The following is a 42,551-nucleotide window of genomic DNA, read 5'->3' on the forward strand; positions in this document are numbered from 1 at the left end:
GCCGTAGTCTTCAGCCTATATGGTCAGGTTGAGTAGAGAGTAAAATGACCGTACAAATGCGACCTCGCGTTAAGTACGTTATCGGGCCGGACGGAAGTCCGCTCACGATCGCAGATCTGCCCCCGAAGAATACTCGGCGGTGGGTCATTCGACGAAAAGCCGAAGTCGTCGCTGCTGTGCGCGGCGGGCTGCTCAGCCTCGAAGAGGCCTGCGCTCGCTACACATTGAGCGTCGATGAATTTCTCAACTGGCAGGCTGCCATCGACAAGCACGGTCTTGCCGGTTTGCGCACCACCTGGATCCAGCACTATCGAGAAGGCTGAGCCAAAGGCTCATCCCAGAAATTCAAAGCCCGCCCTGGCAGAACGCCTGGGCGGGTTTTGCTGTTTTGCGGGGTACGAATAGCCTTCAGTCGGACCACTGAATCTTTTTGCCACGAAGGCCATTGGTATCATCCCACCATTGTAGCTGGGCCGACCACGCTATGCTGCTGACAATTGGCTCAACGGTATCATGCAGAGCAGTTATGACTGCGTTGCAATCTGAAAGCAGCGGGACGTGTAAATTGTAGCCGCTAGGATATCTGAAGTCATATTTGGAGTTCATCTCGGCCAGAGTTCGAACAAATGGCTCCAATAGACCGACGATAGGCAAACCCAATTTAGCCGACCGTTCCCACAATTTAACTAGATCATGCCGTAACTCATGTCCGGATAGCTCTTTCTTTGTGGTCCCATTAGCCACGAGGAATGACTTCAGTAGCAACTCAGTGGCGTGGACCGCTAAGAAGTAGTTGGGGTAGGGGTACTTGGCCAAATCGGGCCCGCCGCTGAGCGTCCGGAATGCATCAAGATACTCTTTGGCGCGTTTGAGCAGCTCTCCCGCGTAAATGCCCAGCGGCTCAGGCATCTCTACTGTTTCGACTTCTGCCACGACTCCCCCCCTAAGGCGTCCCTGCCCCCATCCAGTCCTTCGCGGCCTTCCGCTCCTTGACCCGCTCGTAATATTCCGTCACCGCGGGCAGTGCGATCGTCTTGTCGAACGGCGTCAGCATCCAGCGGTGCACCGACAGGCCGATGGCGATATCGGCCACCGTGAATGTGGGCCCAGCGACAAAACCCTCGCCCTGGGCCAGATGCGCCTCCAAGAGCTGCATCTTGATGCCCCATTTGCCGATCGAGTCGGCAATTTTAGCCTGGTCGTCATAGCCCGGCGTGTGGCGGACCAGCGCATTGACCGCATAGCCCCAGGGCGGGTTGAGTTCGGTGGCCTGCCAGCCCAGCCATTGATAGACCCGGGCCCGCATATGGGGCGCGGCGATCCACAGCGTCTCCTGCCCGTAAAGCTCGGCCAGATAGAGCAGGATCGCATTGCTTTCCCAGAGCACGAAATCGCCGTCCAGGATCACCGGCACCTGCCCGTTTGGGTTGAGCGCCAAGTATTCCGGCACGTTTGGGTCGCGCACGGGCAGGCCCCAATCCTCGCGCTCATAGGCCAGCCCGATCTCGCCCAAGGCCCACAAAACCTTGCGCACATTGATCGAGGTCACGCGGCCCAGCACTCGCAACGTCATATCTTCATCCTTCTCTCACTCTACCCGGCAGTTTTTGCCGGAATTTGCAAACTGCCACAGAACGTTAAGACAATGTTTACCATTCACTAGGTAATTTTTGCCTAACGGCGGATTTGCGCATTCGCGTCGAAAACGTCTGTTCGGAATCGAGTATTCGGCTTGGAAAATATAACCAATCTCATCAACCGCATCGGCCTGCCCCGGCTCGCCGCCATGGCCGTTGTAGCAGCCCTCATGCTCGGTTTCTTCGGCTTTCTGGTGATGCGGGCCTCCACCCCCACCCTGGCCCCGCTTTACACCGGCCTGTCGCTCGAAGATTCTTCGGCCATCGTCACCGAATTGCAAACCCTCAATGTGCCGTTCGAACTGCGCGGCGAGGGCGACACCATTTTGGTGCCACGCGACCAGATCACCACGCTGCGCATGAACCTGGCCGGCTCGGGCCTGCCCACCAAGGGCCAGGTTGGCTACGAGATTTTCGACCAGCAGGGCACGCTGGGCGCCACCAGCTTCGTGCAGAACATCAACAATGTCCGCGCGCTGGAAGGCGAACTGGCCCGCACCATCGGCTCGCTGGCCCGCATCAAGAGCACTCGCGTGCATCTGGTGCTGCCCGAGCGCCAGCTGTTCAGCCGCACCACCAAGGAGCCATCGGCCTCCATCGTGGTGGGCGTGCGCGGTGAATTGTCGGCTGGCGAAATTCGCGCCATCCAGCATCTCGTGGCTTCCGCCATCGAGGGCATGAGCCCCAACCGCGTCTCCATCGTCGACGATGCCGGCACGCTGCTCGCCTCGGGCACGGAAGACGGCGACGGTGCGCTCTCCGGGGAGGCAGCTGAAAAGACCCTGGGCTACGAAACCCGCGTCCGCACCCGCGTCGAGGACATGCTGGCCAATGTGGTCGGCGCCGGCCGGGCCCGCGTCGAGGTTACCGCCGAGATCGATTTCAACCGCTCCACCGTCACCTCGGAATCCTTCGATCCCGAAAGCCAGGTGGTGCGTTCGACCCAGACCAGCGAAAGCGAAAACCTGGCCAATGGCACTGATGGCCAGGTCAGCGTCGCTAACGAGCTGCCCGGCGCCAGCGCCACTCCGGCCGCTGCCGGCGCCACCGAAAAGGGCACGAGTTCGCAGGAAGTCGTCAATTACGAGATTTCCAAGAAGACCGAAACCGCCGTCACCGAAGCGGGCAATATCAAGCGCCTGTCGGTCGCCGTGGTGGTCGATGGCGTCTATTCCACCGACGCTTCGGGCAACCCGGTTTATACGCCGCGCACCCCGGACGAAATCGCCCAGCTTCTGACCCTCGTCCGCTCGGCGGTCGGCTATTCCGAAGCGCGTGGCGACAGCGTCGAAGTGGTCAACATGCAGTTCGCCGATCGGCCTGCCGTGGCTGGCGACGGTACCGACGCCAAATCCGGTCTCTTCGACTTCACCCGCGACGACATCATGAACGGCGCCCAGATGGCCGTGACCCTCTTGATCGCGCTGGCCCTGGTGTTCTTCGTGATGCGTCCGCTGCTCAAGAAGGCGCTGGCCAGCGAAAAGATTGAGCCTCTGGCTCTGCCTTCGGGCGCCGAGCTGGGTGGCCAGGCCATGCTGACCGCCGGTGGCCATCTGGTGCCGGTCGAGAGCTTCGACGACGAGGCGCGCGACAAGACCCCCGCCTGGGTCGCCAATGCCAAGTCGATGGGCGAAGCCCAGCTCAATACCCTTCGTACCGTCGGTACGCTGGTCGAGGAAAACCCCAAGCAGGCCGCATTGATCGTGCGTGGCTGGCTGAGTAACGCAGCGTAACCATGGCTCTTGTATCCCAATCCGGCAACGCAATCGAAGTCGCCAAGCCGTCAGGCCAGCTCGTGCTGGGTGGCGACGCCAAGCAGCGCGTCCTCACCGGCGATGAAAAGGCCGCCGCCCTGCTGCTGGCGCTGGGCCCCGAATACGGCAAGCCCATTTTTGCCGAACTCGACGAACTCGAGATCAAGGCGCTGTCGCGCGCCATGGTGACCCTGGGGCCCATCACCCAGGAAATGCTCGACGACCTGATGATCGAGTTCGTCACGGTGATTTCCTCGAACGGCAACCTGTCGGGCAATTCCGACAGTACCGAGCGCCTGCTGCTGTCGTTCCTGCCGCCCGAGCGGGTGGATTCCATCATGGCCGAAATCCGTGGCCCGGCCGGCCGCGACATGTGGGAAAAGCTCTCCCACGTGCCCGAAGACGTGCTCGCCACCTACCTCAAGAACGAATATCCCCAGACCATCGCCGTGGTGCTGTCCAAGATCGCCACCGAGCATGCCAGCAGGGTGCTGGCCGTGCTGCCCGAAGAGCTGGCCATGGACGTGGTCCAGCGCATGCTCGGGCTCGATCCGATCCAGAAGGAAATCCTGGAAAAGATCGAGAGCACGCTGCGTATCGAATTCATGTCGACACTCAGCCACACCACGCGCCGCGACAGCCACGAACAGATGGCCGAAATCTTCAACTCCTTCGATCGCCAGACCGAAGCGCGCTTCCTCACGACGCTGGAAGAGAACAATCGCGAGGATGCCGAGCGCATCAAGGCGCTGATGTTCACCTTCGAGGACCTCGGCCGGCTCGAACCCTCCGCCATCCAGACGCTGCTGCAGCGCATGGAAAAGAAGGAACTGGCCCTCGCCCTCAAAGGTGCCAACGAGGCGGTCAAGGATTTCTTCTTCGCCAACATGTCGGCCCGTTCGGCCAAGCTGTTGCGCGACGATATGGAAGCCATGGGCGCGGTGCGCCTCAAGGACGTGGACGAGGCGCAGGGCCGCATGGTCTCGACCGCCAAGGACCTCGCAGCCAAGGGCGAGATCGTCATCATGAAATCCAAGTCCGACGATCAGATGGTGGCTTAAAGCATGGCACAACCCGCCCGCTTCACCTTCGATCTCGACCTCGCCAGCCGCCCGGCTGCGCCCAAGCTGGTGCACCAGCCCATGGTGCCCGAGGACCTGGTTGCCCAATTGATGGCCCAGGCCCGCGAAGAGGCCTATGCCGAAGGCATCGCCGCCGGCGAGCGCAACGCTACCGCCTATTCGGCCCAGACCATGGCGACCGCCGCCACGGCGCTGGCCGCCCGCACCGCCGAAATGGTTGCTTCGCTCGATGACGCCAACGCGGCCAATTTGCGCGAGTCGGTCGAACTGGCCGCCAGCATCGGCCGCAAGCTCGCCATGCACCTGCTGGCGCGTTATCCGGCGGTCGAACTCGACGCGCTGATCGCCGAATGCATGGCCAGCCTCGAGCACGTCCCCCATCTGGTCATCCGCTGCAATCCCGACATCGCCGACAGCGTCCGCGATATCGCCACCGGCCACATGTCCAGTTCCGGCTTTGCGGGCCGCCTGGTGGTGCTCGGCGACCCCGATATCCGGCTTGGCGATGGCCGGCTCGAATGGGTCGAAGGGGGCCTCGTGCGCGACATCAATGCGATCTCCAAGCAGATCGACAACAAGATTTCAGCCTACCTCGCCGCCCGTAGCGGCCAAAGCCAAGAGGACGAACACCCATGAGTGCTGATGTTCCAGACGACGATATCACCACCGCCGACACGACAAGCTTCGAGGAAATGAACGCGCCCGCCGCCGGCGGGGAATTCAGCGGCTATATCGAACGCACTGCCGCCGATCTCGAAGCCGTCTTCGACGTGCCGGTGCGCATTTCGGTCGTCCTCGGCCGCACCAAGATGCCGGTGTCCCAACTGCTGAAGCTGGATACCGGCACCATCATCGAACTCGACCGCCAAGTGGGGGAAGCCGTCGAGATTTTCATCAATGATCGCCTGGTGGCGCGCGGAGAAATCGTGCTGGTGGAAAACCGGCTCGGCGTCACGATGACCGAGATCATCAAGCCGCAATAGGAGGAGCTGTTATGAGACTATTGATCGTCGGAGCCCTCGAAGGCCAACTCAGCGAAGCCACCAAGCTCGCCATGCAGGGCGGCGCCAAGGTTGCCCACGCCCCATCCATCGAAATCGCGCTGGCATCGCTGCGCGCCGGGCGTGGTGCCGATCTGTTGCTGGTCGATGTCATGATGGACATTGCCGGGCTGATCGCGGGCCTGGAAGCCGAGCGCATCTCCATCCCCCTCGTCGCCTGTGGCGTCGAGACCAATGCGGCCGCCGCCGTCAACGCCATCCGGGCCGGCGCCAAGGAATATATCCCGCTGCCGCCCGATGCCGAGTTGATCGCTGCCGTGATCGCCGCCGTCGCCCGCGACGCCACCGATTTCCTGTTCCGCGACCCGGCCATGGAGCGCGTCGTGCGCATGGCCGACCAGATCGCCGGCTCCGATGCCTCGATCCTCATCACCGGCGAAAGCGGCACCGGCAAGGAAGTCATCGCCAAATACGTCCACTCCCGCAGCAAGCGCGCCAACAAGCCGTTCATCTCGATCAACTGCGCCGCAATTCCCGAAGCGCTGCTCGAAAGCGAACTGTTCGGCCATGAAAAGGGTGCCTTCACGGGCGCCGTCGCCCGCCGCATCGGCAAGTTCGAAGAGGCCAATGGCGGCACGCTGCTGCTCGACGAGATCTCCGAAATGGATTTCCGCCTGCAGGCCAAGCTGCTGCGCGCCATTCAGGAACGCCTGATCGACCGCGTGGGCGGGGCCAAGCCCGTGCCGGTTGATATCCGGATCCTCGCCACCTCCAACCGCAATCTCAACGACGCGGTGCGTGGCGGCACGTTCCGTGAGGACCTGCTGTTCCGCCTCAACGTCGTCAACCTGAAGCTGCCGCCCCTGCGCGACCGCCCGGGCGATATCGCGGCGCTGTCGGAACACTTTGTTGCCAAATACTCCAAGGCCAATGGCCTGCCGCCGCGCTCGCTGTCCCCGGCGGCCCGTGATGCGCTGCTGCATGCGCCCTGGCCGGGTAATGTGCGCGAGCTGGAAAACACGCTGCACCGCGCCGTGCTGTTGTCCTCGGGCGATGTCATCGGCCCCGACGCCATCCTGATGCCGGATGGCACCGGGCTCGCCGAAGCGGTGCAGGCGCACACGCTGTCGTCCCAGCTCACCCACACTGCCGAGACCATGTCGCAAGCCCTGGTCGGCCGCACCGTGGCTGATGTCGAGCGCGACCTGATCCTCGATACGGTCAGCCACACGCTCGGCAACCGCACGCATGCGGCCACCATACTGGGCATTTCGATCCGCACCCTGCGCAACAAGCTGAACCAATATTCGGACGAAGGCACCTACGTGCCCGGCCCCGGCGAACAGCGGGTCGCGTAGTGGGGCCAGCCTCCTCCAACCACCGGATCAACCCTCTTCCCCTGCGGGAGAGGGTTTTTCTGCATTCAGCAGAAACATCCGGTGCGGGGTTGGCGCGGCGTCATCTGCCCTTACGAACCTCGAAACCCACCGCCCTTAAACCGCATTCAGTCGGACCCGAACATTCATGACCGACATCGTCCCCAGCGGCAAAATTCCGGGTCCGGCTTTCAAGATTCCGAGCTTCAACTCGGTCTTCAACATTGTCCGCTCGGGCGACATAGCGCTCGCCACCTGCGTGATGGCGATCATCGTCATCCTCATCCTGCCGATGCCGCCGGTGCTGCTCGATGGGCTCTTGGCGATCTCGATCGTCTTTTCCGTCATGATCCTGATGACGGCTCTGTTCATCCAGAAGCCGCTGGAATTCTCGTCCTTCCCCACGGTGCTGCTGATCGCCACCATGCTGCGGCTGGGCCTCAACCTGGCCACCACCCGCCTGATCCTGAGCGAAGGCCACAACGGCACCAGCGCCGCCGGCCACGTCATCGAGGCCTTCGGCAATTTCATTACCCGCGGCAATTTCATCATCGGCGTGGTGGTCTTCGCGATCCTGGTGATCGTCAACTTCATCGTCATCACCAAGGGCTCGGGCCGCATCGCCGAAGTCGCGGCGCGCTTCAATTTGGATGCCATGCCCGGCAAGCAGATGGCCATCGACGCCGACCTGAGCGCCGGCCTGATCGACGAAACCACCGCCAAGGCCCGTCGCGCCGAACTTGAAGGCGAAAGCGCCTTCTTCGGCAACATGGACGGCGCCAGCAAGTTCGTGCGCGGCGACGCCATTGCGGGCCTGATCATCACCTTCATCAACGTCATCGCCGGCATGATCATCGGCGTGATGCAGGAAGGGCTGAGTTTCCAGGAAGCCGGCAACGTCTATACACTGCTGACCATCGGCGATGGTCTCGTCTCCCAGATTCCGGCGCTGATCGTCTCGACTGCAGCCGGTATCCTGGTGTCAAAGTCCGGTGTTACCGGCTCGGCCGACAAGGCGCTGACCGCCCAATTCACCGGCTATCCCAAGGCGCTGGGCATGTCCTCGGCCGTCATGGTGCTGCTGGCCTTCCTGCCCGGCATGCCGATCATTCCCTTTATCGGCATTGCGGGCGCCGTCGGCTATCTGGCCTGGCGCTCCATGGCCGGCAAGGACAAGCTCAAGGCCGAAGCGGCGCTCCTCGCCCTGACCACCAACCCCGCCGCCTCCGGCTCCTCCGGCCCCAGCGAGCAGCCGATCACCGACAGCCTCAAGATCGACGAGCTCAAGCTCGAACTCGGCTATGGCCTGCTGGGCCTGGTCAAGGAAGACGAAAACGGCAGCGATCGCCTCACCGAGCAGATCAAGGCGCTGCGCCGCCAGCTCGCGGGCGAACTCGGCTTCATCATGCCGCCCGTGCGCATCCTCGATAACATGCAGCTTGAGCCCAACGACTATAAGGTTCGCATCAAGGAGGTCGAGGCCGGCCATGGCCAGATCTGGGCCAACCAGTTGATGGTGATGGACCCCATGGGACGCGAGATCAACCTGCCGGGCCACCACACCACCGAGCCCACCTTCGGGCTGCCCGCGACCTGGATCGAGCCGGCTTTGCGCGACGAAGCCGAACTGCGGGGCCTGTCGATCATCGATCCGTCGACAGTGATCTCGACGCACCTGACCGAGGTGCTCAAGGCCAATGTGGCGGACCTGCTCAGCTACGCCAATGTGCAGTCGCTGCTTTCGGGCCTGCCCAAGGAACAGCAGAAGCTGGTCGAGGACATCGTCCCCGGCATGATCTCGGTGTCGGGCATCCAGCGCGTCCTGCAGGCACTGCTGAACGAACGCATCTCGATCCGCGACCTGTCGACCATACTCGAAGGCGTCGCCGAAATCGCCGGGCCGGGCCGCTCGACGCAGGTGATCGCCGAGCACGTCCGCTCGCGTCTGGCGCGCCAGCTCTGCGCCGCCAATCTGGGCCCCGACGGCAACCTGCCGCTGCTGACCCTGTCGCCGCAATGGGAGCGCGATTTCGCCGAAGCCATGGTGGGCGACGGCGACAACCGCCACCTCGCCATGGCGCCGTCGCGCCTGCAGCAGTTCATCGTTGGCGTGCAGCAGGGCTATGAGCGCGCCGCCCAGATGGGCGAGCTGCCGGTGCTGATCACCTCGCCCTCGATCCGCCCGCATGTCCGCGCCATCGTCGAGCGGTTCCGGCCGCAGACCGTGGTGATGAGCCAGAACGAAGTGCATCCGCGCATCCGATTGAAGACCATCGGCAGCGTGTGAGATGAGCGGCAAGACCTTCCCGGTCCCCGATCTCGTCCGCCGACGCGCCATCTCCGAGGGCAGCGAGGGCCTTGCCTGGCTGGCATCGCTCGACGCCACCCTCACGAGCCTCGAACACGACTGGAACCTGACCATCGGCAAAACCCTCGACGGGGGCAGCGCCGCCTTCGTCGCCGAAGCGAGGACCTCCCGCGGCGAGAGCGTCGTGGTCAAGGTTAGCACCCCGGCCACGGCTGCGCACCGGCATGAGGTGGATGTGCTGCACGCCGCTGCCGGCAAGGGCTATGTCACACTGCTGCGCCACCATGCCCCGCGCCGGGCCATGCTGCTGGAACATCTGGGCGCCCGGCTTGAGACGAGTGGCCTGTCCTATGAGCACCAGGTCAACATTGTCTGCGCCACCCTGCTCGAGGCTTGGATGCTGGTGCCGGCCGGCATGACATTTCCCACCGGCGCCGACAAGGCCAACGCGCTGGGCAGCGACATCATCAAAATGTGGAATGAAACCGGCCAGCCCTGCTCGTCGGCCCTCATCGACAAGGCCCTGCTCTATTGCCGCGACCGCGCCGCCAGCTACCGCCGCGAACATGCAGTGCTGGCCCATGGCGACCCGCATCCGGCCAATATTCTTGCCGTCCCCGGCACCGATCGCTTCAAGTTCATCGACCCCGACGGGATCGCGATCGAACCGGCCTACGACCTCGGCGTCCTGCTGCGCGCCTGGGACGAGGGCCTGGACGGCCGCCACGCTCACGACATTGCCCGCAGCCACGCCCGCCACCTCGCCACCCGCACCCAGGTCTCCGCTGAGGCGATCTGGCAGTGGGGCTTTATCGAACGCGTCTCGACGGGACTGCTTCTGCTGCAACTGGGCGAGCAGGGCAAAGGCCAGCAATTCCTGGCGATTGCCGAAACGCTGCTCGGCTAGGCGCGTGGCGGGATATTGAGGCCGCGCTCAACCGCCGGTCGCGCCAGCAGGCGTTCGACCCAGGCGGGCACCGCCGTCAGCTCGTTGTATTTGGTGATCTCGCCGGCACCATAGAAGCCGTTGAGGTTGCGCACCCAGCCGATCAGCGCGATATCGGCGATGGTGTACTCGTCGCCCATGATGAACTGCCGCCCGGTCAGCCGGCTCTCCAGCACCTTGAGCAGCCGCTCGCTTTCGGCGCGATAGCGCTCGAACGGACGCTTGTCCTCAAACTCCTTGCCGGCGAACTTGTGGAAGAAGCCAAGCTGCCCGAACATCGGGCCGATCGCGGCCATCTGGAACATCACCCACTGGATGACCTCGTAGCGCGCAGCCGGATCGGTGGGCAGCAGCTTGCCGGTCTTCTCGGCCAGATAGAGCAGGATGGCGCCTGACTCGAACAGGCCCAGCGGCTTGCCGCCCGGTCCGTTCGGATCGATGATCGCCGGGATTTTGCCGTTCGGATTGAGCGACAGATATTCAGGACCCCAGGTCTCGTTGATCCCGATATTGATCGAATGGGCCTCATAGGGCAGCCCGATTTCCTCCAGCATGATCGAAACCTTCACCCCGTTGGGTGTCGGCGTCGAATAGAGCTGCAGGATATCGGGGTTTTTCGCTGGCCAACGCTTGGTGATCGGGAAAGCGGACAAATCGGTCATGGGAGAGTCTCCAGTTTGGCGCGGAGACTAGGCGAGGCACTCTGGCCCGGCAAGGCGGCACACGATGGTGCCCGTACCCAGGTAGATGATCGCGCCACGCCGCTTGGAACCAGCCCGGCGCCCAGCCATTATCGCAGCACAGACCGGGGCCAATCATGAAACTCTTCGCCTGCGACCACTGCGGCAACACCGTCTATTTCGAGAACACACTGTGCGAACGGTGCGGTCATCAGCTGGGCTACGTGCCCGAGCGCAACGCCCTGGTGTCGCTGGTCGAGGACGGCGGGCTATGGTCGAGCCCGGCCATCCACGACGAGTCTTTCGTGTTCTGCGCCAATGCGCAGTTTGGCGCCTGCAACTGGCTGATCCCCGCCATTCCGGGCGGCGACGTCTATTGTGCCGCCTGTCGCCACAACGAGACCATCCCGGCCGTCGACGCCCCCCTCAACCTGAGCCGCTGGCAAGTGATCGAGCGCGCCAAGAAGCGCCTGTTCTATTCGCTGCTGCGCCTCAAGCTGCCGCTGCGGACCCGCATCGAGGACCCTGCCCACGGCCTCAGCTTCCGCTTTCTCGCCGATATGCCGATCGAGGCCCAGCCGGTGATGACCGGCCATGAGGGCGGAATTATCACCATCGCCCTGGCCGAAGCCGACGACCCTACCCGCGAGGCGCGGCGCACCGCCATGGGCGAACCCTATCGCACCCTCTTGGGCCATTTCCGCCACGAGATCGGCCATCATTATTGGGACCTGCTTGTCGCCGATGGTCCCGATCTCGCCCGCTGCCGCGCCCTGTTCGGCGACGAGCGGCAGGACTACGACATGGCGCTGCAGACCTACTATGCCAACGGCGCCCCCGTGGGCTGGCCGCAGACCCATATCAGCGCCTATGCCACCGCCCATCCGTGGGAGGATTTCGCCGAAACCTGGGCGCATTACCTGCACATCACCGACACGGTGGAAATGGCGGCCGATTTCGGCGTCCGGGCCACGCCGCGCGTCGACGACGATGGCAGCCACGCCGTCCGGCTCGATTTCGACACCTTCGGCGCCGTCGGCATAGGGCCCATCGTCGACCACTGGGTGCCCCTGGCGTCCCTGCTCAACAATCTCAACCGCACCATGGGCCTGCCCGATGCCTACCCCTTCATCCTCACGCCGGCGGTGATCGAAAAGCTGGGGTTTGTGCATGATCTGGTGCATGCAAAGCGGCAGCGATAGATTGCCCCGATAAGGATTTATTGCGAGGTGCGCCATGGCTTCCAGAACTGCGAGCTGTAGCTGCGGCCAGTTGTCCATTGAAGTGGAAGGCGAGCCGGGTGGCGTTGGCGTGTGCCACTGCCTGGCCTGTCAACGCCGCACCGGCAGCGTCTTTGCTGCGCTGGCGGGCTTTTCCACACCCTACAAGGTGACCGGCACCGCGACCGAATATGTGAGAACCGGCGATCACGGCGGCAGGTTCCGGTTTCGCTTCTGTCCGGTCTGCGGCAGCACCGTGTTTCATACGGAGGAAGGCTACGAGGACAGGTTCGTGGCTGTCGCCGTCGGCGCATTTGCCGATCCGAGCTTTCCGCCGCCCCAGGATTCGGTCTACGACTGTCGCCGCCATCCATGGGTTCAGCTCCCGGCCGGCGTAATCGCCTACGACAAAGACCCCACCTGACCATCGAGTGCCCAATGACCTTCGACGTTACGATTCTGCGCGTCCCGGCCTTTTCCAGCCTGTGCAATGCCGCCTTCAACGTGCGGCGCGAGGTGTTCGTCTGGGAACAGAACGTGCCCGAGGAACTTGAACACGACGAATACGACGCCACCGCCACCCATTTCGTCGCAATTACCGAGGGCGAGGTGGTGGGCACACTGCGTATTGTCGATCTGCCCGAGCATGCCAAGATCGGCCGCGTCGCGGTGCGCCAGCGCTTTCGCGGCCGCGGCATTGCCAAGGCGATGATGCGCGCCGCCATGGAATTCGCGCGTGAGAGTGGTCAGGAACGGCTCTACCTGACCGCCCAGACCGACAAGCTGGGCATGTATGAAAAGCTGGGCTTCGTGGCCTTCGGCGAGATTTTCGACGATGCCGGCATGCCCCACCGCGCCATGCGGACTTACGATATTTGATCGGTTGCGTTAACCAGTTAGCAACCGCTTAACGCTGAAAGGCGGCAGCGCGTGTGCTGTCGTCATGGGTCCGCTATTGTGGGCGATGTCAGGAGCCGTGCGCGCATATCGCTGCTAGTTTCGAGAACAAAAAACGATAACCGCCTGGGAGGCGGAAAGGGCCGGCCTCGATTTACGAGGGCCGGCCTTTTCAATTTCTGTCGCTTTCGGACAGGACGTCGCAGCGCGGAACGATTGCCGCCGATGTCACGTTGTCGAAGCAATGGGCGGCACGGCACGCTACCGGAAAGTTTTGCGCCGCACCGCCCGTTCATCATCACAATGAACCTACGGAGCCTATAATGATCCGCACCCTTTTGACCACCACCGCCTTGTCCATAATGCTGACGGCTGGCGTCCTAGCCCAAGACGCTCCAGCAACGGTCGATAGCACCGTCGACACTACGGTTGATGCTGTCAACAGCGCCGTCACCGCCACCGGTGAGGCCGTCAAGGACGCCGCCGCAGACGCTCAGGATGCGGTGCATAACGCGACCGCCCGCGAGCCCTGGGACATTTCGGCCGGCTATGTAGCCGTCGATACCGATAATCTGGCCACCAAGCTGATCGGCCAGTCGGTTTATTCCTCCACCGGCGACGACGCCCAGGATATCGGCAAGGTCAGCGACCTGGTGTTCGATGCCAACGGCCAGATTGTTGCCGCCATCATCGGCGTTGGCGGCTTCATCGGCATCGGTGAAAAGTCCGTAGCCGTCGATTTCCGCACCCTGGAGTTCACCCTTGCGGCCGACAATACCGAGCGCTGGGTACTGCCCACCACCGCCGACGCTCTGACAGCCGCTCCCGAATTCGTCTGGAAAGACGACAAGCCGGCTGACGCTGTTACGCCTGCAGCCGATGGCGGCGCCATGGCGCCCGCCGATACGACGCCGGCTCCTGCCGTCCAGTAATCCTGGCGGCATCCAAAAAACGGGCCGGCCCTTCGGGGCCGGCTTTCGCCCATAAAGGAACCCATTCCATGCGTCACGAACTGCTTGCCCTTCCCGCCTTTGTGCTGCTGCTCGCCGCTCCCGCCTTGGCCCAGCAGGCAGCACCACCGGTTGCTGCTCCCAGCGAACTGGAACAAAGCGGGCTGACGCCGCCGACCGTTCTCTCCGAGGGCTATTCGACCCGCGGCCAGGACACGCTGGTGACGCGGCTCTTGGGGCAGAAGGTCTATTCCAGCGTTGCCGACGACGCCAAGGAGATCGGCACCATCAGCGACATGGTAGTGACCTCTGGCCAGGGCATTTCGGCCGTCGTCATTGGCGTCGGTGGGTTTCTGGGCATCGGCGCCAAGGATGTGGCCATCGATTTCGCCCAGCTCGAATGGGCCGAGCTTGAAGACGGCAGCCGACGCTGGGTGCTCGATACCACCGCCGAAGAACTGACCGCCGCGCCGGCCTTCATCTGGACCGACAGCGAGGAGGCCAAGGGCCCCGCGATGACGCCCGAACAGGAACAAGAGCAGATGGCCCCCGGCGACCCCAATGCGGCGCCGGCCGATCCGGACGAGACCACCGACCAGCCCGACCGTCCGGTGATCAGCATCCCGATGGACCGTACCGGATTGACCGACTTCGACGGCAGCACCCTCACCGCAGACGAGCTGCGCGGCACCGGCGTTTATGGCATCGATGACGAACCCATCGGCAACATCAGCGATGTGGTGCTGACCCCCCAGGGCGGCATTGATGCGCTCGTGGTGGATGTCGGCGGCTTCCTGGGCCTTGGCGCCAAGCCGGTCGCCGTGGGCTTCGACAAACTCAGCTTCTCCGCCGACACCAGCGGCACGCGGTATCTGTTCATCAATGCCAGCCGCGGGCAGCTCGAAGAGCAGGTGCCGTACGATCCGGCGACTTATGCGGCGGATCGGGCCAACCAGCGGATGGTGATTACGCCTTAAGCGGCTCATGTGAGCTCAAAGCCGCCACTCACTCGGTGTCATACCGGGGCAGGCCATGTTGGATGGTCCGGTGTGCACTAGGTTCCCACCCACCGCCCTTCCCGCGGATCAAGCCGCGGGACGGAGCGTGGGTGTGGGTGCGTTCGGTGTAAAACACGGGGGTGTGGTTCGCGCAAAGCACCGGCGTGGCAAGCGCAACGCGTCGGTGTGGTCAAACGAAAAAGGCCCGCTCATGCGGGCCTTAAAACGTCGATCCGAAACCTTTTACTGGTTGCGGAACCGGAGCCGGCCGATTTCGTCGTATTCGGCTTGCTCGACCTTGAGCTGCTCGACGGCTTCGCGCTGATGTTCGCGCTGGTCCAGCAGTTCGACCTTCTTGAGGTCTTCGATGGCTTCGGCCAGCGCGTCCTGAGCCGTTTCCAGCTTCTCGCGCATGTCATTGGCCGAGGCGATCAGGTTATCGCGCCGCGCCAGAGCCGCCTTGGCGAATGTCGAATAGGCGAAATGGGCGACATCAGAAATGCCGGTCTTGGTCTGCTCGATTTCGATCTGCTGGTCCAGTTCCCCCGCCATGCGGACGAAGTCGTTGACCATCATCTCGATCTGGGCGACCTGACGCCGCTTTTCGTCCACCTGGAACTTCTTGAGCCTAATGAGGCTCTCGCTGCGCGATTTCACGACCCGTACTCCTTACACACCAAGTCAGTTCCGGGACGCGAACACCGCCCCATCAAACCGTCGCACTTGCCGCTTCGACAATCGCCTCGAGCTGCTTATAGCCCTCGGCCAGCGTCGTAGTCTCTTCCCGCTCCTGGCTCAAAAAAGCCTCGAGTGCCGGGTAGACGGCAATCGCACGGTCCACTTTAGGATCTGACCCTTTCCGGTATGCCCCCAGCCGGATCAGCTCCTCCATGTCGGAATAAATCGACATGAGTTCGCGCGCCTTGGCCAGGACCGGTCGAAAATTGACCGGAACGCACCCTGGCATGGTGCGCGATATGGACCTTAGCACATTGACGGCGGGGTAACGTCCCCGCTCGGCAATTCCGCGCTCCATCACGATATGCCCATCGAGAATGCCGCGAACGGCGTCGGCAATGGGCTCATTGTGATCATCACCTTCGACCAAAACGGTAAATAGTCCGGTAACAGAGCCCGAATTTACCGTCCCTGGGCCTGCCCGCTCCAATAAACGTGGCAATTCTGTGAACACTGTCGGTGGATAACCCTTGGCGGTGGGGGGTTCGCCGATGGCGAGACCGATCTCGCGCTGCGCCATCGCGAAGCGCGTCAGGCTGTCCATCATGCATAGAACGCGCTTGCCCTGGTCGCGGAAGAACTCGCTGAGGGCCAGTGTCATATAAGCCGCCTGCCGCCGCATCAGCGCGGCTTCGTCGCTGGTCGCCACCACGACGACGGCATTTTGGAGGCCCGCTTCCCCCAGATATTCCTGCACGAACTCGTGCACTTCGCGGCCGCGCTCGCCGATCAGGCCGATCACCGCGACGTCCACATTGGTATTGCGCGCCAGCATACTCATGAGCACGGACTTGCCGACACCCGAGCCGGCGAAGATGCCGAGACGCTGCCCTTCGCAGACGGTGGTAAAGGTATTGAGGCACCGCACGCCCAGGTCGAGCGGATCGCCGACCCGCACCCGGTCATGCGCCAATAACGGATTCTGTCGCAACGGATAGGGTGTTGCGCCACGGGGCAATGGGCCCTTGCCGTCGATCGGCTCGCCATTAGCATTGATGACGCGCCCCAGCCAGCTTTCGGACGGATAGGCTGCCCCGTCATTGCGCTGGAACACCGCCTTGCAGCCCAGCCGCACGCCCGAGAGCTGCCCGAACGGCAGGCAGAGCGCATGACCGTCCTTAAAACCGATGATTTCGGACGCGAGTTCCGCCCCATTGGTGGTTTCGATCGCCACCCGTCCGCCCACCCGCAATTCGCGCACCGGCCCGACGATCTCGATGAGAAGGCCCTGAACGGATTTGACCCGGCCAAAAACCTCCACATCGTCGATCGCGTCGATCGCCGAAGTCAGCGCCTTCATGGTGAACCCCACAGTCCCGATTCGTCTTATGAACCGAATCGGATAGTAACCGATCGTTAAGCAAAAAGCGTTAATGAGACATTTGGAGCCGTCTGTGGTGCGTTTCGCGCCGCCACCCGCTCCAACCCCCAGCCACCCGCAATACCATGAGTCCCGAGAGTCGCTTAAAGGCTCGACTTAAACCATTTTCTTAAGAAAAATGAAGAGAATTAACCGTTAAATTTCAATGACTTAAACTTAATTCATCTTACCCGACTTTGCGTATTGCTCAACCGAATTAAACTTTGTTAACTATTAGGGCTTAGGGTTCAGTCATATCCAGTAGGGTTTGGAGTGAGGCGGGCGTCAGGCCACCAGCCGCACTGTTCCAGCAGGAACGAATGACAAGGGGAATATAATGCGGGTACTCCTTATTGAGGACGACAGCGCGACAGCGCAAAGCATCGAACTGATGCTTAAATCTGAGAGCTTCAACGTCTATACCACCGACCTCGGTGAAGAAGGCGTCGATCTCGGCAAGCTCTATGATTACGACATTATCCTTCTCGATCTCAATCTGCCCGACATGAGCGGCTACGAGGTGCTTCGCACCCTGCGTGTCGCCAAGGTGCAGACGCCCATCCTGATCCTGTCAGGCCTGGCGGGCATCGAGGACAAGGTGCGCGGTCTCGGCTTCGGCGCCGACGACTACATGACCAAGCCTTTCCATAAAGACGAACTCGTGGCCCGCATCCACGCCATCGTCCGCCGCTCCAAGGGCCACGCCCAGTCGGTCATCTCGACCGGCGAGCTGACCGTCAACCTCGACACCAAGACCGTCGAAGTGATGACCCAGCGCGTGCACCTCACCGGCAAGGAATACCAGATGCTGGAGCTGCTTTCGCTCCGCAAGGGTACGACCCTCACCAAGGAAATGTTCCTCAACCACCTCTATGGTGGCATGGACGAACCCGAACTCAAGATCATCGACGTGTTCATCTGCAAGCTGCGCAAGAAGCTGAGCGTTGCGACCGGCGGCAAGAACTACATCGAAACCGTCTGGGGCCGCGGCTATGTGCTGCGCGAGCCCGACGAGCAGGAATATTCCGAGATCGCCTAAAGCTTCTCGGCTCACCGCTAACGTCACACCGAACCCCGTGCAGCCTCCCCTGCGCGGGGTTCTGGTTTTCGCGGTGCGATTTTTCCCCCGACGCTGTCGAAACGACAGAACCCGGTTCGTCGTGTTGCCAGAAGCGCCACTAAACTGGCGCCGCAATCCGAGGAACCCAGATGCGCAAGCTCATCGCCCCCCTTGCAGCCGCCGCCAGCCTGCTGGCCGCCAGTGTCGCCCACGCCGAAACCGTTCCGGTCAACGGCATGAACATCTACTACGAGATTACCGGCGCAGGTGACCCGCTGATCGTGCTGCCGGGCGCCTATATGACCATTCCCGATATGGGCGAGATCATCCCCATGCTGGCCAAGACCCACAAGGTCATCACAATGGAATTTCAGGGCCATGGCCGCACTGAGGATATCGACCGCCCGATCACCTATGAGAACCTCGCCGATGACGTCGCCGGCCTGATGGACGCCCTGCATATCGAAAAGGCCGACGTGTTCGGCTATTCCATGGGCGCGGGCGCCGCCATCCAACTCACCATTCGCCATCCCGAAAAAGTCGATCAACTGATCAGCGCCTCCGCTGGCTATGATATGTCCGGCATGCAGCCGGCCTATATGGCGTTTGTTCCGCAGATGAAGCCGGAAATGTTCATTGGCACGCCCATGGAGACCGCCTGGAAAAAGCTGGCGGTCAATCCAGACGGTTTTCCGGCCTTCGTCGACAAGATGATCGCGCTCGAGCACGAGCCTCTGGCTTGGGAGGCGGGCGTCAAGACCATCAAGAGCCCGGTGCTTGTCATCGCCGGCGATAGCGACGTGGTGACGCTGGAGCACGAAGTGGCGTTCTTCAAGTTGCTCGGCGGTGGTGTCATGGGCGACATGGGCGCGCCGCTCGCCGCCTCGCGCCTCGCCATCCTGCCCGCCACCTCCCATACTGCCGTCATCAACCAGCCCGAGCTGCTCCATGGCCTTATCGAGCCGTTCCTGCAGGGCGAAACGCCAAAATCCTTCATGGGTATGTAACCCCAGCCTCAGGAGATACCGCCATGCGCTTCATGATCATCGTCAAGGCCTCTCCCGAAAGCGAAGCTGGCATCATGCCACCGTCCGAACTGATCGCCGCTATGGGTCGCTATAACGAAACCCTGATCGATGCCGGCATCCTGCTGGTCGCCGAGGGCCTGCAGGCATCCTCCAAGGGTGCCCGCATCAAATCCGAAGCGGGCAAGATCACCGTTACCGACGGGCCCTTCACCGAGACCAAGGAGTTGATCGCCGGCTTCTGGCTGGTCCAGGTCAAGGACCGGGCCGAGGCGCTGGAATGGTGCAAGCGCATCCCGTTCGAGGAGGGCCAGGAAGTTGAACTGCGCCAAGTGTTTGAGTCCTTCGACTTCCCCGCCGACAGCGTGACCAGGGAGCATCTGGAGGCCGAGCAGGCCTGGCGAGAGGCCAATGAGAAACCGATCACCCGCTAACACGTTCTGCACAAACAAAAAGGCCGCCCCTCGGGGCGGCCTTTCGCATTCTGCGGATGATTGTTAGGCGTTGGCGCCGGCCTGGTGGCGGGCGGCGTCCTTGACGGCATCCTGCACCTTTTCAAAGGCGCGGACCTCGATCTGGCGGATGCGCTCGCGGCTGACGTCGTATTGCTGGGCCAGCTCTTCGAGCGTCGACGGATTGTCCTGCAGGCGGCGGGCTTGGAAGATGGCGCGTTCGCGTTCGTTGAGCACTTCCATGGCGCCGTTCAGCAGCCCCATGCGCTCATTGTATTCTTCGCTGTCACCCAGGCGCGTTTCGGCGCTCGGCGTATCGTCGACCAGCCAATCCTGCCATTCGGACGAGCCTTCATCGGCACGCATCGGCGAGTTGAGCGAAGCATCGCCCGACAGGCGAGCGTTCATCGACACGACTTCCTCGGCCGTCACGTTGAGCGTGGTGGCAATCTGCGCGATCTGGTCGGGATGCAGATTGCCATCGTCGAGCGCGGCGATCTGGCCCTTGACCTTGCGCAGGTTGAAGAACAGGCGCTTTTGCGCGGCGGTGGTGCCGATCTTGACCAGCGACCACGAGCGCAGGACATATTCCTGGATCGCGGCACGAATCCACCACATCGCATAGGTGGCCAGACGGAAGCCCTTATCGGGCTCGAAGCGTTTGACAGCATGCATCAGGCCCACATTGCCTTCCGAAATGACTTCGGAAATAGGCAGGCCATAGCCGCGATAGCCCATAGCAATTTTGGCCACGAGGCGGAGGTGAGACGTGATCAGACGCTGGGCAGCGCCCGGATCGGCGTGCTCCTTGTAGCGCTTGGCCAACATGAATTCTTCATTGGGTTCCAACATCGGGAACTTGCGGATTTCTTGCAGGTAGCGGCTGAGACCGCCTTCGGCGGATAGGACGGGCAGATTAGTCTGGGCCATTGAACGCACCCCTTTCTGGCTCCCCCGCATTCCGCGGGCGGAATATTTCGGCCCTGTCCGAGAGCGGCACAGGGGACGAAACGATCTCATATGTAAGCAGCAATCCGGCAATTGTAAGGGCTGCCGAACCTCAGCTAACGTTACAAATTGGATAGGGTTCCAACCGGGCGGACACCCTCACCCGGCCTCCGCTTCGCTCGGCAACCCTCTCCCCGTCGGGGAGGAATCCTGAGGGCTCAGTGCCCCTATTCTTCTCCCCGTCGGGGAGAAGGTAGCGCGCAGCGCCGGATGAGGGTGCCTGCCCTACCGTGCAAACGCCTTGTCGAAATCCTCCAGCGCTTCCTCAAGCGCCTCCAGGTCCGGCGGCAATGGCGCCTCGAACATCATTTCCTCGCCCGTCGTCGGGTGTTCGAAGCCGAGTTCGGCGGCGTGGAGCGCCTGGCGGCCAAGCGCCACGATGGGGCCAGCGACCTCGGGCGGCAGACGGTTGATCTTGGTGACGTAACCGGGCGCATAGACCAGGTCGGAGACCAGCGGGTGGCCGATATAGGCCATGTGGACGCGGATCTGGTGGGTGCGCCCGGTTTCGAGCTGGCACTGGATACGGGTGATGTCCCAACCCTCGCCGCCGAAACGGGCTTCGACGGCGTAATGAGTGATGGCCTCGCGGCCGTCCTTGCGCACGGTCTGCTTGAGGCGATTGTTCTGGTCGCGACCAAGCGGGGCCTGAATGGTGCCCTTGCCGGTCTCCGTGGTGCCCCAGACGAAAGCGATATAGGCGCGGTGCAGCGGCCCGGTGCGGCCATGGTCGGCAAACTGGGCGGACAGGTGCTGATGGGCCAGGTCGGTCTTGGCGGCCACCATCACGCCCGACGTATCGCGATCGAGCCGATGCACGATGCCCGGGCGCTTGACGCCGCCGATGCCCTGCAGGCTTTCCCCGCAATGGAAGATCAGCGCATTGACCAGCGTACCGTTGGGACTACCGGGCGCCGGGTGAACCACCATGCCGACGGGCTTGTTGATGATGATGAGCTGGTCATCCTCGTAAAGGATGTCGAGCGGGATATCCTCGCCCTGGGGCTCGGCATCTTCTGGGGGCGGGGCGATAAGAGTGATTGTCTCGCCGGCCTTGACGCGATATTTGGGCTCGCTGACGACAACGCCGTCGATAGCCACGGCGCCGGTGAGGATCAAGTCCTTGAGGCGGCTGCGGCTAAGAACGTCGTGGGCCTTGGCGAGGACAGCATCGAGCCGCCCGCCGGCCTGTTCGGCATCGACGACGACTTCGACTTCATCACCATCGATTTCCTCAATGGGTAGGTCCTGCATGAGCGATCCTCAAAATTCCGGGCCAAACGGGCCAGACGCGGATGCCCCACTGTCGCCCGAGGCGAAGGCCATCCTGAAAAAGGCGCGCCGCTCGTTCGGAATATCGATCGGCATCCTGTTGCTGGGCTTTATCGCGATTGGTTTCGCGCTTGTCTATCGAGTAATGCGCGATAGCCCGCCGCCCGAGGTCGCAGCAAGCGTCGCTATGCCGGCGGGAGCCGAGGTGATTTCGGCAGTAGTGGCGGATGGGACGGTCAATGTGACGTATCGGATTGGGGGCGCTGTGACGCTGGCGCTGTTCGATCAGAAGACCGGGGAATTGACGCGAACGGTGGTGATCGGGACGGCGCCGTAAACTGCGCGTCGTGGCGCGCTTTAGCTTTCCCCACCCGCGGTTCTTCCCGCGGACTTGCTCCGCGGGCCTTTGGCCGCATGTGCCGTGCTGAGAGTGGCCCGCGGAGCAAGCCCGCGGGAAGGTCGGTGGGTGGGATGGTTTGACGCTAAATCCGAGCGCCTCAGCGCCCCTGAATCTCGCGTAAAGCCGCCATGCGATCTGTAACGCTGCCGCCCTTGCGTTTGCCCAGTGGAGGCGGCTTGGGCAGTTCCTCGGTGGTCTTGCCATCGGCGGCGAAGCGTTGCACCCGGTCGAACAGGCTTTCCTCGGGGCCGGCAACCACGGGCTTTTCGCTTTCGCTGGCATAAACCAGGCGGCTGACATTGGCGGCGATCTCATTGAGCCGGTCGCGCAGCTTGGCCTCGTCCATGCGATCGGAGTCCCAATCGGCGAGCAGCGTGGATTCGACGCCCGCAACCTTGGTGCGCAGGACTTCGAGTTCGTCGTCGAGGCTGAGCTTGTCGGCCAGCAATTGGTTGGCCTGGCCCCCGGCCTTCTCGGTCGCCTCGCCGGTTTCGGCCAGAATGGCGTTGAGCCGGGTCTCGGCGCTGGCGAGACGCGCTTCGGCGGCGACCAGGCTGTCGGCAGTGGCCTTCTTGGGCCCGGCGCCACCGCGCATGGTTTCAAGTTCGCCATTGCGTACCGACAGTTCGCGCTCGCGCATCCGCAACCGCTGCGCCAGATCGGTATTGTCGCGCTCCAGCTCCGCCAGGCGGGCGCGGATTTCGGCCTCGCGGGCCTCCAATTCCCCCACGACGGCGCCGTGCTGGTCGCGTTCGGCCTTGAGCGCCCCCAGGTCGGCGCGTTTGCGGTCGACATCGGTGATCTGCTCGGCCATCCGCTTGCGCAGCGCCTCGATGGTCATCTCCAGCTTGCGGGTGCTGAGCGCAAATTCGGCGCGCAACTGATCCTTGTCGGCGCGGAACTCGGCCATGGTGATGGGGGTCGCAGCCTCGATGCGGCGCTTGGTCAGGCGGACGGCGCGTCGCCATACGGCGGGCATGATGATCAGCGCCAACAGGCCCGCAGCGAGCAGGCCGAGCGCGAAATACATGATGTTCTCGATGCCCATCGACCGAACTCCGGAGCCGCCACGCCCTTGCGGGTAAACCCTATCTGGCAGCAATGGCGCAAAGGCGCCATCCTCACCGCCCAACATTCCTAACGCGTTTGCGCGAGCCAGTCACGATAGAGCCGGGACCCTTGGCCCCGGCTACGGCACTTTTACGATCAAATCGTGTGGTTTTCGCCAGCTAGAACGGGTTCCAGGTCGGCTCCTGGGTGAATTTGAGATAGCCGACATTGAAGCCCAACCGCGCGCCGACGCCCGAGCGGATCGGCACCAGTACGATATTGCGGTTCTTGATCACCGTCATGCCCAGCCCGCCGATGATATAGGCGGAGCCATCGACGCCGGCGAAGCGGCCGTAGATTTCCTGAATCTGGGAGAGATTGTAGACCAGCATCATCGACTTGGAGCCATCGCCGCCAACGTCAAAGCCCAGGCTCGGGCCCTGCCAGAACACCGGGATTTCACCGGCATTGCGAGTGTAAAGCGTGCCTTGGCCGTACCGGGCGCCTGCAAACAGGGCGCCACCGGCATCTTCACCCAGGATATAGCCATTGGGCAGGCCGAACTGGCTCACCGAGCGTTCGATCAGCGAGGCAAGGCCCTGGGCTACCGAGCCGAAGAAGGCGCTGCCGGTATTGACCAGTTCCTCGCCCGAATAGGTATCGCCGAGCGACCCCTGGGCAAAGGCTGCGGGCACCGGAAAAAGGATCGCCGTCAGCACGGCAAGAACGAGAGCGAAGCGCTTGAACATGATTGTCCTCCGGGGGCAGCACGGTGTTTACGAGGACCTTAAGCTTTGGCTTGTAGCTTCAGCGTCGGACGCGCGCACCGATCATTGCTGGCAATCATGAAGCAAACCTCTAAACAAATCTTAACCATGCTTGCCTTTGTTCTGCCGCTATTGAGCATGGCCGGGACGGCGCAGGCGCAGTCCATCGTCACCACGATCATCACCGATCCGCTGACCGGCGTCGCCATCGACGGCATGGACGCGGTCTCCTATTTCACCGAGCCCGCGCCGCTGCTGGGGCGCGGCGACTACGAATTCACCTGGAGCGGCGTGCCCTGGCATTTCGCCAATGCCGCCAATCGCGACGTCTTCGCCCGCGCGCCAGAAATCTATGCGCCGCAGTTCGGTGGCCATGGCGCCATGAGCGTGGCGCGCGGCTTCGTCTCCGATGCCGACCCCAGCATTTATGCGGTCTATGAGCAGCGCCTCTACATGTTCTATTCAGCCGGCAATCGCGAGGCCTTCCTGCTGGCGCCTGCGGAGGCAGCCACCAAGGCCGCAAAGAACTGGCCGGCTTTGGCCAAGGTATTGGTCCGACAGTAGCGCCGGCAGTCTCGGGGCAATTTGCGCGTATCGCCGCCTGCGGCCATAAAAATAGGTCTATTTTTACCGATGACACTCTAATGTCGGTGTCACTGATTCCCGCGCGTCCCTCGGCGCGCGCTCTTACGGAGACTGCATAGATGGCCGATATCATCGAGCTCAAGGCAACCGATCTCGCGGCCATGTTGTGCTCCCGGGTCTGTCACGACCTGATCAATCCGATCGGGGCGATCGGCAATGGGCTCGAAGTTCTGGCTGATCCGAGCCAGGGCGACATGAGCGAAGGGGCGCGCGACCTGATCGCCAGCGCCGCCAAGCAGAGCCGCGCCAAGCTCGAATTCGCCCGCCTGGCCTATGGGGCGTCCTCCACCGCTGGCACCGATATCGACACGCGCGAATGCGAACGCGTGGCGCGCATCCTGTTCGAGATCGAAAAGGCCGATCTCGAATGGAACGTGCCGCTGATCCTGATGCCCAAGCACAAGGCCAAGCTGTTCATGAACATGCTGCTGATCGCCGCCATGTCGGTACCGCGCGGCGGCCAGGTGACGGCCAGCATCACCGGCGACGCCGGCAGCGAGAAGTTTGAGTTCACCTCCAAGAGCGATCCGGAAAAGCGTCAGAAGACGCTGATCCCCGCCGGCTGCGTCGGGCTGCTGTCGGGCATGCCCGAAGAAGGCTCGGTCGACGCGCGGGGCATCCAGCCGTTCTATACTGGCCTCTTGGCGCGGATGACCGACATGGACATCACCATCGGTATCGAAAACGAGATGTTCTACCTGACCGCCGTGCCCAAGGCCGCAGTGGTCGCCGAAACCGTCAACTGATCGGTTCAGACCTGATCGCGGAAATACGGATACCGGCTCTATTGCAGCGGTAACGCTAACCTTTCCGTAGGCAGTGGCGGCGCATAATCACCAAGCGTCCGCCTCTGCCGAAAGTCATGCCCATGAAATCCTGCCTCATCGTCGATGACTCCACCGTCGTCCGCACCGTGGCGCGGCGTATCATGGAAGACATGGATTACATCGTCGACGAGGCCGAGGACGGCCAGGAAGCGTTCGACAAGTGCCGCCAGGAAATGCCGGACGCGATCCTGCTCGACTGGAACATGCCGATCATGAGCGGGCTGGAATTCCTCAAGCTGCTGCGCGCCTATGTGGGCGGCGACAAGCCGCGCATCGTCTATTGCACGGTCGAGAACGATATCGGCGCCATCGCCATGGCACTGCGCGCCGGCGCCAGCGACTACATGATGAAGCCGTTCGACCGGGCGATTTTGGAGTCCAAGTTCGAAGCGGCCTGAGGCCCCTAAGCCAGCAACTCCGCCCGCGCGCGCAAAAACGCTTGTTCGCGTTCGTTGTGCGTCAGGCTGGCCGCCTTTTCGAATTCGGCTTTGGCCTCGGCGCGTCGGCCCAGCTTTTCCAGGAGATCTCCCCGCACCACGGGCAGGAAATGATAGCTCTTGAGCGCCGGTTCGTCCTTGATCGCGTCGATCAGCGCCAGAGCCGGCCCCGGCCCTTCCGCCATCGAGACGGCAACGGCGCGGTTGAGTTCGATCACCGGCGAGGGCGTTACCTCGGCCAGCCTGCCATAGAGCGCGGCGATGCGCGACCAATCAGTGTCCTGGCCCTTGTGCGCCCGCGCGTGACAGGCGGCGATCGCGGCCTGGATGGCATAAGGTCCCTCGGCCCCGCCGAGGAGTTCGGCTTCGGCCAAAGCCGCAAGGCCGCGCCGGATCAGCAACTGATCCCACCGCGAGCGATCCTGATCGAGCAACAGCACCGGCTCGCCTTGGGCATCGGTGCGGGCTTGCGTGCGCGAGGCCTGGATTTCCATCAGCGCCACCAGCGCATGCACTTCGCTCTCCTCGGGCGTCAGCCGCGCCAGCACGCGGCCGAGACGTTGTGCCTCGTCGCAAAGCTGCGGACGCATCCAGTCGCTGCCGGCGGTGGCCGAATAGCCCTCGTTGAAAATCAGGTAAACCACGCCCAGCACCGAGGCCAGCCGCTCGGCTCGCTCGGCACCACGGGGCACTTCGAACGGCACGCCGGCCTCCGCAATGGTGCGCTTGGCGCGCACGATGCGCTGGCCAATGGTGGGTTCGGCCACGAGGAAGGCCCGGGCAATTTCCTCGGTGGTGAGGCCACCCAATAGCCGCAACGTCAGCGCCACGCGCGACTCGGGCGGTAGCACGGGATGACAAGAGGTGAAGATCAACCGCAGCAGGTCGTCGCCGACATCGTCATCCAGCGCCTCGTGCAGTTGCTCAATATGGTCGGGCGTGTCGGTTTCGATGCCGTGGCCGACATCGACCAGCTTTTCGGCGGCCATCTTGCGGTGGCGGAACATGTCGATGGCGCGGCGCTTGGCAGCCTGCATGAGCCAGGCGCCCGGATTATTGGGAACGCCCGATTGCGGCCAGGTCTTGAGCGCGATCACCAGTGCATCCTGCGCCAGCTCTTCGGCCGTGGAAATATCGCGCACCACCCGCGTCAGCCCCGCGATCAGGCGGGGCTGCTCGATTTTCCAGACCGCCGAAATGGCGCGGTGGGTCTCGGCTTCGGCTGCGGTCTGGGTCATGAGAGTTCCCCCAGCAAATCCCACAACCGCTCCTTGCCCAGGATCAGTAACCAGGGCGTGTTGTCCTCCGGCTCGATTTCCACGCGGCCGCCGGTCGCCGCATTGGAGGTGCCGATCAGCCCGCCCGGCTCCAGCAACAACCCGTCGAGCGGATAAAACAAACCCGTCGAGCGCACGAAACCGACCCGCACCAGCGGATGGATCGATACCCGCTCGCCGGCCGTCGCCTCGAACGCAAATGCGCCGACGGCGGCGAAAGCCACATCCACCTCGTCGATCAGCAGCAGCTTGCGCTCGGGCGCGAATTGCAGCACGGCGCTGAGCGCCGCCAGCGTGTGATCGAGCCGCTTGCCGGTCATCCCCAGCGCCAGCGTCACGGGTGCGCGGGTGGAATAGATCGCCTTCTGGAAGTCCGTGGTGATCTGTTCGGGAATATGGATGACCCGCGTCCGGGTCTCCCATGCGGCACGATCCGAGAGCGAATCAAGGTCGCCTATGATCGCCGCCGGCACAAGGCCGGCCGCGCCGATTGCGTCGCCGCCGCCATCGGCGCCCACCAGCATGACGCCCATTTTCGCCAGCGCCCGCAGCAGGGACGCATCGACATTGCCCCCGCCCACAATGGCGATCGGGCCCTCGAAGACCAAAGGCAACCCGTCCGTTTCGGCCACGGAAGTCTCTTGCACTGTCACAAAGCACTCATTAAGTGTGGGGCGTCTCGCTGGGGTGTTCCGGAGAAATCCGGAGCTGAGAGTTACCCATTGAACCTGAACCAGGTCATGCTGGCGGAGGAAGTTCGAGATGGCAAGGGGTGCCTTCTCGCGCCTGCGCCATTGACATATTCCCTTCTCACATGGCCGCAAACCTTGAAGGGAATGACCCATGGTCAAATTCACCCGTCTGGCGCTTGCGGTCCTAACCGGACTGCTCGCCGCTCCCGCCATCGCCCAAGAAGCGCCGGTGCTGACGATCTATACCTATGACGGCTTTGCCGCCGAATGGGGCCCCGGCCCCGGTCTCAAGGCGGGCTTCGAGGCCACCTGCGGCTGCACCGTCAACTGGGTCGCCGCTGACTCGTCCATTGGCACGCTGCGGCGTGTCCAGCTTGAAGGCGACACCACGCCGGCCGACCTGATCGTGGGCCTCGATACCTCGATTGCCGGGGAAGCCCGCGCCACGGGCCTGTTCGCCGACCATGGCCTCGACCTTTCCGGCCTCGCGCTGCCCGATGCCTGGACCGACAAGCAATTCGTGCCGTTCGACTATGCCCATTTCGCCTTCGTCTATGACAGCGACACGGTCAAGACGCCGCCAAAATCCTTCGAGGAGCTGATCGCGCTGCCGGACAGCTTCAAGATCGCCATCCAGGATCCGCGCTCGGCCACCCCGGGCCTCGGCCTCGTGCTCTGGGTCAAGGCCGCCTATGGCGACCGCGCCGCCGAAATCTGGAAGGGCCTCAAGCCGCATATTCTGACGGTGACGCGCGAATGGAGCGAAAGCTACGACCTGTTCCTCAAGGGCGAGGCCGATATGGCGTTGAGCTACACGACCTCGCCTGCCTATCACATTGTCTCCGAGCACGACGACACGATCCACGCCGCGCTGTTCGATGAGGGCCACTACGCCCAGATCGAGGTCGCTGGCGTGTTGAAGTCGTCCAAGCACCAGGAATTGGCCAAGCAGTTCCTCGCTTATCTCTCGTCCACCGCTGGCCAAAAGATTATTCCGGATACCAACTGGATGTTCCCTGTGGTGGACCTCGGCGCGGACCTCGATCCGGCATTTGCCTCCATGCCGCAGCCGAGCAAGACATTGCACCTGAGCGATGAAGAGATCGCGGCGCACTCGAAAGAGTGGATCGATGAGATGTTGAAGGCGATTCAGTAGGGCAAGTCCGTGCTCACCCTGGCCTCCCCCCACCCTAACCCTCCCCTCAAGGGGGAGGGGACTGGATCATGCGCGCGGCAATATCACGCGCCGGCCACCGGCCCAGAGCCCCTCCCCCTTGAGGGGAGGGGTTGGGGTGGGGGGAGCCCTCCGCATGCTCGAACTGGCATGGCCACCTCATGACCACTCTCCCCCAACGCCCCCTCCGCATCGCCGCCGCCGCCCTGCTCGCGCTCTCCATAGCGGGCCTGATCGCCGTCGTTCTCTATTCCATCTTCGCCACCGCCACCGGCGCCGCCAGCTCCGCCTCGCGGCTCGACATCGCCCACCTCGTCCGTATGACCACGATCCAGGCGAGCCTCACCACAATCCTGTCGCTCCTCGTCGGCATTGCGCTCGCCTGGAGCCTCAACCGCCTGCGCTTTCCCGGCCGTGATCTGGTGGTCGGGCTGTTTTCCTCGGCCATCGTCACCCCCGGCATGGTGGTCGCCTTCGGCCTGCTCACCATCTGGGGCCGCAACGGCTGGATCAACCAGGCGGCCGACGTGCTAACCGGCCACACCATTGGCAACCCCGCCTTCGGCCTCTCCGGCATCCTGTTTGCCCATGTCATTCTCGACGGCGCCTTTGCCGCCCGCATCCTCTTGGCGCGGCTCGACGCCATCCCACAACCGCGTCTCAAGACCGGGCAGAGCCTGGCACTGAGCGCGCGCCAGCGCTTCGCCATCATTGATTGGCCCGCCATGGCCGGCACCATCCCCGGCCTTGCCGCGATCATCTTCCTGCTCGCCTTCACCAGCTTCCCCATCGTGCTGCTGCTCGGCGGTGGGCCGGCCAACCAGACGCTGGAGGTGGCCATCTACGCCGCGGTGCGCCAGGATTTTGACCTACAGGGTGCCGTCATGCTGGCACTGACGCAGATCGGGGTCTGTTCCGTCGTCATCCTCGGCGCCTCTGCACTGGCGCCAGTGCCCACCAGCCTGGGCGCCTCGATCGCTCCAAGCTGGCGTGACCCGTTCGCCGCCCGCGCGCTGCAAACCGTGGTGCTGATCCTCTGCACCCTCGGCTTCGTGCTACCGCTGTTGACGGTGCTGATCGGCGGCTTCGGCGCCGGCATCCCCCCGGTGGTCGCCACCGCCAGCTTCTGGCACGCCACCGCCGCCAGCCTTGTCATCGGCTGCGTCTCGGCCCTGTTGACCCTGGCGCTCGCCTTGATCCTGACGCTGGGCCGTAGCGCCACCGGCAATGGCGCAGCGCGCACCGCCCTCGGCATTCCCAGCTACGCCTATCTGGCGGTCCCCGCCGTGGTGCTCTCGTTGGGCTTCTTCCTTACCGTCCGCAATCTCGGTGTCGCCCCTGCCATTGCGGCGCCCTATGTGGTCATTCTCGGCAATGCCATGTTGTCGCTGCCCTTCGCCGTCGCCACGCTCGGCCCGCCACTTGACGCCATCGCCCGCAGTCGCGGCAAACTGATCCGTTCGCTCGGCCTGTCCGGCTGGCGGCAGTTCGCGCTGGTGGAATACCCCCTGCTCGGCCGCGATATCGGCGTGGCGCTGGCGCTGGCCTTCTGCTTTTCGCTCGGCGACCTGGGCGTCATCGCCCTGTTCGGTACGCAGGATTTCCAGACCCTGCCGCTGCTGATGTTCCGCGCATTGGGCGCTTATCGCGGAAATGACGCCGCCGCCATCGCTGCGATCCTTCTGGTCGGCACCATCCTAGCCTTTGTCGCCCTGCCCAAACTGTTCGAAAGGCTCGCCCATGTTGCGCGCTGAAGCCCTCAGCTTCGCCTATCCCGGCCAGGCCACGCCCTATGTGTTTTCGTTCGACGCCCTGCCCGGCCAGATCACCGCGATCTCGGGAGCCAGCGGTTCGGGAAAATCCACCCTGCTCGACCAGCTCGCCGGCTTCTTGGCACCGGTTTCCGGTACGCTGACCCTCGACGGCATGGACATGCTGGGATTGCCACCCGAACGCCGCCCGGTTTCGCTACTGCTGCAATCGGAAAGCCTGTTCGAGCATTTGAGCGCTGCCCGCAATGTGGCGCTGGGTCTGCCCGCTCGTACGCCACGTGCTATCATCGACCAGCGCGTCGCGCAGGCGCTTGCAGAAGTCGGTCTGGAAGAGATCGGCCCGCAACGCGCCGCCACATTATCCGGCGGCCAGAAGCAGCGCGTCGCGCTTGCTCGCACGCTGCTGCGGAACCGTCCCGTGCTGTTGCTGGATGAACCCTTTTCGGCGCTCGATGACGACACCCGGCAGACCATCCGCGCCCTAGTAAGAACCCTGACCGAACGGCAGAACTGGCACACGATCCTCGTCAGCCACCATCAGGACGACGTCGCCGCCCTCGCCAGCCGGCGCTACCAACTGGCCGATTACCGGCTGACTTTGAAAGAGTCTCGGTGAGTGGGTCGAGATTTACGTCAGGGCGAGTCGAAAATGCTAGTCTTCGAGAACCGGAGCGCAGCGTACTTAGGTACGTGAGCACCGGAAGCGGAGAAGACTGGCATTTGCAGGCCGCCCTGGCGTGAATATCGGCCCGCTCAGGGTGCGGGCTTGGCCCAGGCCGTGAACACCTTGTCGAACAGCGCCTGTGCGGCATCGTCCTTCTCGAGCGTGATGATGGCGTTCCGCCCGGTACCGTAGATCACCGCAAGATCCATCCATTTGCGGTGTTCGAGCAGGTCGGTATTGGTCGCCGCGTCGGCGGGCGAAGCGCTGAGGGCGAAGAGGAACGAATTGCCCACCACCCGTGCCGATGCGCCCACCAGTGGCGTGCCGGGCACCAGTTCCTCGTTTTTCAGCAACACGCCCGGCAGGCCCGCAATGGTGCCGCCCACAAAGGTGTCGTTGACGCTGAAATCGACTTCCATCAAATGGCTGGCGGGCAGGCTCGGATCGGCATTCTTGCGAATGGTCATCGAGATACCTAGATTGCGCGCCGGAATATTGGCCTTGCCGACCAGGGTCGGCAGGCCGACTTCATCGACGCCTTCGGTCCAGTCGATAGTGCCCGAGAACGGCACTGCGCCGGTGCGCCCATCAGGCGAGGCTTCCAGCAGCAGCGATTGGCTGCCCGCGAGCACTGCCGGATCGACCGATGCCGTTAGGTCGGTGCTCGGCGCGGGGGTGGCCTGTTCGTCGGGCAAGCGCTCTTCGCCCTTGACCTCGTCGCCGCCCAATTGCGGCAAGGCGGTCTGGTTGGCGCTGGGCACCACTGGCGTGGGGGTAGGCTCCAGCCGGTCCTGGATTTCGAGGCCCTCCAAGGCGGTCGTCGGCACATCGGTGCCGCTGGTGGTCGCGGTATTGCCCGGACCGGCGGCATTGTCGGCGGCCGGGGCCGGCGCTTCATTGGTATCCAGCGTCGGCGCAGTAGTCTCGGCCGGCGGCGCCACTTCGGCGACCTGTGGCGTCGTGGTGGCCCGACCGAACATCTGGTCGAGATCGACATAGCCTTCGCGCCAGGCCCAGAAGCCGCCACCGCCCACACCGGCCAGCAGCAGCACGAACACCACGAGGAAAATCGTCAGCCCGGCGCCACTCCGCCCGCCCGAAGGCGCAGCGGCAAAACTCACGTCGCTGGCGTCGTCATCGGCTTCGACAGTGCCGTTGCGGGCAGTGGTGCCAGACGGCCTGGCCTGCGGGTCTGCCAAGGGCACGGTGACTTCGCCGCGCGCCTCGCGGTCCAGCGTTTCGATGGCGCGCTCGATGGCGCCCTCAGCCTCGCGTGGATCGGGCTCGACTTCGACTTCGCGGACGGCCGACAGTGCAGCCTCGACGGGCGGTGCATCGACCACGGCCAGCGGCATGGCGACCTGCTGGCGCGCCAGGGCCTGGTTACCCAGGCTCGGCTCCATGCGCGAGGTGACGCGTACGGTTTCGGACGAATTGGCCGCCAGGGGCGTTGGCTCGCGACGCGGCGTGAAGCTCGGTGCCTTCAGCGGGCTATCGGCCTGCCGGGCGACGCCGCTGGAAATCGATGAGGTCGGCCCGCTCTTGGCGGCTTCCGCGCGCGCCACGATCGAGGGCAGCGGACGCTCGTCACGGACCTCGGGCTTCGGTTCGGCCGGCTTGGCGGTGATGCTGACAACGCTGGCCGAAGCCGAGGCGGCCGCCTGGTTGATGATATCTTCGATGCTGCCGCCCGCCTTGGGGGCTTCGACGGGCTGAGAGGCCTCGACGGGCTTCGGCGCTTCGACGGGCTTGGGCGGCTCAACTGCTTTGGGCGGCGGCGGCACTGCCACTGGCGCGGCTTGCGCCACAATCGGCGCTGCCGCTGGCGCAACCGTTTCGGGCGCAGCAGGACGCGCGCTCAGATTGATATCGCGGCTCAGCGAGATCACGGCCTCGCTGGCTTCCTGCTCCACCTGGCGGATACAATCTTCGAGCTGCAGCCGGTGCTGGGTGATATCGCGCGCCGGCAATGGCGGCGTAATGGCGCGCAATTGCCCGACAAGGGCTGTGCGCGCCTTCTCGTAAACCGCACGTCGTGCAGCCCCATTATTCTCCGGCAGCGCCGAGATGGCCCGGCGCAACAGCTCTTTATAGTCCGCCATAGGTTACTTGCTACTCACGATTGCGGCTATCTTGTAACAAAAAATCTCAATCTTGGAATGGGTCATGCACCAGAATGGTATCCAGCCGTTCCGGGCTCGTCGACAGCATGGCGACCGGTGCCCCGATCAGCTCTTCAATATAGCGCACATACTTGACCGCCTGCGCGGGAAGTTCGGCCCAGCTGCGCGCTCCGGCGGTCGTTTCGGACCAGCCTTCGAGCACCTCGTAAATCGGCTTAACGCGCGCTTGTGCCCCCATTGAGGCAGGCAAATAATCAATCCGTGATCCATCGAGTTCGTACCCGACGCACACCTTGATCTCCTTGAGCCCGTCCAGCACGTCCAGCTTGGTCAGCGCAATGCCGGAAATCCCCGAGGTGCGCACGGTCTGCCGCACCAGCACCGCATCGAACCAGCCGCAGCGGCGGGGCCGCCCGGTATTGACGCCCACTTCCTTGCCGACGCTGGCCAGATGGCGACCGACCTCGTCATCGAGTTCGCACGGGAACGGGCCCTCGCCGACGCGGGTCGTATAGGCCTTGGTGATGCCCAGCACATAGCCGATGGCGGTTGGGCCAAGGCCCGAACCGGCCGCCGCCTGCCCGGCAACGGTGTTGGACGAGGTCACGAACGGATAGGTGCCGTGGTCATTGTCCAGCAAGGCGCCCTGCGCGCCCTCGAACAGGATACGGGCGCCCGCCTTGCGCTTTTCGTCGAGAATGCGCCAGACTTGGTCCATGAACGGCAAGATCTGGTCGGCGACCGAGGTCAGTTCCTCGTAGATCGCATCGGCATTGATCTCGACCAGCCCCATGCCGCGGCGCAGCGCATTATGATGCAGCAATAGGCGTTCGATCTTGGGCATCAGCGTCTCGGGCTCGCTGAGGTCGATCAGGCGGATCGCGCGGCGACCCACCTTGTCCTCGTAAGCGGGCCCGATACCACGCTTGGTGGTGCCGATCTTCAGACCCGCATTGGAGTCCTCACGGATCGAATCGAGTTCGCGATGCAGCGACAGGATCAGCGGGGCATTGTCGGCGATGCGTAGCAGTTCGGGCGTGATATCGACGCCCTGCGCGCGCAGCTTGGCCAGCTCGATCACAAAATGGTGCGGATCGACCACCACGCCATTGCCGATGACCGAGAACTTGCCCTGTACCAGTCCCGAGGGCAGCAGCGCCAGCTTGTAGCTCACCCCGTCGATGACCAGGGTGTGGCCGGCATTATGGCCGCCATGGAAGCGCACGACGACGTCGGCGCGCTCCGATAGCCAATCCACGATCTTGCCCTTGCCCTCGTCGCCCCACTGCGAGCCGACGACAACCACATTTGCCATGCGCTTAATTCCTCAAGATCGGCACGCCCACGCCGCCCCGACCCCTGCGGGCCGCTTGGCGGATAAGCCGTCACCATCGTTGCTTCGGTCGCTCAGGACATTTGATCGCGGCCGAATAACTGCTAAGTCCGACTGTCCTTACATCACCCGAGCGACGATGACAAAGCCGGTGGCGACCCAAAATCGCGGCATAACCGCCCGGCTGCTCGATCAGCCCTATCTGATGCTCATTCTGGCCCCATTATTCTGGGGCGGCAATGGCGTTGCGGCCAAGCTGGTGATTGGGGAAATCGACCCGTTCCTGCTGCTGGCAACCCGGTGCCTGGGCGCGCTTGCGGTCATTTTACCGTTCGCCTGGCCCCATTTGCGGCAGGATTGGCCGGTGGTACGCCGCTATTGGCCGCTGCTGATGGCCTATGGCGCCATCGGCTATGCGCTGTTCAATGTCTTTCTTTATGTCGGGCTCAAGACTACAACCGTAGTCAATTCCTCGATCGAACAGGCTGCCCTGCCGATGATGATTCTCGGCGCCAATTTCATCGTGTTCCGGGTCCGCGCCCGCGCCTTGCAGGTCGCCGGCGTGCTGATCGCCATCAGCGGAGTGATTCTCACCGCCACTCATGGCGACCCGGCCCGCCTGCTGACCCTCGATATCAATATCGGCGACGCCTATGTGATCGTCGCCTGCCTGACCTACATGATCTACACGCTGGCGCTGAAATACCGCCCGGACGTGCATTTGATGAGCTTTCTCGGCGTCGCCTTCGCCGGGGCGGCGGTCACGGGGCTGATCACCCTGCAACTGTTCGGCGGCGGATTGGGCCAGTTCGCCAACCTCGCCCATGCCTCACCCAAGGTCTGGGGCGTCCTTGCCTATGTGATGATTTTTCCGTCCATGTTCAGCCAGATCTTTTATGCCCGCGGCGTCGAACTGCTCGGCGCCAACCGCGCCGCCCCCAGCCACAACCTGATCCCGGTATTCGGCACGCTGCTCTCGGTGCTGATCATCGGCGAACACCTTGAACTCTACCACTACCTCTCCGCCGCGATCATCATCGGCGGCATCGTGCTGGCGGAATGGTCGGCACGGCGGCCATAAAAAAAGACCGGCGCCTGAGGCGCCGGTCGCAACAATCATGCGTAACGCTTAGAACTTCAGCGCGCGGGCCTGTTTGACGCCTTCGAGGGCGGCGATTTCGGCCAGTTGCGGATCGGTCAGCGTGCCATCGATGGAGACGAGCGCGATGGCGTCCTGCCCGACTTCGACGCGGCCCAGGTTGAAGTTGGCGATGTTGATGCCGAGCTTGCCCAGCAGCGTGCCCAAGCGGCCGATGTGGCCGGGCTTGTCCTCGTTGGTCACATACAGCATGGACGGCGTCAATTCGGCCTCCATGTTGATGCCCTTGACCTGGATGACACGCGGCTTGCCATTGGCGAACACCGTGCCGGCCACGCCGCGCTCCTGCAGCTCCGTCATCACCGTCAGGCGGATATAGTTCTCGTAGGCGCCCTGCTGCTCGCGGGTGATGACCTCGACATTAATGCCGCGATCCTTGGCGATCTGCGGGGCCGAAACCATATTGACCTCGCCCATCATCGGCTTGAGCACGCCATTGAGCGCCGCCGCCACCATAGGCCGGGTGTTCATCGCCGCGACATTGCCTTCGAACTCGATGCGAATGCCCGTGATCGCCGTTTCGGTGAGCTGGCCCGCAAATGAGCCCAGCACTTCGGCCAGCTTGATGAACGGCGTCAGGATCGGCGCTTCTTCGGCCGAGATGGACGGGAAGTTGAGCGCATTGGTGATTTCGCCGCTCATCAGATAGGCCGAAATCTGCTCGGCCACCTGGAGCGCCACATTCTCCTGCGCTTCGGTCGTCGCCGCGCCCAGATGCGGGGTGCAGATGACATTGGGCAGCTCGAACAGCGGGCTGTTCTGCGCCGGCTCTTCGAGGAACACATCGAGCGCCGCGCCGGCAACCTGGCCCGACTTGAGTGCATCATAGAGTGCCGCTTCATCGATCAAGCCGCCGCGGGCGCAGTTGATGATGCGCACGCCCTTCTTGGTCTTGGCCAGAGCCTCCTTGCTGATGATGTTGCGGGTCGCGTCGATCAGCGGAGTGTGCAGCGTGATGAAATCGGCACGAGCCAGAAGGTCGTCCAGCTCGACCTTTTCCACGCCCAAGGTCTGGGCGCGTTCCGGGGTCAGGAACGGATCGAAAGCGATGACCTTCATGCGCAGGCCCAGGGCCCGGTCGGCAACAATCGAGCCGATATTGCCGGCGCCGATCAGGCCCAGCGTCTTGTTGGTGACTTCCACGCCCATGAAGCGATTCTTTTCCCACTTGCCGGCACGGGTCGAGGCATCGGCCTCGGGCAGTTGGCGGGCTAGCGCCATCATCAGGGAAATGGCGTGTTCGGCGGTGGTGATGGAATTGCCGAATGGCGTATTCATCACGATGATGCCCTTGGCCGTGGCAGCCGGGATATCGACATTGTCGACACCGATGCCGGCGCGACCAATGACCTTGAGATTGGTCGCGGCAGCGATGATCTTTTCGGTGATCTTGGAGGCCGAGCGGATGGCGAGGCCATCATATTGCCCGATCACCTCGAGCAGCTTTTCCTTGTCCTTGCCCAGATCGGGCAGGTAATCCACCTCGACGCCATTATCCTTGAAGATCTGGACGGCGGTGGGGCTAAGCTTGTCGGAAACGAGAACCTTGGGCATGACGCCCTCCTTGGAAACTGAGTGTGTGGCGAGTCCCCCCCACCTCCACCTCCTCCCCTCAAGGGGGAGGAGAGCCGATCGCGGCGCTCGATCATCCGAGGCTGGCCGCAAACTCAATCGGTCCCCTCCCCCTTGAGGGGAGGGCTAGGGTGGGGGGAAGTATTGTTAAGCAGCGGCCTTGAGGAGCGCGGCCTTCTCTTCGGCGAATGCGTAATCCAGCCACGGCGTCAGAGCGGCCAGCGATGCCGCCTCAATCGTCGAGCCGGCCCAGATGCGCAGTCCCGACGGCGCATCCTTATAGGCGCCGATGTCATAGGCCACGCCAGCCTTGTCGAGCCGCGACACGATCGCTTTGGCAAATGCTGCCTGCTTATCGCCGTCGAGCGCCGTCACGGCCGGATCGACGATCGAGAAGCAGACCGAGGTATTGGAACGGAACGCCGCGTCCTTGGCCAAAAATTCGACCCAGTCGGTCTTGCCGACCCAATCGGCCAGCACCTTGAAATTGGCATCGGCACGAGCCTGCAGACCCTTGAGCCCACCTTCGCGCAGGCCCCATTCCATGGCGTCCACCGCGTCCTCGATGCAGATCATCGAGGGCGTGTTGATGGTGGCGGCCTCGAACACTTCCTCGAGCAGCTTGCCACCCTTGGTCAGGCGGAAAATCTTGGGCAGCGGACGATCGGGCTTGAAGCTCTCCAGCCGCTCGACGGCGCGGGGGCTCAGGATCAGCACGCCATGGGCGGCTTCCCCGCCCAGTGCCTTCTGCCAGGAGAAGGTCACCACATCGAGCTTGTCGAATTCCAGCTTCTGCGCAAACGCCGCCGAGGTGGCGTCGCAAATGGTGAGGCCCTTGCGGTCGGCCTTGATCCAGTCGGCGTTCGGAACGCGCACGCCAGATGTCGTGCCATTCCAGGTGAACACCACGTCGCGGTCAGTATCGACCTGGCTCAGGTCGGGCAATTCGCCATAGCCGGCCTTGATGATACGCACGTCATCGAGCTTGAGTTGCTTGGCCACGTCGGTGACCCAGCCTTCGCCAAAACTTTCCCAGGCCAGCATGTCGACGCCGCGCTCGCCCAGCATGCTCCACAGCGCCATTTCGACAGCGCCGGTATCGGAGGCAGGCACGATGCCGATGCGGTAATCCGCAGGCACTTCGAGCAGCTCGCGCGTCAGATCGATGGCGCGCTGAATGCGGGCCTTGCCCGGCTTGGAGCGGTGCGAACGACCCACCAATGCGCCAGCAAGCGCCTCAACCGTCCAGCCTGGACGCTTGGCACATGGGCCCGACGAAAAATTTGGATTAGCCGGTTTCACCGCCGGTGCGGTATGGGGCATATCAGCCATATTCAGCGACCCTCCCAGGTCTATGCGTCTTGCGTTAGGGCAAGATGTCCTGAGGCGGGAGATACGCCCGAACCGGCATATCCGTCAATGCGTCTTTTGCAGCATTTTTGAAAGCGGGCGCATGAAATTGATTCCCGGCCATAGGAAAAGTAAAGAACCGTGACGATTCAGCATGATAAGCTTGTTTTCAGCTAACGGGAACTTTGCCGCTGGCGCCAGGAACGGTTCAAGTCCCGATGTGGCCGAGCGAAGCTCCGCGGGACTGCCCAGGACCATTGAAGAGTCTGAAGTGAGAAGGTGACAAAGTACGTTGCAACTTATCGTCGTCTGTTGAGGACCGCACATGCGAAAAGCACACCAGGAACCTACCACCTCAGTTGACGGGGTCGGCAAAGCTCCTCGGAAGGATGGCCGGCGGGCCTTATTAGTCTACCTCGATCCTTCCCGGATCAGAGACCTCAAGAAGGCACTCCTCGATCGGGACATCAACCTCTACGAACTGGTCGAAGAGCTATTGAAATCGCAGACCAAGAGGGCCAGAGCGAACAGGTTCACCTGCTGCGTTATCACAAACCGGGAAGATGAAATTCATCTTTGGTGCCCCAGGAACGGCGAACACGTCCCACGCCTTGGACCGTAGGCCATCAGTTGGAATACCGACTCTGGAGAGGATCTCCAATGTCATTGGGTGAATGGCACCCTTAGATGTGGACCCCGCAGAGTAGCCGTTGAGCAGAGTGAGAGAGTGAACGTGCAGGGGCTGAACGATCTCGGGACTGCTATAAGGCGTATACCCTTGTGCAGGACTGCTGAACGGGCGTCAGTGGCCCGCTGTGGGGCCACTTTAGGCTATTGTTTTGGGGAGTTCGGAAAATATATGGTCACGCACTTTGGGACAGAGGCACCTTGATGAGTTTCAGAAAATCACGGTTCGTCCTGTTGGCGCTGGTTGGGTTCACACTGCCGTCTGGGGCTCAAGAGAGCGGGAGCGGACCCAGCGAGGCGGAAGTATGTTCCGTCCTGACTAAAATAGCCGCTGATTCAAACGCCGCGAAAATGAGCTTCCCAGGGAACAAACTCGAAAGCGCGTTGTTCGAGATTGACTGTGGCCAGAAGCGTTTTACTCAAACGTGGGAACTTACCCAAGCTGGGTCGGAACTGGGAGCAGACGGCCTTGGGAGACAATCCGCGGACTTCACAAGATTGATGTGTGAAACCTGGCACTGGCAAATGCTATTTGATCGACATTGGACTGCGCAGTTGGACATTACGTACCGCCAGCAGAAACTCATCCCGACCTTCGTACTTTCTGTTTGCCCTACCTGAAGCCTATTTCGGGAGGTAGCCTGCGTTTTCCTCCGCATCCGGCTCGGTGAACGGAAGCGAGGTTGTCGATCGGGCTGCCCTCTTCCGGGCGCTACTCGGTGGCCGACGGCTCGGTAACCCGCATCGAAGTCTCCAACTTAACCACACAGTCGTAGAGGAGTTGCCATTCCAAACGAAGGTGTACCGAAGCTATTGCGGCGAAAAGGTACCATGCCTCGCCTAGAGGCCGGTGGTCTCGACCTTCGGGGCGTCGACCATGCAGGGGTGGAAATTACACGGCGCGCCGGGAAGAACCGCCGGAGTGAAACTAGAAGAGGTGCAACACGGTCATTTGCAGCAGAAGCACCGCTCCTCGGGCGAACGCATAGCTCGCAAAGGCAAGACCGGTTACAAACGCCCGTTTTAGCGCCGGGTTTCTCGACGACCCAGGAATATGCTCATCGAACAGTATCAATCCAGGACAAAAAACGAACAGCCCGAACATTATGGCAAAGACTGCTTCATAGTTGACCGTCGACCGCAAGGGAGAAGGCCAACCATTTACCGCCCAGAGCGCCGAGATCACGAAGCTTACGACGGAGCACGTGGCAACGGTGATCCAATAGGCGAAGCCCGGCGGTACGCTGGCAGTGACTACCAATGGGGTCGCCAATCTGGCGGAGCTTTATGAGCTGACGACCGTGCTGGGGAGCGATCCAATGGATCCTGCTGCCGTTGCCTTTGGCTACCATAAAGCCACGGAACTGATGCAGCAGCAGTTTGGAACTGTGAGCCAAGCTGTTCATCCTGCCAGCCTGCGGGTAACTGATCCCGAGGTGGTTTATCTCGCTCTGACTTCGTATCCACCGGGAGATTCTGCTGATCAGCAGACGCTGGGCAAATTTCGTCACGCAATAGATGCCGCTTTCGGTCGGCACGGCGGGGTTTTGCATGTGAAGAAGGATACGGCAGTATTTATGAGCACCAAAAAAGCCGACCTCTAATAGCGTGTACTTCTCCAGAAAAGCTCAGGAAACCTGTCGGTCCCTTCCTCCCCTGGCCGCCCGGTCGTTTCCCGACCCCATTTCGGTCAGAAGGTTGGTGTTGGCCTTTCACCTAAAGGGGTCTTCGAACCGGCAAGTTTGTTTTTCTGATCGCCGGGGCTAAGCGCTCGCGGCTGCAGTCCGGCGAACAGCAAAGACGATTATCCAAATGACAAGCCCTAAGTGGGCCAAGAGGCATAAAGTGGAAATCCTCAATATGAACTCGGTAGAGATTTGACTGGACACGAGTCCACCTCGTCCAAGCAATGCGGCGGTGGTTGCGAGTGTGCAGGGGACTCCTAATACCGCGAGTGAACCAGTAAAAAACTGAATGTCTGGCGTCCCTCGCCGGGTTCTTGAGGGCTTCTGCCCCAGCATCAGCGCCAGTACGCCGAGGCACCAAAGTAGGGCCGCAAACCCACCTATTGCACCGGCTCCGAGACCCAAAACGTAGACGCCCTCGACTTCGCTATTCCAGTCTGTACCAAACAGGTAGCAAGCGCTGCCACCCCCGCAATCCACGGGTCCCAAAGTGAGGATCAAGCAGACAGGGAGCCCGCCGAAGATTGCGATCCAGGCCAATACCAGCCAGTAGCGTGTTGGCAGACAGATAGCATGAGGTCCCCGGTCATAGAATCTTTCAGTTCTGCAGCTCCGCATTGGCCGAAAGCGACAGATATCGTCTAGGCTACCAAACTCCTTAGTCAAAAGCATGTCTGCTCTAGGTCTTGCTCAGTCGAGCAAGCACCGCGTCCGTCACGTCGGCGCCGAGCCGATAGGAAAACGCTGTGACACTCTGGAGGTCGTCGCTGAGCGTGCAGTCGAAGGCGAGGCCATACCACCTTTCTCCGGAGCGGAAGATCGCGCCGCTCGCTGCGACGCGCGTCCCTGTCATCTCCGACCTGGCATAGGCTTCCGCCATCACAATGTCGGGCGCGAAGCCTTCCCCGGCATTGCCGATCTGGGCCAAGGCCTCAATATTGCAGGTTTGCGCCAGCCGCTTTTCGGGGGGCAGCGTTTCTAGCATCGCGCGTGCCCGTGCCATGCTGGGAACACTCAGCATCGCCTTGAGATAGAAGCGTTTGGCACTGCGCAACGCCCCTAGCTCAAGGGTCGCGACATCGGGCTCCGCCGACGAAGCAGGCGGGGCTGTTCCTTCCGCCATCTCGTCAGCGTCAGCCGTGACCGCAGAGACGGCCTGATCCGGCACGCTGG

42 protein-coding genes, 1 pseudogene and 1 riboswitch are annotated in these 42,551 nt (G+C 62.7%); of the genes and pseudogenes, 25 read left to right on the forward strand and 18 right to left on the reverse strand.

The window, feature by feature from the left end; all coding sequences use genetic code 11:
- Positions 1-44 precede the first annotated feature (44 nt).
- Positions 45-323: a DUF1153 domain-containing protein gene (locus tag JWP26_RS06750; RefSeq protein ID WP_192658665.1), complete on the forward strand. Its 279-nt coding sequence runs from the start codon at positions 45-47 to the stop codon at positions 321-323.
- A gap of 85 nt (positions 324-408) precedes the next feature.
- Here the strand turns inward: JWP26_RS06750 and JWP26_RS06755 are convergent, their stop codons facing one another.
- Both JWP26_RS06755 and JWP26_RS06760 read right to left on the reverse strand, forming a co-directional pair.
- Complete coding sequence (locus tag JWP26_RS06755) at positions 409-933, reverse strand: hypothetical protein (protein ID WP_299724986.1); 525 nt, start codon at positions 931-933, stop codon at positions 409-411.
- Positions 934-943: 10 nt separating this feature from the next.
- Positions 944-1,573, reverse strand: a complete 630-nt coding sequence (locus JWP26_RS06760) for a glutathione S-transferase family protein (RefSeq protein ID WP_299724988.1) — start codon at positions 1,571-1,573, stop codon at positions 944-946.
- A gap of 159 nt (positions 1,574-1,732) precedes the next feature.
- On the opposite strand from JWP26_RS06760, the gene fliF reads away from it, so the two are divergent.
- The 7 genes from fliF to JWP26_RS06795 all read left to right on the forward strand — a co-directional run bounded on the left by fliF (position 1,733) and on the right by JWP26_RS06795 (position 10,065).
- On the forward strand, positions 1,733-3,370 hold the full coding sequence (fliF, locus tag JWP26_RS06765; RefSeq protein WP_367184083.1) for a flagellar basal-body MS-ring/collar protein FliF: 1,638 nt from the start codon (positions 1,733-1,735) through the stop codon (positions 3,368-3,370).
- Between the two features lie 2 nt (positions 3,371-3,372).
- Entirely contained in the window at positions 3,373-4,452 is a 1,080-nt protein-coding gene (gene fliG / locus JWP26_RS06770) for a flagellar motor switch protein FliG (RefSeq protein ID WP_299724990.1), read from the forward strand.
- Between the two features lie 3 nt (positions 4,453-4,455).
- The gene (locus JWP26_RS06775) at positions 4,456-5,109 is read left to right on the forward strand and encodes a FliH/SctL family protein (RefSeq protein WP_299724992.1); all 654 of its coding nucleotides are present in this window, start codon (positions 4,456-4,458) and stop codon (positions 5,107-5,109) included.
- Between the two features lie 56 nt (positions 5,110-5,165).
- A complete protein-coding gene (gene fliN, locus JWP26_RS06780) occupies positions 5,166-5,456 on the forward strand; it encodes a flagellar motor switch protein FliN (protein WP_299725068.1) in 291 nt (96 codons plus the stop codon).
- Between the two features lie 11 nt (positions 5,457-5,467).
- A complete protein-coding gene (locus tag JWP26_RS06785; protein WP_299724994.1) occupies positions 5,468-6,832 on the forward strand; it encodes a sigma-54-dependent Fis family transcriptional regulator in 1,365 nt (454 codons plus the stop codon).
- Positions 6,833-6,998: 166 nt separating this feature from the next.
- Positions 6,999-9,137, forward strand: a complete 2,139-nt coding sequence (gene flhA / locus JWP26_RS06790) for a flagellar biosynthesis protein FlhA (RefSeq protein ID WP_299724996.1) — start codon at positions 6,999-7,001, stop codon at positions 9,135-9,137.
- Position 9,138: 1 nt separating this feature from the next.
- Positions 9,139-10,065: an aminoglycoside phosphotransferase family protein gene (locus JWP26_RS06795; protein ID WP_299724998.1), complete on the forward strand. Its 927-nt coding sequence runs from the start codon at positions 9,139-9,141 to the stop codon at positions 10,063-10,065.
- Here the strand turns inward: JWP26_RS06795 and JWP26_RS06800 are convergent.
- Positions 10,062-10,766, reverse strand: a complete 705-nt coding sequence (locus JWP26_RS06800) for a glutathione S-transferase N-terminal domain-containing protein (RefSeq protein WP_299724999.1) — start codon at positions 10,764-10,766, stop codon at positions 10,062-10,064. The genes JWP26_RS06795 and JWP26_RS06800 overlap by 4 nt on opposite strands.
- Positions 10,767-10,921: 155 nt before the next feature.
- Between JWP26_RS06800 and JWP26_RS06805 the strand changes: the two genes are divergently transcribed.
- The 5 genes from JWP26_RS06805 (at position 10,922) to JWP26_RS06825 (ending at position 14,828) form a co-directional block, all read left to right on the forward strand.
- Entirely contained in the window at positions 10,922-11,986 is a 1,065-nt protein-coding gene (locus JWP26_RS06805; protein ID WP_299725001.1) for a putative zinc-binding peptidase, read from the forward strand.
- A gap of 34 nt (positions 11,987-12,020) precedes the next feature.
- On the forward strand, positions 12,021-12,428 hold the full coding sequence (locus JWP26_RS06810) for a GFA family protein (RefSeq protein ID WP_299725003.1): 408 nt from the start codon (positions 12,021-12,023) through the stop codon (positions 12,426-12,428).
- Between the two features lie 14 nt (positions 12,429-12,442).
- Entirely contained in the window at positions 12,443-12,883 is a 441-nt protein-coding gene (locus tag JWP26_RS06815) for a GNAT family N-acetyltransferase (protein WP_299725005.1), read from the forward strand.
- Positions 12,884-13,224: 341 nt separating this feature from the next.
- Positions 13,225-13,833: a PRC-barrel domain-containing protein gene (locus tag JWP26_RS06820; RefSeq protein ID WP_299725006.1), complete on the forward strand. Its 609-nt coding sequence runs from the start codon at positions 13,225-13,227 to the stop codon at positions 13,831-13,833.
- A gap of 68 nt (positions 13,834-13,901) precedes the next feature.
- Positions 13,902-14,828 (forward strand): PRC-barrel domain-containing protein, encoded by a 927-nt coding sequence (locus JWP26_RS06825; protein WP_299725008.1) that lies wholly within the window; start codon positions 13,902-13,904, stop codon positions 14,826-14,828.
- 264 nt (positions 14,829-15,092) lie between these two features.
- Here JWP26_RS06825 and fliJ read toward each other — a convergent pair whose 3' ends face one another.
- Together fliJ and fliI are read right to left on the reverse strand one after the other, a co-directional pair.
- On the reverse strand, positions 15,093-15,506 hold the full coding sequence (fliJ, locus tag JWP26_RS06830) for a flagellar export protein FliJ (protein ID WP_299725010.1): 414 nt from the start codon (positions 15,504-15,506) through the stop codon (positions 15,093-15,095).
- Positions 15,507-15,558: 52 nt separating this feature from the next.
- The gene (gene fliI / locus JWP26_RS06835; RefSeq protein ID WP_299725012.1) at positions 15,559-16,887 is read right to left on the reverse strand and encodes a flagellar protein export ATPase FliI; all 1,329 of its coding nucleotides are present in this window, start codon (positions 16,885-16,887) and stop codon (positions 15,559-15,561) included.
- Positions 16,888-17,284: 397 nt separating this feature from the next.
- On the opposite strand from fliI, the gene ctrA reads away from it, so the two are divergent.
- The 3 genes from ctrA (at position 17,285) to JWP26_RS06850 (ending at position 19,466) form a co-directional block, all read left to right on the forward strand.
- Positions 17,285-17,986 (forward strand): response regulator transcription factor CtrA, encoded by a 702-nt coding sequence (gene ctrA, locus JWP26_RS06840; RefSeq protein WP_299725014.1) that lies wholly within the window; start codon positions 17,285-17,287, stop codon positions 17,984-17,986.
- Between the two features lie 257 nt (positions 17,987-18,243).
- The gene (locus JWP26_RS06845) at positions 18,244-19,014 is read left to right on the forward strand and encodes an alpha/beta fold hydrolase (protein WP_367184086.1); all 771 of its coding nucleotides are present in this window, start codon (positions 18,244-18,246) and stop codon (positions 19,012-19,014) included.
- A gap of 23 nt (positions 19,015-19,037) precedes the next feature.
- On the forward strand, positions 19,038-19,466 hold the full coding sequence (locus tag JWP26_RS06850) for a YciI family protein (protein ID WP_299725018.1): 429 nt from the start codon (positions 19,038-19,040) through the stop codon (positions 19,464-19,466).
- 63 nt (positions 19,467-19,529) lie between these two features.
- On the opposite strand, the gene rpoH is transcribed toward JWP26_RS06850, so the two are convergent.
- Together rpoH and JWP26_RS06860 are read right to left on the reverse strand one after the other, a co-directional pair.
- On the reverse strand, positions 19,530-20,414 hold the full coding sequence (gene rpoH / locus JWP26_RS06855; RefSeq protein WP_299725020.1) for an RNA polymerase sigma factor RpoH: 885 nt from the start codon (positions 20,412-20,414) through the stop codon (positions 19,530-19,532).
- Between the two features lie 303 nt (positions 20,415-20,717).
- Positions 20,718-21,746, reverse strand: a complete 1,029-nt coding sequence (locus JWP26_RS06860) for an RluA family pseudouridine synthase (protein WP_299725022.1) — start codon at positions 21,744-21,746, stop codon at positions 20,718-20,720.
- Here JWP26_RS06860 and JWP26_RS06865 point away from each other — a divergent pair.
- Positions 21,745-22,101, forward strand: coding sequence for a DUF6476 family protein (locus JWP26_RS06865; protein WP_299725024.1), 357 nt, complete (start codon positions 21,745-21,747; stop codon positions 22,099-22,101). The genes JWP26_RS06860 and JWP26_RS06865 overlap by 2 nt on opposite strands.
- A 160-nt stretch (positions 22,102-22,261) precedes the next feature.
- Here the strand turns inward: JWP26_RS06865 and JWP26_RS06870 are convergent, their stop codons facing one another.
- Both JWP26_RS06870 and JWP26_RS06875 read right to left on the reverse strand, forming a co-directional pair.
- On the reverse strand, positions 22,262-23,212 hold the full coding sequence (locus tag JWP26_RS06870; protein WP_299725026.1) for a hypothetical protein: 951 nt from the start codon (positions 23,210-23,212) through the stop codon (positions 22,262-22,264).
- A 181-nt stretch (positions 23,213-23,393) separates the two neighbouring features.
- Complete coding sequence (locus tag JWP26_RS06875) at positions 23,394-23,963, reverse strand: DUF1134 domain-containing protein (protein ID WP_299725028.1); 570 nt, start codon at positions 23,961-23,963, stop codon at positions 23,394-23,396.
- Positions 23,964-24,089: 126 nt separating this feature from the next.
- Between JWP26_RS06875 and JWP26_RS06880 the strand changes: the two genes are divergently transcribed.
- From JWP26_RS06880 to JWP26_RS06890, 3 genes are all read left to right on the forward strand, one after another.
- Positions 24,090-24,545 carry a YHS domain-containing (seleno)protein gene (locus JWP26_RS06880; RefSeq protein ID WP_299725030.1) on the forward strand — a complete coding sequence of 152 codons (456 nt, stop codon included), beginning with the start codon at positions 24,090-24,092 and terminating at the stop codon, positions 24,543-24,545.
- Between the two features lie 140 nt (positions 24,546-24,685).
- Positions 24,686-25,372, forward strand: a complete 687-nt coding sequence (gene chpT, locus JWP26_RS06885) for a histidine phosphotransferase ChpT (protein WP_299725032.1) — start codon at positions 24,686-24,688, stop codon at positions 25,370-25,372.
- Between the two features lie 122 nt (positions 25,373-25,494).
- Positions 25,495-25,851 carry a PleD family two-component system response regulator gene (locus JWP26_RS06890; RefSeq protein WP_299725034.1) on the forward strand — a complete coding sequence of 119 codons (357 nt, stop codon included), beginning with the start codon at positions 25,495-25,497 and terminating at the stop codon, positions 25,849-25,851.
- A 5-nt stretch (positions 25,852-25,856) separates the two neighbouring features.
- Here JWP26_RS06890 and JWP26_RS06895 read toward each other — a convergent pair whose 3' ends face one another.
- Positions 25,857-27,128 (reverse strand): RNA polymerase sigma factor, encoded by a 1,272-nt coding sequence (locus JWP26_RS06895; protein WP_299725036.1) that lies wholly within the window; start codon positions 27,126-27,128, stop codon positions 25,857-25,859.
- Positions 27,125-27,799: a thiamine diphosphokinase gene (locus JWP26_RS06900; RefSeq protein ID WP_299725038.1), complete on the reverse strand. Its 675-nt coding sequence runs from the start codon at positions 27,797-27,799 to the stop codon at positions 27,125-27,127. Before JWP26_RS06900 ends, JWP26_RS06895 begins: the two co-directional genes overlap by 4 nt.
- 41 nt (positions 27,800-27,840) lie before the next feature.
- Positions 27,841-27,939: riboswitch (TPP riboswitch) on the forward strand.
- 71 nt (positions 27,940-28,010) lie between these two features.
- On the opposite strand from JWP26_RS06900, the gene thiB reads away from it, so the two are divergent.
- From thiB to JWP26_RS06915, 3 genes are all read left to right on the forward strand, one after another.
- The gene (gene thiB / locus JWP26_RS06905) at positions 28,011-29,015 is read left to right on the forward strand and encodes a thiamine ABC transporter substrate binding subunit (RefSeq protein ID WP_299725040.1); all 1,005 of its coding nucleotides are present in this window, start codon (positions 28,011-28,013) and stop codon (positions 29,013-29,015) included.
- Positions 29,016-29,194: 179 nt separating this feature from the next.
- Positions 29,195-30,787: a hypothetical protein gene (locus JWP26_RS06910; RefSeq protein ID WP_299725042.1), complete on the forward strand. Its 1,593-nt coding sequence runs from the start codon at positions 29,195-29,197 to the stop codon at positions 30,785-30,787.
- A complete protein-coding gene (locus JWP26_RS06915) occupies positions 30,774-31,421 on the forward strand; it encodes an ATP-binding cassette domain-containing protein (protein ID WP_299725044.1) in 648 nt (215 codons plus the stop codon). Before JWP26_RS06910 ends, JWP26_RS06915 begins: the two co-directional genes overlap by 14 nt.
- A gap of 137 nt (positions 31,422-31,558) precedes the next feature.
- On the opposite strand, the gene JWP26_RS06920 is transcribed toward JWP26_RS06915, so the two are convergent.
- Together JWP26_RS06920 and JWP26_RS06925 are read right to left on the reverse strand one after the other, a co-directional pair.
- A complete protein-coding gene (locus JWP26_RS06920) occupies positions 31,559-33,571 on the reverse strand; it encodes a hypothetical protein (protein ID WP_299725046.1) in 2,013 nt (670 codons plus the stop codon).
- A 46-nt stretch (positions 33,572-33,617) separates the two neighbouring features.
- The gene (locus tag JWP26_RS06925; RefSeq protein WP_299725048.1) at positions 33,618-34,907 is read right to left on the reverse strand and encodes an adenylosuccinate synthase; all 1,290 of its coding nucleotides are present in this window, start codon (positions 34,905-34,907) and stop codon (positions 33,618-33,620) included.
- Between the two features lie 157 nt (positions 34,908-35,064).
- Here JWP26_RS06925 and JWP26_RS06930 point away from each other — a divergent pair, with 157 nt between their 5' ends.
- Positions 35,065-36,006: a DMT family transporter gene (locus JWP26_RS06930; RefSeq protein WP_299725050.1), complete on the forward strand. Its 942-nt coding sequence runs from the start codon at positions 35,065-35,067 to the stop codon at positions 36,004-36,006.
- 48 nt (positions 36,007-36,054) lie between these two features.
- On the opposite strand, the gene serA is transcribed toward JWP26_RS06930, so the two are convergent.
- The 4 genes and pseudogenes from serA to JWP26_RS06950 all read right to left on the reverse strand — a co-directional run bounded on the left by serA (position 36,055) and on the right by JWP26_RS06950 (position 40,954).
- Complete coding sequence (gene serA / locus JWP26_RS06935; RefSeq protein ID WP_299725052.1) at positions 36,055-37,638, reverse strand: phosphoglycerate dehydrogenase; 1,584 nt, start codon at positions 37,636-37,638, stop codon at positions 36,055-36,057.
- Between the two features lie 165 nt (positions 37,639-37,803).
- Positions 37,804-38,979 carry a phosphoserine transaminase gene (locus tag JWP26_RS06940; RefSeq protein ID WP_299725070.1) on the reverse strand — a complete coding sequence of 392 codons (1,176 nt, stop codon included), beginning with the start codon at positions 38,977-38,979 and terminating at the stop codon, positions 37,804-37,806.
- 544 nt (positions 38,980-39,523) lie between these two features.
- A pseudogene (locus tag JWP26_RS06945) lies at positions 39,524-39,712 on the reverse strand (arsenate reductase ArsC); the annotation flags it as partial.
- Positions 39,713-40,621: 909 nt separating this feature from the next.
- The gene (locus JWP26_RS06950) at positions 40,622-40,954 is read right to left on the reverse strand and encodes a hypothetical protein (protein ID WP_299725054.1); all 333 of its coding nucleotides are present in this window, start codon (positions 40,952-40,954) and stop codon (positions 40,622-40,624) included.
- A 58-nt stretch (positions 40,955-41,012) separates the two neighbouring features.
- Here JWP26_RS06950 and JWP26_RS06955 point away from each other — a divergent pair, with 58 nt between their 5' ends.
- Complete coding sequence (locus JWP26_RS06955) at positions 41,013-41,297, forward strand: hypothetical protein (protein WP_299725056.1); 285 nt, start codon at positions 41,013-41,015, stop codon at positions 41,295-41,297.
- A 760-nt stretch (positions 41,298-42,057) separates the two neighbouring features.
- Here the strand turns inward: JWP26_RS06955 and JWP26_RS06960 are convergent.
- A partial coding sequence (locus tag JWP26_RS06960; RefSeq protein ID WP_299725058.1) for a DUF930 domain-containing protein occupies positions 42,058-42,551 on the reverse strand: 494 nt, incomplete at its 5' end.

Origin of the sequence: Devosia sp. (genome assembly GCF_028290435.1) — a bacterium.
Taxonomy (GTDB): domain Bacteria; phylum Pseudomonadota; class Alphaproteobacteria; order Rhizobiales; family Devosiaceae; genus Devosia.

Coding starts and splice junctions, on each gene's coding strand:
- JWP26_RS06750 (WP_192658665.1), top strand. CDS start 45: ATGACCGTACAAATGCGACCTCGCGTTAAGTACGTTATCGGGCCGGAC.
- JWP26_RS06760 (WP_299724988.1), bottom strand. CDS start 1,573: ATGACGTTGCGAGTGCTGGGCCGCGTGACCTCGATCAATGTGCGCAAG.
- fliG (WP_299724990.1), top strand. CDS start 3,373: ATGGCTCTTGTATCCCAATCCGGCAACGCAATCGAAGTCGCCAAGCCG.
- JWP26_RS06775 (WP_299724992.1), top strand. CDS start 4,456: ATGGCACAACCCGCCCGCTTCACCTTCGATCTCGACCTCGCCAGCCGC.
- fliN (WP_299725068.1), top strand. CDS start 5,166: ATGAACGCGCCCGCCGCCGGCGGGGAATTCAGCGGCTATATCGAACGC.
- JWP26_RS06785 (WP_299724994.1), top strand. CDS start 5,468: ATGAGACTATTGATCGTCGGAGCCCTCGAAGGCCAACTCAGCGAAGCC.
- flhA (WP_299724996.1), top strand. CDS start 6,999: ATGACCGACATCGTCCCCAGCGGCAAAATTCCGGGTCCGGCTTTCAAG.
- JWP26_RS06795 (WP_299724998.1), top strand. CDS start 9,139: ATGAGCGGCAAGACCTTCCCGGTCCCCGATCTCGTCCGCCGACGCGCC.
- JWP26_RS06800 (WP_299724999.1), bottom strand. CDS start 10,766: ATGACCGATTTGTCCGCTTTCCCGATCACCAAGCGTTGGCCAGCGAAA.
- JWP26_RS06805 (WP_299725001.1), top strand. CDS start 10,922: ATGAAACTCTTCGCCTGCGACCACTGCGGCAACACCGTCTATTTCGAG.
- JWP26_RS06810 (WP_299725003.1), top strand. CDS start 12,021: ATGGCTTCCAGAACTGCGAGCTGTAGCTGCGGCCAGTTGTCCATTGAA.
- JWP26_RS06815 (WP_299725005.1), top strand. CDS start 12,443: ATGACCTTCGACGTTACGATTCTGCGCGTCCCGGCCTTTTCCAGCCTG.
- JWP26_RS06820 (WP_299725006.1), top strand. CDS start 13,225: ATGATCCGCACCCTTTTGACCACCACCGCCTTGTCCATAATGCTGACG.
- JWP26_RS06825 (WP_299725008.1), top strand. CDS start 13,902: ATGCGTCACGAACTGCTTGCCCTTCCCGCCTTTGTGCTGCTGCTCGCC.
- fliI (WP_299725012.1), bottom strand. CDS start 16,887: ATGAAGGCGCTGACTTCGGCGATCGACGCGATCGACGATGTGGAGGTT.
- ctrA (WP_299725014.1), top strand. CDS start 17,285: ATGCGGGTACTCCTTATTGAGGACGACAGCGCGACAGCGCAAAGCATC.
- JWP26_RS06845 (WP_367184086.1), top strand. CDS start 18,244: ATGAACATCTACTACGAGATTACCGGCGCAGGTGACCCGCTGATCGTG.
- JWP26_RS06850 (WP_299725018.1), top strand. CDS start 19,038: ATGCGCTTCATGATCATCGTCAAGGCCTCTCCCGAAAGCGAAGCTGGC.
- rpoH (WP_299725020.1), bottom strand. CDS start 20,414: ATGGCCCAGACTAATCTGCCCGTCCTATCCGCCGAAGGCGGTCTCAGC.
- JWP26_RS06865 (WP_299725024.1), top strand. CDS start 21,745: ATGAGCGATCCTCAAAATTCCGGGCCAAACGGGCCAGACGCGGATGCC.
- JWP26_RS06860 (WP_299725022.1), bottom strand. CDS start 21,746: ATGCAGGACCTACCCATTGAGGAAATCGATGGTGATGAAGTCGAAGTC.
- JWP26_RS06870 (WP_299725026.1), bottom strand. CDS start 23,212: ATGGGCATCGAGAACATCATGTATTTCGCGCTCGGCCTGCTCGCTGCG.
- JWP26_RS06875 (WP_299725028.1), bottom strand. CDS start 23,963: ATGTTCAAGCGCTTCGCTCTCGTTCTTGCCGTGCTGACGGCGATCCTT.
- JWP26_RS06880 (WP_299725030.1), top strand. CDS start 24,090: ATGCTTGCCTTTGTTCTGCCGCTATTGAGCATGGCCGGGACGGCGCAG.
- chpT (WP_299725032.1), top strand. CDS start 24,686: ATGGCCGATATCATCGAGCTCAAGGCAACCGATCTCGCGGCCATGTTG.
- JWP26_RS06890 (WP_299725034.1), top strand. CDS start 25,495: ATGAAATCCTGCCTCATCGTCGATGACTCCACCGTCGTCCGCACCGTG.
- JWP26_RS06895 (WP_299725036.1), bottom strand. CDS start 27,128: ATGACCCAGACCGCAGCCGAAGCCGAGACCCACCGCGCCATTTCGGCG.
- thiB (WP_299725040.1), top strand. CDS start 28,011: ATGGTCAAATTCACCCGTCTGGCGCTTGCGGTCCTAACCGGACTGCTC.
- JWP26_RS06910 (WP_299725042.1), top strand. CDS start 29,195: ATGACCACTCTCCCCCAACGCCCCCTCCGCATCGCCGCCGCCGCCCTG.
- JWP26_RS06915 (WP_299725044.1), top strand. CDS start 30,774: ATGTTGCGCGCTGAAGCCCTCAGCTTCGCCTATCCCGGCCAGGCCACG.
- JWP26_RS06920 (WP_299725046.1), bottom strand. CDS start 33,571: ATGGCGGACTATAAAGAGCTGTTGCGCCGGGCCATCTCGGCGCTGCCG.
- JWP26_RS06925 (WP_299725048.1), bottom strand. CDS start 34,907: ATGGCAAATGTGGTTGTCGTCGGCTCGCAGTGGGGCGACGAGGGCAAG.
- JWP26_RS06930 (WP_299725050.1), top strand. CDS start 35,065: ATGACAAAGCCGGTGGCGACCCAAAATCGCGGCATAACCGCCCGGCTG.
- serA (WP_299725052.1), bottom strand. CDS start 37,638: ATGCCCAAGGTTCTCGTTTCCGACAAGCTTAGCCCCACCGCCGTCCAG.
- JWP26_RS06940 (WP_299725070.1), bottom strand. CDS start 38,979: ATGCCCCATACCGCACCGGCGGTGAAACCGGCTAATCCAAATTTTTCG.
- JWP26_RS06955 (WP_299725056.1), top strand. CDS start 41,013: ATGGATCCTGCTGCCGTTGCCTTTGGCTACCATAAAGCCACGGAACTG.